This is a genomic window from Collinsella sp. LCP19S3_B6, assembly GCF_052121815.1.
Taxonomy (GTDB): Bacteria; Actinomycetota; Coriobacteriia; order Coriobacteriales; family Coriobacteriaceae; genus Collinsella.
Window position 1 is genome coordinate 54,952 of the sequence record NZ_JBQKDN010000002.1, and the last position, 57,671, is coordinate 112,622.

Consider the following 57,671-nt stretch of genomic DNA (forward strand, 5'->3'; position numbering starts at 1 on the left):
TGCCCGGCCTGCAGCTTGTGGAGGAGCCGCTGTTAATTGCCGAGGACTTTGCGTTCTATCAGCGCCATCTGCCGGGCGTGTTCTTCTTGCTGGGCACGGGCGTGCCAGAGGCGCAAGAAAACCCGAGCGATTCGGATGGCTGTCCCGCCTATGCCACGAGCGCCCTTCACACCGATACCATGCTCTTTGACGAGGAAATATTGCTCAAGGGCCTCGATGTCTACAAACGATTGCTTTTGCTTGGTTAATCGGCGCGGGCGCATGTTCTAGAAAATACGAACAAATGTACGGTATAATAGAGATGTATGTCTATAGAAACGTTTGACGTTATTAACGTAAGGCGATACTATGATTGCATCGTACAAAGATGAGGATACCGAACGTTTTGCAATGGGTGTGCGGGTCAGGAGGTTCGTGCCCTTTGAGCGGGTCGCATTGAGGAAGATTCGTCAACTGCAGGTTTGTGCTTCACTTGATGACCTTCGCGTTCCTCCGGGCAATCGTCTTGAAGCGTTGAAGGGCGATCGCGCCGGCCAATATAGTATCCGTGTTAATGAGCGCTATCGGGTCTGCTTTGAGTGGAGACAGGGGATGGCCTGGAATGTCGAAATCGTCGATTATCACAAGTGATGAGACCGCGCCCGATTTGCTGTCACCGGTGACTCCTGGTGAACTTCTCAAAGAGGAATTTCTTGTTCCTATGGGCATTTCTCAATATCGTCTTGCTAAGGAGACCGGGATTCCGGCACAGCGTATTGGGCAGATTATTTTGGGGAGGCGTCGTGTTACGGCTGACACCGATCTTCGCCTTTGCCGCTACTTTGGCCTAACGGATGGTTATTGGCTGCGCGCCCAGATAGCGTTTGACCTCGAGGCGGAAAAGAGGCGCATCGAGCCGGAACTGGATAAGATCGTTCCTGTTCAGCAGGCTATCGCATTGTAGTGTTCAAAGATGTTGAGGTTGGAGTGACGATGGGGCGACGCCGACAGTCTGCCGTTTATAGTCCCGGTGGGTGTGGATGCGGCTTGTTGTTGCTTCCGGTTATTGCTGTGAGCATTGGCGTTATGTTTGCGCTTGCCGGGTTGGCGGCAGCGGCACTCGTGTTGCTGATCGTGGCCATTGGCGTGACGATTTGGCTCTGCCGCAATCGCGAGCAACGCCATGCCGACGGCAAGACCGATGTGGGATGGATTGTCTTTTTGGTTACCGCCTACCTGTTGAGCATCGGCTACCTTGTGTTCTTTGTTTTGCTGCTCGTTAGCACCTTTACCGGGGAATCCGTCACGGTGGGCTAGGCTTCGACGAGCCTTTTGAGGATGAGGCGAGGGGGCGGATGGGACATGTTGTTCAAGACGGAGTGCGACGCGCGGGCGGCAAGAAGATCGCGATTCCCATCGGCAAGCAGGACGCGACCGTCTTCCGCAAGGTGATGAGCGCAAAAGACGCCATCTAAGAGTTCGCGCCGGCGCTAGGGACGGCCGATCAGGAGCGGGCACTGCATATTGCCCGAGTGCGGGCGAGACGGATGGTGGCGTGGATGATTCGCGCTTATCTTCCTTACTTTCGGATTATTCACCAAAAATAGCTGTGCGGGCACATCACGAACAATCGCCAAACAAGGCATAAACACGGGCGCGGGGCTTATCGGCTTCGTGCTCTTCTTCGCCATAAGAAACGACAACAGCAGAGCGGTTAGCCGAGCGCTAATTTTCGTCTGGAAAGCGAGTGGTATGATTCGACCTACAGGCTTTTCAAACTGAAACGGCGGAATTAACAAGGGAAATGCTGTTATAACGCTCAGGGATTTGATGCCGGTGGCGCACCCAGAGAAGACAAAGATCAAATTCAACATGAATGCTGGCGACGTGAACGTGCGCGCGTACGACATGCTGTTGAAGGACACCTCGACCCCCGAGAAGACCGATAGCGGCTCGCGATGGTACGAGATGAACGCGTGGAGGAGCGCGACGGGACAAGCGAATAACAACCTCAACCATGCGGATTACCTGCTCTCGTTCGCACAGTACTACACCTACGGGCCCGAGTACTTCATCTTCGGCGGCATGCACAAAGTGGAGAAGGCAGTACCCGAGGTGCTGGGCGGCGTGGGCTACAAGTTGACGCTTCTTCCCGACTACGAGGCCTACATCAAGCGCCTCATCATCAAGTTGAAGAAGCCTATCGGGCGCGACATCTACAACAAGTTCTACGAGAACACGATGCACGACTTCGAGCCCGTAGTGTACGAGTACTCGATGAGCCTGGGCAACGTTGCCCCTTTTCCTGGCTACAAGTACGTGTGTATCGACCACAAGACCTTGCAGGCCGTTATCGCCAGCGTGGGCTCCGACTGGTACTGGGCGCTGGACAACGTGAAGGGCGTCTACTGCATCACCGACACCGCGACGGGGAAACTCTACGTGGGTTCGGCCTCGGGCGACAGCAAGAAGGACGCGGGCGCGGACTTGGGTATCTGGCAGCGCTGGAGCGCCTATGCCAACCCCATGGACCCGACTGGCGGCAACAAGGAGTTCAAGGCCATCGTGGCCGAGCACGGAACTGGGTACATCGTGGAAAACTTCACCTACTCCATTCTAGAGGTGTGCGACACCAAGATGACCACCGCCGAGGTGTGCGAGCGCGAGAGTCACTGGAAAGACGTGCTTTGCTCGCGCAAGTTCGGCATGAACTGGAACTAGGTGCGCGCCATGGGCTTGTTACGGACGGTGAGGGACTGCGTGTACGGCATGGCCGTGGGCGATGCGCTCGGCGTGCCCTACGAGTTCAGGCCGCGCGGCAGCTTTACCTGCACGGACATGGTGAGCCTCGGCACGCACAACCAGCCTGCGGGCACATGGAGCGACGACACGTCCATGGCGCTCGCGCTGTGCGACAGCTACCGCGAGCTCGGCGATATCAATTGCGACGATATCCTCGTCAAGTTCCGCAATTGGATAAACGAAGGCGCATACACCGCCGACGGGAACGTCTTCGACTACGGCAACGCCACCAGGCAGGCGCTCGATACGGGTTACGGGCTCACAAGCGAATACAGCAAGGGCAACGGCTCGCTCATGCGTTGCCTGCCTATGGTGTTTATGGAATGCTCCGACTGCGACATAAGGGAGGTCAGCGCGATCACCCACGCTACCGACGACTGCTGCCAGGCCTGCGTGGACATGATCGCCTATGCCCGCGAGGTGCTTTACAGCGGGCACGCCGGCTGCGAGAGTGAGGACAGAGCTGGTGCCAGCGGCGGCTACGTGTGGGATACTTACCACGCCGCCATCTGGTGCCTAGAACATACCGACAACTACCGCGACTGCGTACTGACCGCCGTGAACCTGGGCGACGATACCGACACCACGGCTTGCGTGGCCGGTGGATTGGCCGGCATCCTGTACGGATACGAGGGCATTCCGACCGAGTGGTTAGAGGCCTTGCGCGGCAAGGACGTGATTGAGCCTTATTTGTTCGGCGGGGCTTACGGTGATGACCTGTGCAGGTTCGTTAAGCGCTTCGAGGATTCGCTGGACGGTCCCGCCCGCGACTTCCACGCGTTGGCCCATGACATGTTCGGCCTGGGTTGGCACATGGACTTTGGCGAGGCCTTTGCCGGGGCATATCCGCGCTCCGGTACGGCCGAAGGACTGCGAGAGGACATAGACACCATAGACGACGTTGGGCTTCTGGGCAGCGGCGTCTTCTCTCGGTGGCGCTATATAACGCACTGGAAGTACGATAGCGTGCCTGATGAGGACGATCTGGAGTGGTTCAGGCTGGCGCTCGGGAGGCTTCGCGAGCTGGCATAGGGGTGCCGTGATTTGAATCGCTTGCCTGAGGTGGCTGATGCCGACTTAAAGCACGGGGAGATATACCGCAGCGCTATTGCTTTATTGCCTGAGTGATCTTAGGACCATACCTTTTATTCGATAGCGGGGCGACGGAATCGTCGAACACCATGCGCGCTATCTTCGACGGGCAGCCCCCCCTCATGGGCATCTTGCAGGTGAGAGGGGTGCGGCTAACGTCGGCCAGAGGCGCGGCAAGGGCGCTTTGGTATCAAGCTGCAGCCTCAATCACCGCTCCATCTGAACAGGCATCTTCTCAATCCAGTACCAATCTGGCTTACAACCCCCCATTAGCTCCCAGCTAATGAATTTGAGCTCGCTGCCTTCTACGATGTGCTGTGTACCGGCGCGGTAGCCGGATCGTAGGAAGGATGCATAATGAAAAAGCTCGAAAACGAAGTGCTGCTGAGCCGTCGCGCTGCACTTGGCGCATTCGCCACCGTCGCCTTGGGGACTGCCGGTCTTCTTGCCGGTTGTGGTAGCGATAAGGCGACTGTCACCGAGGACGCTGGCGATGGCGACAAGAAGGAAGAGGCGAAGAAGGAAGAGCAGCCTACGACTGACCTGGCGGTTGGCACGACGGTGACCACAGCTGCCGGTCTTTCCGTCGTTGTCGATTCCGTCCAGCCCGGCCTTACAAATTATGACGGTTCGACCATGACGGGCATTCACGTCACGTACGTCAACAATGGCGATGAGGGCGCAGATTACAATATCTACGACTGGAAGGGCGAGGACGCCAACGGCGCCCAACAGAATCAGGGTTACTACAGCGAGGGCTCCGATGAGCTGCAGTCTGGTACCCTTTCCGCCGGTGGCTCCGTGGCGGGCAATATCTACTTTGATGGCGATATCAAGAAGGCACTGTATTTTGCCAACATGTTTGATAAGTCTGCCACTGCAAGCTGGGTGCTGGCCTAGCATGTCGCTACCGTTGCGCCGGATGGGAGGTGAAGTCGTATGCCCGATAAAAAGCTGACCGAGGAGTTGCTCAATGAGCTTCTCGATGCGCCGAACATCGATGGCTATATCAGGGAGCACGACTTTGCCGCCCCGTCGCTTTCGGATTACCTGAAGCAGCTACTGCAGGAAAAGGGCTTGGAGCGCTCGCGCGTGGTTCGTATGGCCGATCTCAATGAGACCTTTGGCTATCAGATCTTTACCGGTGCGCGTCATCCGAGTCGCAATAAGGTACTGCAGATTGCCTTTGCGATGGCGCTGACGCTCAAAGAGACCAACCGTGCGCTGACGGCTGCCGGGGTAAGCGTCCTTAACTGCAAGGACCGCCGCGATGCGATTATCATCTTTTGCATCGATCGCGGGTGCAGCCTCCAAAAGGTCAACGAGGAGCTGTATCGCTTTGGCGAGGAGACGGTGAATTAGCCGCTGATATCCGAGCTGGCGGAGCTGTCGAACAACGATGCAAACGAACGGGGCGCGGATGCCATGGGGTGTCTGCGCCCTGCGCTATGATGGAGGCTATGGATACTCAGACCCCAACATATTCCAATGACGAGCTGACTGCAGCGCTTGCCGAGCACCTCGCGTTGCTCGATCGCGACGACAGCTATCGCGTGGAGCGTGTACTTAAGCGCTCGTCCGTTGAAACAACCGAGCTCGTGTACTTTGAAGGAACCGGCGGTGGTTCGCTCGGTCCCTTTGTCCGTAAGCGCATCGATGCTTCGGCTCAAATCGGCGGGGCATACGAGCGTCTGTTTGCCGCTCAGCGGGCAGGCGGGCGTTTTGAGCACCTGCCCAGAATCGTCGATTGTCGTCGTGCGGGCGACGAGCTCAACGTGGTTATGGAATACATCGAAGGGGAGACACTCGGGGCACTGGTGGACCGTCTGGGAGCCGCTCCCGATTATGCGCGTGAATTGTATCCTGTCCTTTGCGACGCCGTGGGCGAGCTCCATGCCGGTTTTGCAATGGCGGGGGAGGCTTCGGCGCCGGTGATCCATCGCGACCTCAAGCCGTCGAATATCATCGTGACAGGTGCCAACTATACGCCTGATGACGGCCTGACGTTTTCATCGCTGGTGATTATCGACTTGGGGATCGCGCGCGTGTGGCGCGATGGCGCCGATGCCGATACTGTCAAGTTTGGGACACGGCCCTATGCGCCTCCCGAGCAGTATGGGTTTGGACAGACGAGCGTGCGAAGCGACGTCTACGCGCTCGGTGCCCTGCTGTTCTTTTGTTTGACGGGAGTCGACCCTAAACCAGGGCTCGACATGCGCGAGCAATGCGAGGTGCGCGGCATTCCCACTCCACTTGCCGATGTCGTTTGCATGGCGATGGCGCTCGATCCGGCCAAGCGCTTTGCAAGTGCGGAAGCGTTGGGACGGGCGACGTGCGCGGCATACGATCTGAGTCGCCCCGTGCGGCCTCCTGCGCCTGCGCCTGTCCGTACTCCGGCCTCGGAGACGTTGTTGACGCCCCAAAGGCTCCAGAACCCCGCAAGGCTTCCTAGGCCTGCCACCTCCGCTGCATGCGGTCTGCTCTCTCGCGTTCCGGAGTCCCTGGGGCGCATTTGGAATACGCTCGTCTGCTTCTCGCTGCTTGTGTTCTTTGCCGGAAGTCACTTTGCCGTCTTTCGACCCACGGGAGCAAACCAAAGCTACCCGACGTGGCTTCTCATAATCGAGTATTTTTTCTTTGTCGATGGCCTTATGGCGCTTATGCATTTTGCGCTGCTCGATAAGCGCCGTCTACGTCGGCGATTCGCACTGCTCGACAGCTATCGCGGTAAGAAACTCGCGAAACTCTGGCTCAAGGCATTGGGTGTGCTGCTCCTATGCATGATCGTCATAGTCGCGGTTGCCAATGCGACCGGCGTCGTCGATACCTCCGCTACCTAAAAGAAAAGGGCCCCATTGGGGCCCTTTGCAGTTGCACTTAGATGCGGTTCATCTGAGCGGCGACTTTGTTGTACCAGTCCTGCCACGTGGGTGGGCAGTACTTTTTGGCCGCAGCCGGGGTAAGGGTGGAGCCGTAGTTGGCGCCCAGATAGGCAACGTGAGCGAAGATGCCCTCGCTCCAGCTGCCAAAGCTGCGCCAACCGCCGCCACGTGCACTCCAGCCCCAGGCGTTGTAAGAATTGGCGCAATAAGCACCCTTGGTGCTCTCGATGCAGGCGATGGCGGGGGACCAACGGGGGTCGACACCGGTATTCCAAGCGGCGACGGCAAAGTTATAGCCCTGGCCTGCCATAGGGGAGCCGGCGAGGTAATTGTCGATGCGGCTCGTCCACTCATTAATGAACGAATCGTAATCGGAACTACCGGTGTTGGCGTTGTTCACCGTGGTGTCGATGGTGGTGTTGGCGTTGGTGGCCTGGCTGCTGGAATTGCTGCCGCTCACGCCCTCGCCCGAGAGCTTCTCGGCGGCAGCGGCCTTATCGGCCTCAAGCTTGGCAAGCTCGGCGGCATTTTCCTGCTCGGCTTTTGCTTGTGCCTCGCTGCGGAGCTGCTGGGCCTGCGCCAGCGCATCCTCGGCGTTTTTCTGCTCTGCCTCAAGCTGAGACTTGGCCTGCTGGAGCTCGGCCTTGTTCTGCTCGAGTTCGGTTTGCATGTTATTGAGCTCTTCGATCTCGTCGACGCTCGAGCTTGTGATCTGGTTGGTGTATTTGCAGGTCGTGATGAACTCACCCAGGCTCTGTGCGTTGACCAGGAAGCTCACGATGGGGTTGGTGCCCTTCTGGTACTTGTACAGATCGCGCATGGCGGTGCATGCCTTTTCCTGCTGATCGGGAAGCTTCGCCTCGATCTTTTCGATACTTGCCTCGTTGGCGTCAATCTGCTTCTGCAGATCGCCGAGCTTGGTGCGGGCATCGTTGTAGGCGCTCGTGGCGGCTTCGATCTTCTGCTGGGCGGCGGCAAGCTGATCCTGCGTTGCCTGCGAGGCGGCATACGCCGCGACGGGGGAGAGCATCGGCGTGGCCGTCAACGCAACGGCGAGCGCGGCGCTCGTGATGATACGAGCCGGCTTCGACGCGATGAGCGCTGCGGTGCGATGATTCGAATGCTGCATCCAGTCCCTCTGCAATCAATCGTAGGTTATTGTTCCTCAGGTATTCTACTACTGCTTTCGACCTCAACTTGAACCTTAAAGGTTTTAAAGGGTCAAGTTGAACTTGAGACTTTGGCTTTGACCTGCAGTTATATCGAATTGTTGAGAAACCATAGAGTTCAACTTTAACGTTACGGGGGCCTGTTTGGGACGGGCTTTGGACTGTGAAAGCTATCTCAACGTTGGGGTTTGTGGCTATAAGGTCCCATTGCGGCGAGCTTGCCCTACTTCGTTGAGCGCCTGGGCGGGGGTGAACGAACAGGTGCCGTCGCCGAGTTTGATTACCCTGATGTTGTCCCCGGCGTGGGCATCGGAGACGAGGCCAAACTGCTCGATGGCGGTATCGTGTCCGCCGGCGACGGGTGTCTTGCGCGTGCCTTTGTGCGCCGATGTATTGATGGAGGCGATGTAGGCGGCACCGTCGTAAGCATCGTTTGCGGTGCGCAGAGGAGCAGTCGCTTGCGCGCTGCGCCAACTCGCGTTTTGCGGCATCGAGGATGGGGTTATCGATTGGAAGGTCCTGGAGCACGCGTGCGCCTTTCACTCGGGGGTATCAATATGCTGAACCCTACAACAACGGTGGGTTCATTGCCGTTTGTCATACGGCGGTGAGCGCGGCCTTCATGCTGGATAATTGCGTTGATTGTCATAGATACAGTGGAGCTTTAGGAGGAAACGGTCCGGCACGCTAAAATAAACAGGTTGCATAAAGACCGCCCGTCGTGGGCAGTTCTAGATAGGAAGTTTCCATGGCATTGCAGTTTACAGAGCGCGAGTTTATCCCCGTGCTGCTCGGTGGCGACATCAACGCCTATTCGGTGGCGCGCGCCTTTTACGAGGAGTATCAGGTCAAGAGCCTGGTCTTTGGCAAGTACCAGACCGGTCCTGCGTACCGCAGCCAGATTATCGACTACACGCCCAATGTTGATATCGACACCATGCCGGTCATGATCGAGACCATTAACGGTGTCGCGCAGGCCAATCCCGATAAGAAGATTATTCTCATGGGCTGCGGCGACAACTATGTCGCGCTTGCCGCACAGGCTCAGGATGCCGGTGAGCTTGCCTCAAACGTCATCGCGCCCTATGCGCCCTACAGCATGCTCGAACAGTGCCAGAAGAAGGAAATCTTCTACGAGCTGTGCGAGAAGCACGGTGTTCCCTATCCGCATACGTTTACCTTTACCATGGCCATGCTCAACGCCCAGGGCGAGGCTCCTGCCGAGGTGCTCGACCAGATCGATTTTCCCTTCCCGATGATCCTGAAGCCTTCCGACGGCATCATGTGGTGGGAGCATGAGTTCGAGGGCCAGAAGAAGGCCTACGAGATCGCCGATCGCGCCGAGCTGGAGCAGGTCATTCGTGATGTATATGCGAGTGGCTACACCGATGATCTGATCCTGCAGGATCGCGTGCCCGGCAACGACGAGTACATGCGCGTGCTTACCAGCTATTCCGACCGTAACGGCAAGGTGCGCATGATGTGCCTGGGCCACGTGCTGCTCGAGGAGCACCAGCCTCACGGCGTTGGCAACCACGCCTGCATCATCACCGAGCCCAATGACGAGCTCATGGGCGGCGTGCGCAAGTTGCTCGAGGACCTCAAGTTTACGGGCTTCTCCAACTTTGACGTCAAATACGACGAGCGCGACGGTTCGTTTAAGTTCTTCGACTTCAACACTCGCCAGGGCCGCAGTAACTACTACGTCACCAACAGTGGCTTTAACGTTGCCAAGTACGTAGTGGACGAGTATGTGTACAACCGCCCGTTTGAGCCCGAGTTTGTGACGGCGCAGAACGAGGCGCTGTGGATGGTTGTCCCCATGGGCGTGGTCGATAAATACGTCAAGGATCCCGAGCTGCGCGCTAAGGCGCATCGCCTGGTCAAGGAGGGTAAGGCCGCCGACCCCTCGTTTATGAAGGGCGACTTTGTCTTTAACCGCTGGCTGCGCATGTGGCACACCAAGCTGCGTCACTTTAAGCTGTTTAAGACGTATTACAAATAGGATGAACGTCGCGCCCGCCCGGTTTGTATCGGACGGGCGCGGGTATGATACGCGCAATGCTGTGAGCGTCACCAAGGAGGCGGCGATGGAAAAGCTGGGAGTTATCGGCGGTATGGGCGCCGAGGCCACGTCGTATTACTACGACCAGGTGGTGCGTCACACGGCGGCCGCCCGCGATCAGGAACATATCGACATGGTGGTGCTCTCTAAGTCGACCATGCCCGACCGTACGCTGGCCATTAAGACCGGCGACCATACCGAGCTGCTGGCGACCATGAAGGAATGTGCGCAGGCGCTCGAGACGCTGGGCTGCGCACACATTGCCATTCCCTGCAACACGTCGCACTACTTCTACGATCAGATTCAGTCGTTTACCTCGGTCCCCATCATCCATATGCCGCGCGAGTCGGTGCGCTATGCGCTTGCCGGCGTGGTGATGGGGGAGTGCGAGTTCGACCCCAACTTGAGCATGCCGGCCGAGCCGGTGCGCAAGATCGGCATCATGGGTACCGATGGCACCGTGGGTGCCGGCGTCTACGGTCGCGAGTGCGAGGCGGCGGGCGTCGAAGTCGTCTATCCCAGCGAGAAGCGCCAGGCCGATGTGATGTCGCTTATTTACGATGACGTGAAGGCGGGACGCGAGCCCGATATGGATAAGTTTGACCGAGTGATGTGGGAGTTTGCCCGCAGCGGCTGCGACCGCGTCATTCTGGCCTGCACGGAGCTTTCGGTGCTGCAAAAGTATCGCGAGATGCCCGAGATCACCCTCGACGCCATGGACGTTTTGGTACGCGAGTCCATCATCCGCAGCGGTGCCCCCTACCGCCTGTAGCTCTCGACCTGCCAAAAAGGGACAGGTTTATTTTGGTAGGTTTTATCTGGGAAAACAGTAAAGGCCTCGGCTCGTTTGTGCGAGCTGAGGCCTTTTGCATTTGTTGGTTGCTGCCAGCGATTGCTAGAACAGGAAGCCGATGGCGATAAGGGCGATGCTGACGATAAGTACGGCAATGTCCAAGCCTTTGATGGGGTAGCGCTTGTACGAGCTCGCACGCGTGCGCAGGTAGAAGCCGCGCTGCTCGGCGGCAAGCGCGGTGGCATCGGTCTTGCCCACGCTCGAGATCAATAGCGGCACGCACAGCGGCAGCATGAGCTTGAGTTTCTTGATGGGATTTTTGGTGTCGTATTCGACGCCGCGTGCAGTCTGTGCCTCCATAATGGCGTTCATCTCTTGGCCAAACACCGGCACAAAGCGCAGCGCCGTGGTAAAGGTGAAGGCATAGCGATACGGCACGTGCAGCACCTCCACACAGGCATTGGCAAGGTCGTTGAGCTTGGTCACCATGAGCATCAGGATGAGTGGCAGCGCTACGCCCAACAGGCGCAGACAGGCCTTCGAGCCGGTGATGAGGCCTTCGTCGGTGACGAAGCCCCACACCACGTTGCCATCGCGCATAAAGGCTAGCTGCAGCGCTAACATGATGAGTGCGAGCGGAATCAGCAGCTTGAGCAGCGAGAACAGGCGGTCGACGACGCCGGCGTAGGCTCCCAGCGCGAGCGTGAGCGCCAGAAATCCCAACAGCGCCACGTAGGTGTCGGACAAAAAGATACCAATGACGACGGCAGCGGCGAGACCCAGTTTGATGACGGGATTCAGACGATGCAGCAGCGTGTCGCCCGGCATATAGTCGATGACATTAACCACGGCGGACCATCTCCTCGGTAATGCGAACGATATCGGTGACCTCGCTCACCTGTGCAAAGGCGGGCGAGACGGAAGATGCCAGACGGCGTGAGAGTTCAATAACCTGGGGCGGTTCAACATGGGCACGCTGCATGAGCTCGATGTTCGAGAACAGCTCGTGCGTGCGGCCGTGATCGAGGATGCGACCGTCGGCCATCACCACGATGCGCTCGGCAAAGTCCGAGACGACTTCCATGTCGTGGCAGACCATGATAACGGCGCAGCCGCGCTCGGCCATGGTGCGCACCGTTTCCATCACGGTCATGCACTCGCGGTAGTCCAGGCCACTCGTGGGCTCGTCGAGCACCACGATCTTGGGCTCTACGACCACGACGGAGGCGAGCGCCACCATCTGGCGTTGGCCGCGCGAAAGGGAGAAGGGCGCATCGTCGGCCGGCAGGCCAAAGCGGTCGATGACGAGCTGGGCGCGACGTAGGGCCTCGGCTCGGTCGATGCCGGCAAGCTCTAGGCCAAAGGCGACCTCGTCGAGCACGGTGTCCTTGCAAATCTGGCGGTCGGGGTTTTGGAAAAGGGTTGCGACTTCGCGTGCGATGCGGCTCGTGGGAACCGATGCCGTGTCCAAGCCCGTAACGCGCACGCTGCCCGATGCAGGTCTAAGCAGACCCGTGAGCAGCTTGGTGAGCGTGGTCTTGCCGGCTCCGTTTTGGCCGACAATGCCCACGAGCTCGCCGGGATAGAGCGTCAGGTTGAGGTCGTTGACGGCGGCGCCACCATGGGGGTAGGAAAACTCAACGTGATCGAAGGCGAGCACGGGCTCGGCGTCTTTCGCATGCGGGCACAGCGACGGTGCGTGCGGGGAGCCTGCGGGCGCCTGAACGTCGCTGCTTGCGTGTGCGGGGTCGACGATGCCCGTAATCAGGCGTTCGGCCTCGTCGACATCCAGGCAGGGGGTGCCGCTTGCCAAGCCATCGGCTTCGAGGCTGTTGAAGATGCGTGTGACGCGCGGGCAATCGACGCCGATGGCGCGGAGCTTGTCGGTGTGCGCAAAGACCTCATGTGGCTCGCCTTGCAGCGCGATCTGGCCGTGATCGAGCACCAGTACGCGGTTGCAGTACTTCGAAAGCAGGGCGACCTTTTGCTCAACGACGACGATGGTGATGCCGAGGTTACGGTTTGCCTCGCGCAGCGTTTCGAAAACCAGTGTGGAGCTGACGGGATCGAGTGCCGCGGTTGGTTCATCGAGCACCAGCACGCGCGGGCGCATGGCGAGGATGGCAGCGATGGCCACCTTTTGCTTTTGGCCGCCCGAGAGGGTGGCTATCTCACGGTCGCGCAGGTCGCTGATGCCGACGGCCTTAAGCGTCTCGCTCACGCGCTGCTCGATCTGGTCATGCGGAACGCCAAAGTTCTCGAGGCCAAAGAGCATTTCGTCCTCAACGACCGAAGCGACCATCTGCGTGTCGATGTCTTGCAGCACGCTGCCGACGATCTGCGATATGTCGGTGAGCGAGACCTCGCAGGTGTCGTGCCCGTCAACGAACACGGAGCCAAAGAAGGTTCCGCTGTAGTGGTGGGGCACGGCGCCCGACAGGCAGGCGGTAAGTGTTGATTTGCCGGCACCCGAAGGCCCGATGATGCCGATGAAATCTTCCTTGTTCACGCTGAGAGAAACGTGGCTAAGCGCCTGCTCGGTCTGCGTGCCATAGGAGAACGAGACATCGTCGACGTTGATGATCGTTTCCATGGATACCTTTCATAGTCATTGGGGATGTTCTTACATGACTAGTCGTTTAAGAACATCCCCAAAAGCTCGTTGTTTGGGACAGTCTTTGGTGGTGAAGCACGGAGACGGCTTTACGAGGTGCCCCAGGTTGGCGCGAAAGAGGAGCGAAGCGTACTTGGGTACGCGAGCGACGAATGAACGCCAAGATGGGGTGGCTCGTAAAGCCGAGCGGGTTAGTTAAGCCTAAGGGCCTTCTGGATGGGCAGATAGAGCGCGCCGACCAGAATGGCGTTGAACACGGCGGTCATGGCGACGACGGGCAGCATGGCTGCGGCGAGTTCGCCCACTACGCCGAGCATGGCCATCTTGATGACCATGAAGATGACGCCCGAGACAAAGGTGGTCACGAACGTAGCGACGATGGCGACGGCAGGCTTAACTTGGCCATCCTTGGCGGCAGTGTTGACAATGACGGCCATAAGTATGGCGGCGATGCCCTCGGCGGCAAAATCGACAAACGGGGAGGTAGTGGTGATCTGGATTACGGCCGCCGAGATGAGACCGATGACGAGTGCCTGACCAATGTTGGGACGAACGACCAGGATGGTGAGGCAGAAGGCCGAGATGATGAACTCGGGGCTAATCATGCCGCCCGAGATGCCGGAGATGGCCTTGCCGACGGTGAAGTTGAGGATGAAGCCGGCGGCAAGCAGGATGGCGAGCAGGACAAGGGCGCGAACATCGAGTTTGCCGCGGTCAGCGGTCTGGACGGTGCGGGGCTGGGCGGCGGTGGTGTTCTGAGACATGGTGAAGGTCCTTTCAGAAAGGGGAGTGCAAGAGAAAAAGCGGAGGCGCGTGATGCGAATGCGATCGGGCTCGAGATAGAAAAAGGCCCCCGGTCGAAACCGGAGGCCTTCCAATCACCTAGAGCGCAAAAACAGGTGTGAGGGACTCACTGTCGACCGATCGTATTCGCATCACGCCACCACCAGTTGTTGAGAGACGTCATCGTGTTCTTCATGTTGGTGGCTCCTTTCGTGATGCCATGGCGCGGTCGCACCCAGTTGCTGTTGCGCTGCACTATAGCACAGCGAAGTGTGTGCAGGGAAATCTTTTTTGAAAAGAATTTCGCGGCGTTTCCCGCCGGTCGAATGGGCGGCTGGGCGGGCGGGCGACCTTGGCCATCCCGCCCGCACCTTAAGGTGTGGGGTTCTTAGGCCTTCTTGCGACGATAGAGTACGAAGCCGCAGATACCGATGACGACGACGGCGCCAACGGCCATGGCGGCCATGTTGTTGCCCTCGGACTTCTCCTCGGTGGCCTCTTCCTTCTCGACCTCGGGCTCGGCTACATCTTCATCGGAGAGGGCCTCGTCGGCGTAGGTGATGGACTCGACCAGGCAGTCGTTGTCGGCATCGTAGTCACTCGGGACGAACGCCTCGGAGAAGTCGCCCTTCTTGAGGTAATCGCGCATCTCCTCGAGCATGGCCTTGCACTTGACGTAGGTGTTCTTGGTCGCTGCCTTGCCGGCCTTGTTGGCCAGGGCGGTGCGGGCCTCGGTGCCCTCGGCAGCCTGCATGGCCTCGTCGACGGTCAGGTTCTGCTCGATGAGCTCCTTCTGCAGAGCGTCGAGATAGGCGCGGACGCCGGTGGCGCAGTTGTCGCGGTTTTCCTCGGCGAGCGTGTTGATGTCCATGAGGACGTAGTTGATGGAGTTCTCGGGCTCCTCGTTGTTCACGACGTCTTCCTCTTCACAGTGATCGAAGGAGACATCCTGATCGCTGAAGTAGGGGCTGACCTCGGTGAGCAGTGCGGAGTAGAAGGGAATAGCGACGGAGAACTCGGCGTTGGAGAGCATCTCCCACTGGATGGTCGCGATCTCGGGATCCATGCCCTGACGGATCTGGAAGGTGTGGATCTCGGTGTTGCGGTTGGAGCCGATAGCATAGGCGCCGTCGGTGTTGGCGTTGAGGCCGGCGACATTCTCGCCGCGAGCGGCGAAGCTGCGGATCATCTCAAAGGTGTTCCAGTCGGACTTGCCAGGCGTAAAGAACAACGGCTGCAGCTCGTGAACCAGAGCACCGGTCGTGGCGCGAGCATCTTCGCGCTCGTCCTTGACGATCTCGTAGTCAGTGCCCTCGGCAAGCGGAGCCATGAAGTAATCGCGACCCTGGATATAGCGAGACCAAGAATGCATGGCCTTATCGCTGATTTCCTCGCCATAGGTTGCGGCGACATCGAACTGGCCGTCGTCGAAGTACTTGGCGAAGCCCTTCTCTTCGGGCATGGTCTGAATGTCCTTGGAGTGGAGGCAGTTCTCGGTGTCGTCGAGGTCAACCTTGTAGTTAAGGTTGCCGATGTTGGGGTTGACCGAGGCGATATCGTCGATGAGCTTCATAGCGATCCACTGATGGCCGGAAAGGCCAGCGAACAGCCAGGTCTCGTTGTTGTCGGCGATGATGACCTGGTCGTTGGAGCAGATGCCCTGCTCGTCGACCAGGCTACCGAGGAGCTCGACGCCCTCGCGGGCCGTAGCGCTCTCGCCCAGGATGACGCTGGCGTAGTTGTACTCACCGATGCCGGTCTCCTCGGTGATGGGGTCGGCCTCCTCGGCCTTCTCGTTGTAGGAGGTGCTCAGCGTGGCAGAGCAGGAGACGCCCTTCTCGTTGATGCCAGCCTCGGAATAAGCGTCGTAGCGATCTTCCCACTGAGAGGGGTTGTCGCGAACGAAGGTGTAGCGGTAGGTCGCTCCCTTGGACTTGTACTCAAAGCCGGATTCGAGCGAGGTATACTCGCTGCCGTCCTTGTGCGCAGGCTCAATGCCAAAGTGCTTGATATAGCGCGTGCTAAAGTCCTCTGCGCGGCCGTAGTACGTGTTGCCGTCCGCCGTGAGCTTGCTGCCCATGTAGATCTGGGTGCAGGCGAGCGCCGAAGTCGGCATGGCCATAATGGCCGCTGCTCCGAATGCAAGGCCACAGCCAAGCTTCTTGAGCGTGTTGACGGGATGAGTAAACCTCATGATCCCTCCCAACTGTTGAGACGCCACAAAACTGTATGGAATCTCAGCTAATAAATACATCTACTAGCCTATAGGAAGTCTAAAGAGTATTCATCTATTTCGATGAAATTCTCGATGAGCGTCCTAAAATATGCGATGAGCGGATAAGAATACTCATTATGTAGCTTTACTTAAATAAAGGCACCCTGCAATTACTGTACCTGAATAAAGCGCCTTGCACAGGGCGCGAAGAAAAATCCCCCGCTGTTTGGCAAATGCATAAACAACGGGGGAGACGATGACTGGATGAATATCATACCAATGTGGAATTACTTCTTCCGGCGGTGGATTACGTTAATCGCGTAGCCCACGAGCATGGCCAGAACGATGACGATAAAGCCAATGATAGGGTTGTCGTTCACGGGGTCCTCCTATTTTCCGAGTGGAGAGAATTCGTCGACGATGAGGTCGAGGCATTGCGGAAGCGCGCGGGCGCCAAAGACACCGGAGTTGCTGGAGATGATCTCGCCATCGAACTGCATGCCCAGCGACGGCGTGCAGGTAATCTTGGCTTCCTTGGTCTGGATAATCTTAAACTGCGGGCGGCCGAGCACCTTGCCAGCGGGGTCGAGCGCGGCGGTGATCACCGTGGGGAGCAGCTGCACCGTGCGCACGGGTTCAATAACGACGATGTCGACCATGCCGTCGTTCATGCGGCAGTTGGGGAACAGGTTGATGTCGTTTTGGATGACTGAGGTATTGCCCGCCATGCAGCAGATGCCGTCGAGCTCCTCGACAATGCCGTCGTGTTCAATGGTAAAGTGCGCCACCGTGGGGTTGGGCGTGGCGAGCGCGGAGAGGAAGTAGGCGATCTCGCCAATGTCGTTTTTGGTGGGGGCGGCCTTCATCATGATCTCGGCGTCGAAGCCCGAGCCGGCGATGATGATAAAGCCGTGGCGCTTCTCGTTACCGTTCTCGTCGATCCAAAAGAGCTCACCCATGTCCACCTTGACCGTGCGGCCGGCGCGGCAAGCCTTGGCAAGCGCCGCCGCCTCGGGGGCATTACCGATGTTGTTAAAGAACAGGCAGGCCGTGCCGGAGGGGAAGATGAGCGTAGGGACACCGCACCCGCGCATCTGGTCGAGCACGTTGGAGACGGTGCCGTCGCCGCCCGAAACGACTACGCGGTCGAACTCACGAACGTCCGCTACCGCGTCCTCGGGCTCCATGCCATCGCCGATAAAGCGCATTACGACCTCGTCGCCGCCCTGTGCAAGAGCGTGCGTGAATGCGTAGATTTCATCGGAGCTGGGACCCGATGCCGGGTTGTGGATGATAAGGCAGCGCATACTTACGTTCCCGTTCTGTGACTAACCGAGTATAGTTGTAGGGCAATGCCGATATCCTACCCGTGTTTTTCGGGCCTAACCTTATTCGATGGGTTGATATGTACATTTCCACACATCAGGCTCTACTCGACTTTTGTCAGCGCGCTCGTGAGTTCGACGCGATTGCCGTCGATACCGAGTTTTTGCGCGAGCGCACGTTTCATCCGCGCCTGTGTCTGGTTCAGATTGCCACCCCTGCCGAGAGCGTCGCGGTCGATCCTTTGGTGATCGACGACTTATCGCCGCTGGCCGAGCTTATGGCCGACGAGAGCGTGGTCAAGGTCTTCCACGCCTGCTCGCAGGATATGGAGGTCATGCTCCACACCGTGGGCGCGCTGCCGCGACCGATTTTTGACACACAGGTCGCCGCCGCCTTTTTGGGCGAGCGCCAGCAGATTTCCTACGGCGCGCTCGTTCAGACGTTCTGCGGCGTATCGCTGCCCAAGACCGAGTCGCTGACCGATTGGTCGCGCCGCCCGCTGAGCGATAAGCAGATTGAGTACGCGATCGATGACGTCAAGTATCTGATCGTCGCCTATACCGAGATGATGAGCCGCCTGCGCGAGCTGGGCCGCGTGGACTGGGTGCTCGACGAGTTGCGCCCGCTGGCAGACGAGTCGCACTACCGCGCCGACCGGCATGAGGCATTCCGCAAGGTCAAGCGCATCAACTCGTGTAGCCGCCATCAGCTGGGCATTGCGCGCGAGCTTGCCGCCTGGCGCGAGGACCGCGCCGAGCGCCGCAACATCCCGCGCAAGTGGGTCATGTCCGACGATACGCTGCTGGCGCTCGTCAAGCGCAATCCCGTGCGCGTTGAGGAGTTCCGCAGCATCCGCGGCACCGATCAACTGGGGGAGCGCGATGTGGACGGCGCGCTCATGGCCATCAAGCGTGGCGCGAGCTGCCCGCACGATCGCCTGCCGCTCATGGTGCGCGGACATCGCCAGATCTCTCCGGAGCTGGAGAGCGTGACGGATCTCATGTACGCGCTCATTCGCCTGGTTGCCGAGCGTTCGGGCGTGGCGACCTCGGTCATTGCCTCGCGCGATGACCTAGCCGACTATATTGAGCATCCCGAGCAGAGCCCTTTGCGCGAAGGTTGGCGCTTTGAGCTTGTGGGCTCGCGCCTGGACGATCTGCTCTCGGGCAACATGGGGTTGACGGTGAAGGACGGCAAAATCGAGCTCCTGTAGGTATATGGTTACGCGGTTTTACCAAACCGCGTAACAGCTCGACGCTGCAAACGGCCGAGAGCGGCAATCTGACGTTCAATCGTCGCTCGCGTACCAAAGTACGCGTCGCTTCTCTTTCACGTCACCTTGCTCGCTCTCGGCCGTTTTCGCTGACATTGCCAAAACATCGATGCTGTCTCGTTGGCTGGGCGAGTGGGTAGAATGCCTCCAACGTGTAACTCGATTCGGAGGAATTCGCATGCCCTATTACTATGGTTATGGCTTTGGCATCGACCCGCTGTACCTGCTGGTCGTCCTTGTTTGTACGGTGCTCGGTCTTGCCGCGCAGAGCTATATCAACTCGACGTATAAAACCTGGTCCAAGGTTCGCTCGGACGGCGACACGGGCGCTGCGGTCGCGCGCCGCATGCTCGACGCCAGCGGTTGCAATGCCGTGGGTATCAAGGGCGTCGCCGGTGAGCTCACCGACCATTACAACCCGCAGGATAACAACCTGTATCTCTCGGATGCCAACCGTTCGGGCGGATCGGTCGCAAGCGTTGCCGTCGCCTGCCACGAGGCGGGCCACGCCGCCCAGCGCCAAAGCGGCTATGCCATGATGAAGGTGCGCACTGCCCTGGTCCCGGTCGTCAACTTTACCCAGAACACCTGGACCATCGTGCTACTCATGGGCCTGTTTATGAACATCGCGGGACTCACGACCCTCGCGCTGATCTTCTTCTCGTTTAGTGTGTTGTTCCAGCTGGTTACGCTGCCGGTCGAGATTGATGCCAGCCGCCGCGCCGTGGCGTACATCGAGCAGTCGGGGATGAGCTCCAAGCAGGTCAACGGTGCCAAGAAGGTCCTGACGGCAGCCGCGCTTACCTATGTTGCCGCAGCGCTCACCTCGATCATTCAGCTGCTCTACCTGATGGCTCGCTACAACAGAAACTCCAACCGATAACAAATTGGCTTGACAGGCGCCGCGTGGATTTGTGTCCCCGCGGCGCTGTACTATGTGTTGGACTTGAATTTGCGCAGGGCTGGAGCCTTTGTGCACGATAACGAAAGGAGGCTGCGTGGCAGGCTGGAATCTAACCGGCAATGCTGTTTCCGCCGAGTTTGACGGCTCGGACGATCAGGAGCGCAAGGAACTCAGCGTGAGCCAGGCGGTGGAGATCGCCGCCGGTGCACTCGATGCTATTCCGCAGCTGAGTGTCTTGGGCGAGGTCACGGGCTTCCGTGGCCCCAATGCCCGAAGCGGCCACTGCTACTTCCAGATTAAGGACGATTCGGCCGCCGTTGACTGCATCATTTGGAAGGGTGCCTATCTCAAGCGCACGTTCGATCTGCGCGACGGCATGCAGGTGAGCTTTAAGGGTAGCTTCAATCTCTATAAGCCCACGGGCCGCATGAGTTTTGTCGCTCGCTCGTTTTCGCTGGCGGGGGAGGGTCTGCTGCGTCAACAAGTGGCGCAACTGGCCGAAAAGCTGAGCCGCGAGGGCCTGATGGACGAAGCGCGCAAGCGCCGCATCCCGGTGTTCTGCTCGCGTGTGGCGGTCGTCACCTCGCTTTCGGGTGCCGTAATCGATGACGTCAAGCGCACATTGCGTCGTCGCAACCCACTCGTCGAGCTCGTTTGCGTGGGTGCCAAGGTTCAAGGCGAGGGTGCGCCGGCAGAGCTCATTGAGGGTTTGCGTCGCGCCGCTTCCATTACGCCGGCGCCCGATTGCATTTTGCTGGTGCGCGGCGGCGGCTCCTTCGAGGACCTCATGACCTTCAATGACGAGGAGCTTGCCCGCGCGGTGGCGGCTTGTCCTGTGCCCGTGGTGACCGGCATTGGCCATGAGCCCGATACCTCGATCTGCGACATGGTGAGCGATCGCCGCGCCTCCACGCCCACGGCGGCGGCCGAATCGGTGGCGCCGGCTATGACGGAGTTGGCCGACGTGCTTGAGACGCGCCATCAGCGTCTGGGCGCCGCGATGGCTTCGATGATCGGGTCGGATCAGGTCGATCTGGAAATGCTCGACCAGCGCGGTCGTCGTGCCTGGGACACCTATACAGCTCGTCTGGGCGACGCGCTCGATGCAGCCGCGTGCCGCCCGTGCCTCAACGATCCAACATTTATGGTCGAGCGTCGCGAGTCCGAGCTTGCCCTGACTGCCGATCGTCTGTCCGGCGCTGTAACGCGTTCGGTTGGGGCCTTCCGCTCCAACTTTGAGCGTCTGCCCGAGCGCTTGATCGCAAGCACCTCGGGGCTCGACGGCAAGCGCCATGCGCTCACGCTTGCGAGCTCCCGTCTGGAGCATCAGGGGCGCACGATGTTCAGCAAGCCCGCGTCCGACCTGGGCCGAGCTGCTGCGTCGCTCGATGCCTTGTCGCCGCTCAAGGTGCTTGCCCGCGGTTACTCCATCGCGTACAGCGAGGACGGTGTGGCTACGAGCGCCAAGACCTTTAAGCCGGGCGACGCTATTCGCGTGCGCATGGCGGACGGCAACGTGGCAGCAACCGTCAACGCGGTCGAGTAGACCTCGTTTCACAGTGATAGACCCTTAGGAAAGGAAACAGATATGGCAGAGAAGACCCCGGTCGAGCAGCTTACGTACAAGCAGGCCTCGCAGGAGCTGGAGCTCATCATCCGCAGCCTGGAGTCGGGCGACATGGAGCTCGAGGAGTCGCTCGAGAGCTATACCCGCGGCGTCGAGCTCCTCAAGAGCCTGCGTACCCGCTTGTCCGATGCCGAGCAGAAGGTCTCGGTGCTCCTGAAGGACATCGACGGCAACGACGTGCTCGCCGACGGCGAAGCCGCCAACACCGACGACAACCTTTCGTTCTAACCACCTCGCAGCCTACTTTGGGGTAGTCTTTTTGGGACGGGGCTTTTTTGACTACCCTTGCGCGACGGCTCGCCAGGTGCCTGCGCTTGCGAAAAAGTAGTCAAAATAGCCCCGTCCCAAAAAGACTACCTTGGTCTGCGAGAAAGGAACCAACCATGTGTGATTGCATCTTCTGCAAAATTGCCAACCACGAGATCCCCTCAACCGTCGTTTACGAGGACGATCAGGTCATCGCGTTCGACGACCTCAATCCCCAGGCGCCGGTCCACACGCTCGTAATCCCCAAGAAGCACTACAGCGACATCGCCGACAACGTACCTGCCGAGACCATGGGCGCCATGGCCCACGCCATTCAGGAGGTCGCCAAGGCCAAGGGCCTGGAGGACGGCTTCCGCGTCATCTCCAACAAGGGCGTCAACGCCGGCCAGACCGTCATGCACTTCCACATGCACGTCCTCGGCGGCAAGAACCTGGGCGAGAACCTCATCTGAGGACGCTTCTTCCGTGGGATGAGGCGAAAGCTTAGGCACCGATAACTTATATATCAACGCAATAAACCCGAGTGCGAGGGCGTTTGGGTTTATTATTGAAGCGTATGTAACCTGGCGGCGCCACACCGCCTGTTAGTAGGGAGACACATGAACGTTCTGGTCGTCAACGCGGGATCTTCGACCCTTAAGTATCAGGTCATCGATACCAAGTCCCACAAGGTGTCCGCAAAGGGCTCCTGCGAGCGCGTCTGCTTTACCGGCGGTACCTTCACCCACGCTGCCAACGGTTCCAAGAAGGTGACCGAGAACATCGAGTTCCCCGACCACAAGGTCGCCATCGAGGTCGTCCTGAAGGACCTCGAGGCCAACGGCGTCAAGATCGAGGGCATCGGCCACCGTATCGTTCAGGGCGGTTGGTACTTCGGCGATTCCTCCCTCGTCGACGAGGACGTCCTCGCCAAGATCCGCGAGGTCGCTCCGCTCGCCCCGCTGCACAACAACCCCGAGGCCAACGTTATCGAGTACTGCCTCGAGCAGTATCCCGACCTGCCCAACGTCACGGTCTACGACACTGCTTTCCACTTCAACATGCCCGAGGTCGCCAAGACCTACGCCCTGCCCAAGGACGTCTGCGACAAGCTGCACATCCGTAAGTACGGCGCCCACGGCACCAGCTACCGCTACATCTCCAAGAAGGTTGCCGAGATGACCAACGGCGAGGCTCGCAAGGTCGTCGTGTGCCACATCGGTTCCGGCGCTTCCCTGTGCGCTATCGAGGACGGTAAGTGCATGGACACCACCATGGGCTTGACGCCGCTCGACGGTGTCATGATGGGCACCCGCTGCGGCTCCATCGACCCGGCTACCGTGTGCTACCTGCAGCGCGAGGGTGGCTACACCTTCGACGAGGTCGACGAGATGATGAACAAGAAGTCCGGCCTTTTGGCTGTGACCGGCGGCAAGACCAACGACTGCCGCAACGTCGAGGAGCTCGCCGCTGCCGGCGACCCCGAGGCTCAGCTCGCCTTCGATATGTTCGTCTACAAGATTGCCGCCAAGGCTGCCGAGATGGCCACTTCCATGTGCGGTATGGACACCCTGGTCTTTACCGCCGGCATCGGCGAGCACGCTCCGGCCGTTCGCGCCGGCGTGGCCGATCGTCTGGCCTTTATGGGCGTTAAGATGGATCATGCCCGCAACGCCCTGCGTGGCGACGGCGCCTGGTGCCTGTCCGCCAAGGATTCCAAGGTCAAGATCTTCGTCATCCCCACGGATGAGGAGTTCATGATCGCTTCCGACGTCGAGCGCATCGTCAACGGCAAGTAATTGCAAGAGGGGAGGGGCTGGACGATCAAGTGCCGTTCGGCCCCTCTTTTGCGCTCGTTGGGCGATATGCTGATAGCTATTTATCAAGATATGATAACTTCTTATTAACATGCGGCCGCCTTAAGGGGTCTGCGTCGACCGTATTGCACTGCAAAGGAGTCTCATGAACGTACTTGTTGTCAACGCCGGCAGCTCAAGCCTTAAATATCAGCTTTTGGATACCGATACCCGCAAGGTTTTCGCCAAGGGCAACTGCGAGCGTATCGGATCGGACATGGGCGTCTTTGGCCACTCCGAGAACGGTGGCGCCAAGCAGACCGAGGAGGTCCCTTTCCCCGATCATCGCTCTGCTATCGCTCGTGTGCTCGAGGAGCTTGAGAAGACCGACTTTACGATTGATGGCATTGGGCATCGTATCGTTCAGGGCGGCTGGCACTTCGATGATTCCGCGGTCGTCGACGACGAGGTCATGGCTAAGATCCTTGAGGTGGCCCCGCTCGCCCCGCTGCACAATTACGGCGAGGCCGCGGCAATCGAATATTGCCGCGAGAAGTATCCGGAGCTGCCCAACGTCGCCGTCTTCGATACCTCGTTCCACATGACCATGCCCGAGGTCGCCTATACCTACGCGCTGCCCAAGGACGTGTGCGACAAGTACCACGTGCGCAAGTACGGCGCCCACGGCACGAGCCACCGCTATGAGTGGATGATGGCCAAGGAGATCCTGGGTTCGCGCTGCCACCGTCTGCTTTCGTGCCATTTGGGTAACGGTGCTTCGCTTGCCGCCATTGAGGACGGCGTGTGCCGCGACACCACGATGGGCCTCACGCCGCTTGACGGTCTGATGATGGGTACCCGCTGTGGTTCCATTGACCCGGCCACCGTGTGCTACCTCCAGCGCGAGGGCGGCTACAGCTATCAGGAAGTCGATGACATGATGAACAAGCAGTCTGGTCTGCTTGCCATCTCGGGCATCTCCAACGACGCCCGCGACATCCGTACACGCGCCTCCGAGGGCGACGAGCGCTGCCTGCTCGCCTTCGACATGTTCGCCTACAAGGCCATGCAGCAGGCCGGTTCCATGATCGCATCCATGGCGGGCGTGGACACCATCACCTTTACCGCCGGCATCGGCGAGAACGACTGGTCGATCCGCAAGGCCTTCTGCGACTGCTTTGAGTGGCTGGGCGTGCGCATCGACAACAACAAGAACCGCGAGGCCGTGGGCAACGGCCCGCAGGTCATCAGTGCCGCCGGTTCCGCCGTCACCGTCATGGTCATCCCCACCGACGAGGAATACATGATCGCCCACGACGTCGAGCGTCTGACCAAGAACAACTAACGCGCGCATTTGCATTTAAACGAAAGGCCTCCGAAGCAACAGCTCCGGAGGCCTTTTTTACTAGCAGAAGGACAGCGGAAACTCCATCCCGTTTCGAGCACAAATTCTGGGACACGCTTTCCGTTTGGGGCAGGTTGCGGAAAATGCGACCCACAACAAAGCAAAATTCCGTCCCGCAGTTTCCCAAACAGCCCCCAAGTGGAAGCTACATCCCACAATCCACCTTAAAACCGGGACACACTTTCCGGTGGGCCAGACATCGAACCGCAGCCAACATTTCGCATCCAAAGTGATTGCCGCCATCAACGTCTGCACTTTCAGCAACGACACCCATCCGTTCAGGATTCTCAGCTCCAGCTCGTAGCCAAGACGCCGTCCACTCCAGATCCCCTGAATGCTACGTGGCGGTAGAAGGCCGTACGGGCTAACCCCTGAAAACAATCCGCAGACCAGAAACGCCCCCGTTCGTAGCTCCGAAGGAGCAGAACGGGGGCGTTTCATTGGTCGAGGACGTTTTCAGGGGTTAGCCCGTACGGCCTTCGGGCGAGTGCGTGCGCTACTCAGCCATCTGAGCCTGGACGGCGGTGATGGCTACGACACCCACGATGTCGTCGGCAGAGCAGCCGCGCGAAAGGTCGTTAACCGGCTTGGCGATGCCCTGCAGGATGGGGCCGTAGGCGTCGGCGCCGGCGAAGCGCTGGACCAGCTTGTAGCCGATGTTGCCGGCCTCGAGGTCGGGAAACACGAGCACGTTGGCCTTGCCGGCAACGGAGGAGCCGGGAGCCTTGAGCTGGGCGACGTTGGGGACGATGGCGGCGTCGAGCTGCAGGTCGCCATCGATGGCGAGCTCGGGGGCCTTCTCCTTGCAGAACTTCACGGCCTCCTGGACCTTCTTGGCGACTTCGCCGCCGGCGGAACCCATGGTGGAGTAGGAGAGCATGGCCACGTGCGGCTCAACGTTGCCCATGAAGGTGGACCAAGAGTGAGCGGAGGCGATGGCGATCTCGGAGAGCTCATCGGAGGACGGGTTGATGTTGAGGCCGCAGTCGGCGAAGATCAGCGTGCCGTCGGTGCCGAACTGCGGGGTGTCGGTGCACATCACAAAGAAGGCCGAGACCAGCTTGGTGCCCGGGGCGGTCTTGAGGATCTGCAGCGCGGGGCGCAGGGTGTCGGCGGTGGAGTGGCAGGCGCCGGAGACCAGGCCATCGGCATCGCCCATCTTGACCATCATGGTGCCAAAGTAGGTGGCGTCCATCACCTGGGCGCGAGCCTGCTCGATGGTGACGCCCTTCTTGGCGCGGAGCTCGGCAAACTTCTGCGCGTACTCCTCGTGCTTCTCGGCATTGCGCGGGTCGATGACGGTAGCGCCGGGAACGTCGATCTCGTCGGGGTTGCCCAAGATGACGATCTTTGCCAAGCCCTCCTCGATGATCTTGGTAGCTGCGATGATGGTGCGCGGATCTTCGCCCTCGGGCAGGACGATCGTCTTAAGGTCGGCCTTGGCGGCAGACTTCATACGGTTTAGGAAATCGCTCATGTTACTCCTTACAAGCGTTTCGCTAAGCTCCAGGCGTCCGGCTGTCCACGAATAAACCCGCTGCTAGCGGGTTTACCTTTCAAATATGTACGCCGGGGTGCTTGAGCTTTCCTTGTGTGGCAAGCTCATTATAGGACGCATTAGCGCTATAATCGCTCTGATAAATATGTCTCGAAGAATGTTCGAGAAAAGCCCAGCTAACGAGCCTGTGGCTTTTGACAAGGAGTATCGATGCAGATTACCTCAGGCCTGCCTGAAGGCTTTAACGCCGGCGCATATGACATGATTGTCGTCGGTGCCGGGTATGCCGGTGCCGTTTGTGCCCGCCGTCTTGCCGAGACCATCGGCTATCGCGTTGCCGTTTTGGAGCGCCGTGGCCACATTGCGGGCAATGCTTACGACTGCTTTGATGAGGCCGGGATCCTGGTCCACGAGTATGGTCCGCACATTTACCATACCTTTAACGAGCGCGTCCACAATTTTCTGTCGCGCTTTACCAAGTGGACGGACTACCAGCACAAGGTGCTCGCCAACATCAACGGCACCCTTATGCCCGTGCCCTTTAACCACGCGAGCCTCAAGCTCGCCTTTGGCGATGAGCGCGGCGAGGAGCTGTATCAGAAGCTCGTGGAGACCTTTGGCAAGGACGTCAAGGTGCCCATCATGGAGCTGCGCAAGAAGAACGACCCGGATCTTGCCGAGGTCGCCGATTACGTCTACGAGAACGTCTTTTTGCATTACACCATGAAGCAGTGGGGCCAGACGCCCGACCAGATCGATCCCTCGATCACCGGCCGCGTTCCCGTCTTTGTGGGCGACGATGACCGCTATTTCCCGCAGGCTCCCTTCCAGGGCATGCCGCAGGGCGGCTATACCGCGTTGTTCGAGCATATGCTCGACCACGATCTGATTGATGTGTTCTGCGACGTGGATGCCCGCGACCTCTTTGAGATTGACGAGACCACCGTCAAGATCGACGGCAAGGTCTATGGCGGCGAGATCGTCTACACCGGTCCGCTCGACGAGCTGTTCAACCTCGACTTGGGCGCTCTGCCGTACCGTACGCTCGACATGAAGTTCGAGACGCTCGATATGGACCAGTTCCAGCCCGTGGGCACCGTCAATTACACCACGAGCGAGGATTACACGCGTATCACCGAGTTCAAGAACATGACTGGTCAGGTCCTGCCCGGCAAGACCACCATCATGAAGGAGTATTCCAAGTCCTATACGCCCGGCTCGGGCGAGACGCCCTATTACGCCATTCTGGAGCCCAAGAACCGCGAGCTCTATGAGCGCTATCTTGAGCGCGTCCAGAACCTGACGAACTTCCACCCGGTGGGTCGCCTGGCCGAGTATCGTTACTATGATATGGATGCCGTGACCAACTCTGCCCTCGATCTTTCGGATGAGATTATCGCCTGCCATGCATAAAGTCATATCATTCGGTATTCCCTCGTATAACGCCGCCAAGGACATGGACCATTGCATCACCTCCATTCTGGAGGGGAGCAATTACGCCACCGATATCGAGATCATCATCGTCGATGACGGTTCCATGGACGAGACGGCAGCTAAGGCCGATGAGTGGGAGGCGCGTTACCCCGGTATCATCCGCGCGGTGCATCAGGAGAACGGCGGCCACGGCATGGCCGTCCTCTCGGGCCTGCGCGAGGCGCAGGGCACCTACTACAAGGTCGTCGACTCGGATGACTGGCTCGACGGTGCGGCGCTTTCGACCATGCTTTCGATTCTGCGTGGCTTTGAGGAGCGCGACCAGCGCGTCGATCTGTTTATCTCGAACTATGTGTACGAGAAGGTTTACGAGGGTACGCATACCGCTATTGGTTACAAGTTTGCCCTGCCGCGCAAAAAGATCTTTACCTGGGACCAGATTGGCCATTTCCGCCCGGACCAGAATTTGCTCATGCACAGCCTGTGTTATCGCACGGATGTGCTGCGCGCGTCCAATCTGCCTATGCCGTCGCACACGTTCTATGTCGACAATATCTACGCCTATGTGCCGCTGCCGCGCTGCAAGACCATGTACTACGCCGACATCGACCTCTATCGTTACTTTATCGGTCGCGAGGGCCAGAGCGTCAACGAGGCCACGATGGTCAAACGTCTGGACCAGCAGTTTCGCGTGACGCGCATTATGATGGAGGCGTTCCATCTGTACAGCGATGTCGAGTCGTCGCGTCTGCGCGCGTACATGATGGGCTATTTCACCATGATGATGGCAATTTGTTCGGTGCTAACCAAGCTTTCCGATGAGGATTGCGCCGACGAGCGCCTGACGACATTGTGGAGTGATTTGAAGGCCTACGACGAGCGTATGTATCGTCGTGCACGCTACGGTGTGGTCGGCTTCTTTACCAACCTGCACGGGCGGGCTGGAGACAAAACCACACTCGGCCTATACCGTCTTGCCTCAAAGATCTTCAAATTCAACTAGCTGTTGAGTAATCGCTGCTGATAGGTTGACTGGGCCCCTTGGCCTTTAGTTTGCTACTGCGAACAGTCCTGCTCGCACGGAAAGCACATTAAGTGCTTTCCGGCTCGTGCGGAACTTGTATCAAACTAAAGGCCAAGGGGCCTTTGCTATAAGAATCGATTGTCAGGCTGCCTGAATTTGAAGATCTTGGACGCGCGGTACACAGGGGCCTAGGCTGAAAGAGATCTTGTTGAGTAGGTTGCCCGGTTGGTCTTGGTTATGTTTGTCGCGAGTTCCGCACGAGCCGAAGAGCACTTAATGTGCTCTTCGTGCGAGCCAGGACTGTAGAGCAGCAAACATAACCAAGACCAACCGGGCAACCGGGCGAGCTAGTTTACTTCGCAACGCCGGGGATGCCGTGGGATGTTTTGGCGGTTTTGGCTCCGTTTACGATGGCGGTTTCCAGGGCCCTTACGGCGAGCATGCCCAGCAGGTCTAGGGGAACGGCGGCGCTTGCCTGGCTGCCCAGCTTGCCGCTGGCAAGGGTGTAGATGGTGTCACCGTCGTTGGTGGTGTGTGTGGGGCGGATGGCGTGTGCATAGGCGTCTGCGGCCATCTGGGAGACCTTGGTGGCCTGGGCCTTAGTGAGCTCCACGTTGGTGACGATGCAGCTGATGGTGGTGTTGGTGCGGTCGAGTGGCATTTTCATAGAGCCGGCGGCGGCAAGGGCGGCGAGCTCCATGTCGACGATCTGGTCGCTATCGGCTGCGGCGCGCATGCCGGCCACCCACTCGCCGGTGGTCGGGTCGACCACGTTGCCACAGGCGTTGACCGAGACCACGGCGCCCACCTTGACGGCGCCCAGTGCCACGGCAGCAGCTCCAAGGCCAGCCTTCATGCAGGTGGCGGGCCCCATGAGCTTGCCTACGGTGGCGCCGGTGCCGGCACCTACATTGCCCTGATCGAGTGTGGTGGGGGTATGGTCGAGCGCCTCGCGCACGGCGGCGATACCGGCCTTAATGTCGGGACGCACGGTGGGATCGCCAAAGGCGAGGTCGAAGATGCAGCTGGAACAAACGATGGGCACCTGCGTGGGGCCGACGGGCAGGCCGATGCCGCGGCTCTCGAGTTCGCGGGCCACGCCGCTTGCCGCTTCGAGACCAAAGGCCGAACCACCCGAAAGGCAGACGGCGTGGACCTTATCGACGGTGTTCTCGGGACGCAGCAGATCGGTCTCGCGCGAAGCGGGAGCGCCACCACGTACGTCAACGCCGCCGGTGGCACCCTCGGGCGCCACGATTACGGTGCAGCCGGTACCGGCCTCCTCGTCTGTATAGTTGCCAAAGCAAAAGCCATCGACATCGCAAACGTCAATGGCTTCGAGCAGTGTGTCCATGTTTTCTCCTATCGGTTTTCCGCCGGGCCTTATGCTCGGTCGGGATCCGTACGGTACGGCAAAATTGTAGGCGCCGGGGGATACCCAGCGCCAGATGCAATTACGAGAGTTTTTGAATCGCGCGTGCGACGCGAGCGATGGGTAAGCCCACCACGTTGTAGAAGTCGCCCGAAATGTCATGCACGAGCATGCGGCCGCCTGTGCCCTGGATACCGTAGGCTCCGGCCTTGTCCATGGGTTCGCCGGAGGCAACATAGTGCCCGATCTGCTCCTCGGTAAGCTCATAGAACGTCACGTCGGTCACATCGACAAACGACAGACTTTCGGCGGCATGCGGAGCTGCAGCGTCGCCGGCTTTAACGATGCAGACGCCGGTTGCCACCTGGTGCGTGCGGCCCGAAAGCTCGCGGAGCATGGTGCGTGCCTCGTTCTCGTCTGCCGGCTTGCCCAAAATTTGCCCGTCAAAGGTGACAATGGTATCGGCTGCGACAGTCAGTTCGTTGGGTTCGGCGTGCTCGGAGGCAACGGCAGCGGCTTTGGCGCGTGCCAAGCGTTCGACAAGCCTAAGCGGAGCTTCGCCATCAAAAGGTGTTTCGTCGATATCTGCGGGAATTACGCGAACGTCATAGCCCGCCTCGCGCATCAGCTCTATGCGGCGCGGCGATTGCGAAGCCAAAATCATAGCTGGATGCCCTCGGCAACCTTCTCGACGGCCTTGTCGCCGGCGAGTGTGCGCAGCAGCTCCAAGGCAAAGGGAAGTGACTGTGCCATGCCGCTGGCAGTGATGATGTTGCCGTCTTGCGTGACCTTCTCGCCGGTATAAGCACCCTCGGGGAAGCTCTTCTCAAAGCCGGGGAAGCACGTGGCTCGGCGTCCCTCGAGCAGACCAAGCTCGCCCAGGATAAACGGGGCGGCGCAGATGGCGGCAACGTGCTTGGTTGCGGCGAACTCGCAGACTACATCGCAGACACGCTGGTCGGCGCGCAAGTTGGTGGCTCCGGGCAGGCCGCCGGGCAGCACGATGCAGTCGTACTCCTCAAAGTTGATTTCGTCAAAGAGCGCATCGCAGGTCACGGGAATCTGCAGCGAGCTCACGACCTCGCGTGTGGGCATGATCGAGACGAGCGTGGCGCGCACGCCGCCGCGACGCATGACATCGACCATGGTCAGGCATTCAATAGTTTCAAAGCCATCGGCGGCGAGAACGGCAACGCTGGGCATGAGGGTTCCTTTCGTAAGGCGGCATACAATTAGCCGTCTTATACCCCGAAGACCTATGCTTGCCACGCTCGATTTCCCAATGTTTAAAAAGGGACGGGGCTATTTTAGCTACCCTCACCCATCCTCAACAATCTCAATCTGTAACATCTAGACCCACTTTTGACCCCTAACTGTTACAGATCAAGACAAACGGAAACCGCCCCGACAAAACGTCTAAATCTGTAACATCTACGGACCAAAACCGGGTCTTACTGTTACAGATCGAGACAGTCCCCAACGCACCGCCCCGTTCGGGGAACGACCGCCGCAGGTACGGCGGGCAGAGACTCACTTTTTCTTCGGTTTTTCTTGACGGAATCTCACCTGTTGTAGTATTTTGTCTCAGTCTAAAAACGCGTGGACTTTTCTGGGCGCTAGCCACCTTTTTGCCACGCAACCGAGCAGTCGGTTGCGTGGCTTTTTTCGTCTTGGCAGCAGGTGCCACATGCACCGCCAGAAGACCGCACGAGCCCACCTTCCGACTGCAGGGAACAGACGCACGAGACGTGCATCTGCAAGACAGCAGACGGAAGGGAGCCTAATGGCAGGAACAAACACAATCAAGCAACAGGCCGCCGGGGCAGGAGCCACGGGCGCGGGACAGGCCAAGGCTGCGCTCCAGGTCTTTGCGGGCGGCGCCTGCTACGGCGCGATGGCCACGACCTACAAGCTCGCCTACGCCGCGGGCTTCACCTCGGCGCAGGTGGTGGCGAGCCAGGCGTGGTTCGGCTGCCTCTTCTTCGCCCTCGCCACACTCGCGGGCCACGCACTCGGGCACCGCTGGCAGCGCGTGGGCTGGAAGCTCGCCCTCAAGCTCATGGGCCTGGGAGCCCTCACCTGCCTCACCTCAATCCTCTACTGCTACGCCATGAGCGTGCTGCCCGCCCCGGTGGCGCTCACGCTCCTCTTCCAGTTCACGTGGCTGGGGCTCCTGTGGCAGACCGTCATGACGCGCCGACCGCCGAGGGCCCTCCAAGTGGTCTCCGCCCTGGTCATCGTCTTCGGAACGGTGTTCGCCAGCGGCGTTTACAAGACCGGCATCACCGGGTACGACCCCGTGGCCCTGCTCTGCGCGCTGGGGGCGGCCGTGTCCTGCTCCCTCTTTGTCACCCTCTCCGGCAAGGTCGAGGCCCCCTGCTCGTCCGAGCAGCGTGGCGTCATCGTATGCGCGGGCTCCGTGGTCATGTCGCTCACGGTGTGCCCGGACTACGTCGTCTCGGGCGTCCTCGCCCAGGGCATCCTGCCCTTTGCCGTCATCGCCGGCTTCTTTGGCATGCTCTGCCCGGTCCTGCTCTTCGGCATGGGCTCTCCGCACCTGCCCGCGGGCCTCTCCACTGTCATGGCCGCCGCGGAACTCCCCGCCGGCCTGCTCATCGCCATGATCGTCCTCGGCGAGCCGCTCGGCGTCGTCGAGTGGCTGGGCGTCGCCATCATCCTCGCCGGCGTGTGCCTGGCGCAGGTCCCCTCCCTGGTCGGAGGCCGGGAGGCACGTCGCGCCGCCGCAGGACAAGCCGTCAGCTAGTCATCCCTTCACAGGCGGCCCGCGCGCATCAGGGAAAGGGCCACGGGCCCGGCGCGTGAGGTCGCAAGGACGTTATTAAAGCGTCCCCCGCAGAGGTGGGGACGCCAGAGAGAAGGAGGCACCATGCCATTTCCAAAAGGGTTCCTTTGGGGAGGAGCCACCGCCGCCAACCAATGCGAGGGAGGTTATGACGAGGGCGGCCGCGGCCTTGCCAATGTCGACGTCATCCCACACGGGTCGGAGCGCAACGACGTGAGTCGTGGCCTGAGGCGCATGCTCGACTTCGAGCCCGGGTACTACTACCCGGCCCAGACGGGCATCGACTTCTACCACCGCTACCGCGAGGACATAGCCCTCTTCGCGGAGATGGGCTTCAAGGTCTTTCGCCTCTCCATCGCCTGGAGCCGCATCTTTCCCAACGGCGACGAGGAGGAGCCCAACGAGGCCGGGCTCGCCTTCTACGAGGACGTGTTCCGCTGCTGCCGCGAGCACGGGATCGAGCCCCTCGTGACCATCACGCACTTCGACTGCCCCATCCACCTCGTCAAGAAGTACGGCGCCTGGCGAAACCGCACCCTTATTGAGCTCTACAAGCGGCTCGTGACGGTGCTCTTCAACCGCTACCGCGGCCTCGTGCGCTGGTGGATCACGTTCAACGAGATGAACATGATCTTGCACCGTCCCTTCATGGGTGCCGGCATCGTCCTCGAGCCCGGGGAGAATGCCCGCGAGGCCGAGTACCGCGCCGCGCACAACGAGCTCGTGGCCAGCGCCTGGGCCACCAAGATCGCCCACGAGGTCGACCCGGAGAACAAGGTGGGCTGCATGCTCGCCGCGGGAAGCTACTACCCCTACTCCTGCCGCCCCGAGGACGTCCGCGCGGCGCAGGTCAAGAACCAGGAGGACCTCTTCTTCGTGGACGTGCAGGCGCGCGGGCACTACCCCGGCTACGCGCTCAAGATGCTCGAGCGCGAGGGCATCGACGTGGGCATGACCGCCGAGGACGAGCGCATCCTTGCGGAGAACACCGTCGACTTCATCTCGTTTAGCTACTACTCCTCGCGCTGCACCGCGGGCGACCCCGATTCCGTGGGCGGCGTCGCCGAGGGCAACGCCTTCGCCGGCGTGGAGAACCCCTACGTGCGCACGAGCGACTGGGGCTGGGTCATCGACCCGCTGGGATTCCGCATCACGATCAACGACCTCTGGGACCGCTACCAAAAGCCGCTCTTTGTGGTGGAGAACGGCCTCGGCGCCTATGACGAGGTGCTTCCCGACGGCACGATCGAGGACGACTACCGTATCGCCTACCTGCGCGAGCACATCGAGGCCATGCGCGACGCCATCGAGCAGGACGGCGTCGAGATGCTCGGCTACACCACCTGGGGGCCAATCGACCTCGTGAGCGCGGGCTCCGGCGAGATGGAGAAGCGCTACGGCTTCATCTACGTGGACCGCGACAACCTGGGCAACGGCACGCTCGAGCGCAGGCGCAAGAAGAGCTTCTACTGGTACCAACAGGCCATCGCCACCAACGGAGGCGACCTGGGCTAGCCGCCCGGGCAATATCACTAAGGAGAAAATAATGGCTGAAAAATACGACGATCTGGCCAGATCCATACTCGAGAACGTAGGCGGCGCCGAGAACGTCGCCAGCGTCGCGCACTGCATCACGCGCGTGCGCTTCAAGCTCAAGGACGAGTCCCGCGCCAACACGGCCAAGATCGAGGCCCTCAAGGGCGTCATCCAGGTCATCCAGGCCAACGGCCAGTACCAGGTGGTCGTGGGTAACATCGTCGAGGACGTCTACGACGCGGTCCTGGAGGCCGGTAACTTCTCGGGCGGCGCAAGCGCCGACGACGAGCCCCAGGGCGATAAGACCGTTGCCTCCGTCATCATCGACCTCATCTCTGGCATCTTCCAGCCCATCCTGGGACCGCTTGCCGCCGCAGGCATCATGAAGGGACTGCTTGCCCTCATCACCTACTTCGTCCCGGCCTTTGCAAACGACGGCCTCTACACGCTGCTCTACACCGTGGCTGACGGCTTCTTCTACTTCCTTCCCGTCGCCCTGGCGTTCAGTGCCGCGCGCAAGTTCCGCATGAACGAGTTCACTGGCGTGGCAATCGGCGTGGCGCTCCTCTACCCGACGATGGTCGCCCTGACCTCGGGCGAGGCGCTCGGCAGCATCGACCTCGGCGTGGCCGGCACGTTCTCGTGGTACGCCACCGCCCTCGGGGTCCCCATCATCATGCCCGTGTCCGGCTACGTGAGCTCGGTGATTCCCGTCCTTCTCATGGTGTGGTTCGGCTCTATCATTGAGCGCTGGCTCAAGAGCTGGATGCCGGCTGCGCTCAAGATGTTCCTCGTCCCGCTCGCCACGATGACGGTCTCCATCGTCTTGGGCTACCTCGTCATCGGCCCGGTGGCCACCCTCATCACCAACCTGCTGAGCGCGGCGTTCTCGTTCATTTTCCAGCTTCCCGTGGTTGGTTCCGTCTTGGGCAGCGCCCTGGTCGGCGGACTGTGGATGTGCCTCGTCATCTTTGGCTTCCACTGGAGCCTCATCCCCATCTCCATCATGAACCTGAACACCCTCGGCCACGACAGCGTGCTCGCCGCCACCATCGGCCACGGGTTCGCGCTCGGAGCGGTCATCTTTGCCATGTATCTTAGAAACAAGGACGAGCGCTTCCGCGGCATCGCCCTTCCCGCGATGATCTCCGCCTTCTTCTTCGGCGTCACCGAGCCGGGCATCTACGGCATCGCCCTCCCCAACAAGCGCGCGTTCGTCGTGGCATGCCTGAGCTCCGCCGTGGGCGGCGCCATCGTGGGAATGACGGGCGCCCTCATGTACATCTCGGGTGGCCTCGGTGTCTTCAACCTGCTCAACTTCATCGACGGGACCCCTGGTGGCGCCGGGATCTCCCACATGATCTTCGCGATCATCGCCTCGCTCGTCTCTGCCGTCCTGGCCTTCGTCATCGAGTTCATCACCTACCAGCCCAACGACGACGAGGAAGGCGCCTGCTAGCTTGGGCCCTTCTCGACCAGCTCTATGTAGTTGAGGGCAGTTGAGGTGGGTGAGGGCCGAGGGCGGTCGAGGCGGCCGCCCTCGGCCCGGGACAACCTGCCAGAAGGCGTTTAGCTTTCTCGGGCGGCAGTTCAATGTCCAAGAAATGGGGGGGGCGGTTTAATTTCGGGACGGGGATTAAATAATCATTCGGAACAAATTTATTTTTATCCCCGTCCCAGAAAAATCATCGGGTGTGGTCTTGGGCAAACAGTCTAGTTGCGCTTGAGATGGGCGACGGTTTCGCAGTGGAAGGTTTGCGGGAACAGGTCGACCGGCGTGATCTTGACGGGGGAGAAGGTGCCTTCCTCGACAAAGCGCTTAAGATCGCGTGCCAAAGTCGCCGGATCACAGCTCACGTAGGCCACGTCGCGGGCGCTCGTGCTGGCGATGAGGTCGATTGCCTCGGGTGCCAGACCTGCACGCGGCGGGTCGACCACCAGGACATCGGCATCCTGGTCGGGGAACTCGCGCACGGCATCGCCGCCGATGACATCGACGTTATCGAGCTTGTTAATCTCGAGGTTGCGGCGCAGGTCGCGCACGGCCGGGCCGTAGGCCTCGACGGCGGCAACAAAATCACAGCGGCGGGCGAGCGGCAGGGTAAAGGTGCCGGCGCCGCAGTACAGGTCCATGGCAAGCTCATCTTCTTGCGGGTCGAGCGCCTCCATGACAAGCTCGATCAAAATCTCGGCGCCCTTGGTGTTGACCTGGAAAAACGATGGGGCAGAAAGGCGCATCTGGCCGTCGGCGATGTTCTCGGTCCAGGAGCCCTCGCCGGCGAGCATCTCCACCTTGGAGACGCGGCGGGCTTTCTTCTCTCCCTTGCTCATGACGCGCACTACGCTCGTGGGGCGAGCGGCGTCTGCCAACACGCGCGAGACCTGCGAGCGCGGGAAGGAGCCCGTGGGCGTCCAAAGTGCGACCTCGAGCGCCTTGGTGCGACGCGAAGCGCGAATGCCCACGCGCTCCAGACCCAGATCGTGACTGCCGCTCAGATAGTTGAGCGCGCCGACGACCGATTTGAGCGCCTTGGGAAAACGCTTATCGAACAGCGGGCACGAATCTACGGTGACGATCTTGCTGGGATCGACGCCGTGCATGCCAAGGCGAACGCGGCCGTTAACGAGGGTGGGCCCCAGCTCAATCTTGTTGCGGTAGCCCCAGTCGTCCTTGGTGTGGCGGATGGGCTGGACAAGATCGTTGACCTGCTCGGGGGCGAACTTGCCAATGCGCTCGAGCGTGGAGCGCAGGTTTTGCTCTTTGGCGGCAAGCTGCGCGGTGCGCGAGAGATTGCCCCACGAACAACCGCCGCAGACGCCCACGAAGGGGCAGGGGGGCTGAATGCGATCGGGGCCCGGCTCCAGAATCTCGGTCGTGCGGGCGCGCATAAACGACTTGCCGTCCTGCACGATCTCGGCCTCGACGGTGTCACCTGCCACGGCGCCCTGCACAAAGACGGCCTTGCCGTTGTCGGCGTGCGCCAGTCCGTCGGCGCCGTAGGTCATCGATTCTATGGTGAGTTTCATGTTCCTGCCTGTCATTCGCGGTATTGTTCGCAACCATGGTAGCAGTGAAAAGCGCCCCGTATTTGGGGTATTCCTCAAATACGGGGCGCTTCTACAAACGTCTATTTCGTCTTGCCGGTAATGAGCGTCTTAAGGCCTAGGCCGATCAGGCCCAGTCCCATGCGCACGCGACCGGGGCGATGGCGCTCGATGGTCTTGGTCTTGCCAGCGGGCTTCTCGCGGCGGGCGCCCTTCTCGGACGCGGGGTTGGCCGCCTGCGGTTGGGGCCGAGGAGCAGGCTCGGACTCAGGCTCTATGACGGTTGCCTGAACCTTCTGGACCTCGGGTGCGGCCGGCTGCGGTTCGAGCTCAGGCTTGGATGCGAGCGTAGGTTCTGCCTTGGCGACGGCCTCGGCGTTGCGATAGGCACGCTCCAGCAGAGCTTCCTGCGAGTTGAAGGGCTTCTCGCCTTCTTTGCGCTCCACGGGAATCCAGGTGCCGTCACTCGTCAGACTGCGTGCCTTCACGTTGTCGCGCAGCTGCATGCTCATGTAATCGTGCACCAGGGCGCGGCAGGTGGGGTCGAGCACGGGGAAGGCGATCTCCACGCGGTGCTCGGTGTTGCGCGTCATCATGTCTGCCGAGCTCAGGTAGATCATATCCGAGTCCACGCCAAAGGCATAGACGCGCGCATGCTCCAAAAAGCGTCCGACGATGGAGCGCACGTGCACGTTCTCGGTCTTGCCCGGAACACCGGGCTTGAGGCACGAGATACCGCGGATGATCATGTCCACGCGCACACCGGCACACGATGCCTCGGCGATCTTGTCGATGACCTCGCGGTCGGTAAGCGAGTTGAGCTTAAAGAACACGCGGGCGGGCTCGCCGACAAGGGCACGCTGAATCTCGCGGTCCAGGCCGCGCATGATGAGCGGCTTGAGGCCCACGGGCGCCACGCCCAGGAAGCGGTAGTCGCCGCGCAGGTTGCCCAGCGACAGGTTGCGGAAGAACAGGTTAGCGTCCTCGCCGATGCCGGGATGCGCGGTCATGAGCATAAAGTCGCTGTAGAGCTTGGCCGTCTTCTCGTTAAAGTTGCCGGTACCCAAAAGCGTCAGACGGGTAAGCGCCATGCCCTCGCGATAGGTGAGCTGGCAGATCTTGGAATGGCATTTAAAGCCCTCGGAGCCGTAGATAACGGTGCAGCCGGCCTCTTCCAGCCGCTCGGCCCATTCGATGTTGTTTTGCTCGTCAAAGCGGGCGCGGAGCTCCATGAGCACTGTAACCTCTTTGCCGTTTTCGGCAGCATCGATGAGCGACTCGCACAGGCGGCTTTGTTTGGCCACGCGGTAGAGCGTGATGCGAAGCGAGATGCACTCGGGGTCGTAGGCTGCTTCGTGCACCAGGTCCAAGAACGGATTCATGGTCTCGTAAGGGTAAAAGAGCAGCTTGTCGTGCTGCAGCACCTGATCGCGGATGGAGCGGGTCATATCGATGGTGGGGTTGGGCTGCGGCCTAAACGGCGTAAAGAGCAACTCGTTGCGTAGATGCTCGGGTATTTTGCCCTCGATGCCAAAGACATAGCCCAGGTTGAGCGGGATATCGCAGGTAAAAACCGAGCGGCGCGAAAGCTCGAGCGCTTTGCGGATGGTCTTGAGCGTTGGCTTTTCGAGCGAGCCCGATACGGCGAGTACCACCGGCTGCAGGCGCAGGCGCTTCTTGAGGATGCGCTTCATGTGCTGGCGGTAATCCTCTTCCTCCTCGACGCCCTCGCCGTCCGGATCGATGTCGGCGTTGCGGGTGACGCGGATGAGCGCGCGGTCGAGCGGCTTATAGGAGCCGAAGCAGCTGTCCAGGCAGGCGAGGATGACGTCCTCGAGCAGAATGTAGGAGTAGGTGCCGGTGGGAGAGGGGATTTCGACCACGCGGTTCATCGAGGCGGGAATCTCGATAAGGCCCAGCAGGCTCTCCTCGTCGGTGATGCCGTCCAGGCCACAAGCCAGATAGAGCGCGCCGTTGCGCAGGTTGGGGAAGGGATGGCGCGGGTCGATGACCAGCGGCGAGATGACCGGTGATACGTAGGCCTGGAAGTAGCGGGTTACAAAGGTATGTTCCTCGGGCGTAAGCGAATCGATGCGGGCGCGGTGAACGCCCAGAGTGTCGAGCTTGTCCTCGATGCTCTTAAAGATCGACTCCCAGCGGGTAAGGAGCCCGGGCAGCTCTGCCATGACAGCATCGACCTGTTCGGAGGCAGTCATATTGCTCTTGTTGTCGACGGGCTGTTTTTTGAGCTCTGCCAGATCGGACAAGCCGCCCACGCGCACCATGAGAAACTCGTCGAGGTTTGACTCGAAGATCGAGACGAACTTAAGGCGCTCGAACAGTGGCACTGACTCATCGAAGGCTTCGTCGAGTACGCGGTTATCAAAGCGTAGCCAGCTAAGCTCTCGATTTTGCGTATACGAGAAATCGCGCGGTTTCTTGCGCAGCTTGGCGGCGTTCTGCTTCTTTTCGATTTTGCTCGGCATATGCATCTGTCCGTTCAGTCCCCAAAGGGACGGTAGCCTAACACTGTTTGCTATTGTCTCAATTTAGTCGACCTATGGCGCGGACGTATCGCGCGAACGGTATCTTTACCTACTTATTACGCTGACGATCCGAAGCACTAACGTCCGGTGCTTTGAACAAGCGATCTACATCCTCACTCAACTGGTGAGAATGTATGAATAAGAATGATAGCAAGCTGAATATAATCGAATTTAGGTCGAATCGAGGACAAGCGTCATTTATATGCAGAAAACCGTTTTCGCTATGCAATTTTGAATCATGGATAACTTTGAGTGTTCAATCTTGATTTCCTAGAAAAATAACGTTTACCTAGGAAAATCTGCTTTACGAAACTGAAGTGCATCATGGGAAATCATATGCGATATACCGTTCATCGTACTTTGTTGACCGTTCGGGGGCGAGGTGGAATTGCGGTTGAAATTTGGATATAACTAGAGCTGTCAGCAAGCAGCGCTCCATACGGAGGGGCGCTGATACATTTGGCCCTGACAAGGGCCCGAAAGAAAGGTAGGAGGCCATGACGAAAGGTCTGCACGTGCCTTCCGAGATCGGCAAGCTCAGGAAGGTCTGCCTGCACCGTCCCGGCGACGAGCTCCTCAACCTGCCGCCCGACGAGCTCGAGCGGCTCCTGTTCGACGACGTCCCGTTCCTGGAGGTCGCGCAGCAGGAGCACGACACCTTCGCCCAGATCCTGAGGGACCAGGGCGTCGAGGTGCTCTACCTCGAGAACCTCGTCGCCGAGGTGTTCGACCAGGTCCCCGGCGCCCGCGACGAGTTCACCGACCAGTACATCGCCGAGGCCGGCATCCGCGGGAAGCACATGCCGCAGATCGTCCGCGAGAAGCTGGACTCCATCGAGGACAACCTCGAGTTCGTCAAGAAGACCATGGCCGGCATGACCAAGGCCGAGATCGAGATGCCCCTCACGGCCTCCACGACCCTCGACTCCCTGGTCAACTCCGAGTCCGAGTCCGACCTGATCATCGACCCGATGCCCAACCTCTACTTCACCCGCGACCCGTTCGCGGTCGTCGGCGAGGGCGTCAACCTCAACCGCATGTACTCGGTCACCCGCAACCGCGAGACCCTGTACGGCAAGTACGTCTTCAAGTACCACCCCGACTACAAGGACGTCTCCCTGTACTTCCGCCGCGACTGCCAGTTCCACACCGAGGGCGGCGACGTGCTGAACATCAACGAGAAGACCCTCGCCGTCGGCATCTCCCAGCGCACCCAGGCCGCCGCTATCGACGTCATGGCCCAGAACATCTTCTGGAACTCCGACTCCAAGGTCGAGCGCATCCTGGCCTTCGACATCCCGGTCTCGCGCGCCTTCATGCACCTCGACACGGTCTTCACCCAGATCGACGTCGATAAGTTCACGATCCACCCCGCCATCATGGGCACCCTGCGCGTCTACGAGCTGACCGCCGGCAAGAACCCGGGCGACGTGAACATCCGCCTGATCGAGGACACCCTCGAGCACGTCCTGGAGGACGCCACCGGCGTCGACCAGGTCAAGCTGATCCCCTGCGGCGGCGGCGACCCGATCGCGGCCTCCCGCGAGCAGTGGAACGACGGCTCCAACACCCTGTGCGTCGAGCCCGGCAAGATCTGCGTCTACGCCCGCAACACCGTCACCAACGACGTGCTGTACAAGGAGGGCCTGGACCTTCTCGTCGTGCCCTCCGCCGAGCTCTCCCGCGGCCGTGGCGGCCCGCGCTGCATGAGCATGCCCTTCTGGCGCGAGGACCTCTAAGGTTTTCAAAGACCCGTACAGGTCTTAAAACAAACATCTAGCTGCCATTAGATGTCTCCCATTGGGGCGGTGCGGATCTTTCGCACCGCCCCATTCTTGTTTAATGAAGCTCAATTAACATCAGATAAGGCGGCCCATATGACTAGGGGCAGTCACGTTGATACCCCCCCAACGGTGTCGGCTTCTTTGCCTTTTGGGCATCATCTCGATTCCCATGACCTTTGCCGGCATCACCCCCGTGTTCTAGCGATTGGAGCCTAACCATGGATATCAAGACAATCGGCGTTGAGGAGTGGCTCAACGTTTGGGAGAAGAGCGCCACGTGGGATATCGCCCAGTCGACGATCTCCTCGCTTACCATGGGTGAGCTGCGCGCGCTCGACGAGCAGGACGGCACCACGTTCTATGAGCGCCTGGACCGCGAGAAGATGAACTACGGCTGGATCGAGGGTTCACCGGAGTTTAAGGCTGAGGTCGCCAAGCTCTATCGTCGCGAGGTCAATCCCGATCACATTCTGCAGACCAATGGCTGCACGGGTGCCAACCTCAACGCCATCATGGCCGTGGTCGAGCCCGGCGATCATGTCATCGCCGAGTGGCCTACCTATGCGCCGCTCTATGAGATTCCGCGTTCGCTCGGCGCCGAGGTCGAGTATTGGGAGCTTCGCGAGGAACTCGGATGGAAACCCGATATCGAGGAACTCAAGCGCCTCGTTCGCCCCAACACGAAACTCATCTGCATCAATAACGCCTCGAACCCCATCGGTTCGGTGCTTGATGCCGATACGCTCGGTCAGATTGCCGAGATTGCCCGTTCGGTGGGCGCCTACGTGCTGTGTGACGAGGTATATCTGCCGCTCGAGAACACCGAGTCCTTTATGTCGATGGCCGACGTGTATGAGAAGGCCATTGTCACCAACTCGGTATCTAAGACCTATTCGACGCCTGCAGCCCGCGTGGGTTGGGTCGTGACCGACGAAGAGGTGTCCAATCGCATTCGCACCTATCGCGATTACACCATGATCTGCGGCGGCGTGTTCAACGATGCCCTGGCGACCTATGTGCTTGAGCACAAGGACAAGATTCTCGAGCGCAACCGCAAGATCGTGTCTGGCAATCGCGATATCGCGCAGGCTTGGATCGATACGCAACATCGCGTTTCCTGGACGGCCCCACAGGGCGTGTCTACCTCGTTTATCCAGCTTGATATTCCCGAGGACGACGAGGAGTTCTGCAAGCGCCTGTTGTCCGAGAGGGGAGTGCTGCTGGTGCCCGGCAGCCGTTTTGAGCTTCCCTGCGGCGCACGCCTGGGCTACTGCGCGAGCGAAAATGTTCTTCGCAAGGGCTTGAGGCTTCTGGGCGAGGCACTGGCCGAGTTCGATTGCTAATCTCTTGAGGCCCGCGAAGGCCTAAACCTTACTTGGCCCTAGGTGTACCGAATGCAGACCCGCCCCTTTTGGGGGCGGGTCTGTTTGTCTTTGCCGCCGGAAAAGTCAAGTTGTTACAAATGGAGACGCAAGATCGATCGGGTATTCGACGGGCCTTATACTAAGCTTCCGGTGAACGGTATCCAACGTCTGGTAAACGGTAATCTGTTTACAAAAAATGAATAGGAAGAACTTTTTTTTGAATAAAACTCAAAATGGTTGAGACAAAGCAAGAATTGCGAATTCTATTCATATAGTTGCGCGAAATATGCAATCTGAGGGTGGTTTAACAAAGTTTAGTTCCATTTGATTTTTGGATTGAAAACGCGTTTAAGCACGTAAATACACTTTATTAAGATGAAGTGTGCCATGCGTGAAGTATATGTGTATGCCGTTCACCCCCTATAAAAAACCGTTCGGGGGCGAGGTGGAAGTATGGGTTGATTTTGGATATAAATATGTCGTCAGCAATAACGCCTCACACGGAGGGGCGCTAACGAATCGGCCCTGACAAGGGCCCGAAAGAAAGGTAGGAGGCCATGACGAAAGGTCTGCACGTGCCTTCCGAGATCGGCAAGCTCAGGAAGGTCTGCCTGCACCGTCCCGGCGACGAGCTCCTCAACCTGCCGCCCGACGAGCTCGAGCGGCTCCTGTTCGACGACGTCCCGTTCCTGGAGGTCGCGCAGCAGGAGCACGACACCTTCGCCCAGATCCTGAGGGACCAGGGCGTCGAGGTGCTCTACCTCGAGAACCTCGTCGCCGAGGTGTTCGACCAGGTCCCCGGCGCCCGCGACGAGTTCACCGACCAGTACATCGCCGAGGCCGGCATCCGCGGGAAGCACATGCCGCAGATCGTCCGCGAGAAGCTGGACTCCATCGAGGACAACCTCGAGTTCGTCAAGAAGACCATGGCCGGCATGACCAAGGCCGAGATCGAGATGCCCCTCACGGCCTCCACGACCCTCGACTCCCTGGTCAACTCCGAGTCCGAGTCCGACCTGATCATCGACCCGATGCCCAACCTCTACTTCACCCGCGACCCGTTCGCGGTCGTCGGCGAGGGCGTCAACCTCAACCGCATGTACTCGGTCACCCGCAACCGCGAGACCCTGTACGGCAAGTACGTCTTCAAGTACCACCCCGACTACAAGGACGTCTCCCTGTACTTCCGCCGCGACTGCCAGTTCCACACCGAGGGCGGCGACGTGCTGAACATCAACGAGAAGACCCTCGCCGTCGGCATCTCCCAGCGCACCCAGGCCGCCGCTATCGACGTCATGGCCCAGAACATCTTCTGGAACTCCGACTCCAAGGTCGAGCGCATCCTGGCCTTCGACATCCCGGTCTCGCGCGCCTTCATGCACCTCGACACGGTCTTCACCCAGATCGACGTCGATAAGTTCACGATCCACCCCGCCATCATGGGCACCCTGCGCGTCTACGAGCTGACCGCCGGCAAGAACCCGGGCGACGTGAACATCCGCCTGATCGAGGACACCCTCGAGCACGTCCTGGAGGACGCCACCGGCGTCGACCAGGTCAAGCTGATCCCCTGCGGCGGCGGCGACCCGATCGCGGCCTCCCGCGAGCAGTGGAACGACGGCTCCAACACCCTGTGCGTCGAGCCCGGCAAGATCTGCGTCTACGCCCGCAACACCGTCACCAACGACGTGCTGTACAAGGAGGGCCTGGACCTTCTCGTCGTGCCCTCCGCCGAGCTCTCCCGCGGCCGTGGCGGCCCGCGCTGCATGAGCATGCCCTTCTGGCGCGAGGACCTCTAAGTCTTTCCGTTTCCGGTGCGGTCCCCCTACAACCGCACCGGTTTTGCCCGTCAAACGGGCAACACGAATACTTGCGTAATTCATTTTTCGAAAGGAAACGAACCATGGGTGTTAACCTCTCCGGCCGTAGCTTCCTCAAGCTCCTCGACCTTACCACCGAGGAGATCGAGTACCTGCTCAAGCTCTCCAAGAACTTCAAGGACATGAAGCGCGCTGGCGTTCCGCATCGCTATCTCGAGGGCAAGAACATCGTTCTGCTCTTCCAGAAGACCTCCACTCGTACCCGCTGCGCCTTCGAGGTCGGCGGCATGGATCTGGGCATGGGCGTCACCTACCTCGATCCGGGTTCGTCGCAGATGGGCAAGAAGGAGTCCATCGAGGACACCGCCCGCGTTCTCGGCCGCATGTATGACGGCATCGAGTTCCGTGGTTTTGCCCAGGACGACGTCGAGGAGCTCGCCGCTAAGTCCGGCGTGCCCGTGTGGAACGGCCTGACCACTGAGTGGCATCCCACCCAGATGCTCGCCGACATCCTGACCGTCCAGGAGAACTTCAACTACGACATCAAGGGCAAGACCCTCGTCTTCATGGGCGACTGCAAGAACAACGTTGCTCGCTCCCTCATGGTTGTCTGCTCCAAGCTCGGCATGAATTTCGTGGCCTGTGGCCCCGAGGAGTGCATGCCCGCTGACGACGTCATCGAGGCCTGCAAGCCTATCGCCGAGGCTAACGACTGCACCATCAAGCTGACCACCGACGTCAAGGACGGCGTCACCGGTGCCGACGTTATCTACACCGACGTGTGGGTCTCCATGGGCGAGCCTGACGAGGTTTGGGCCGAGCGCATCGCTCAGCTCACCCCGTATCGTGTCACCTCCGAGGTCATGGCTATGGCCAACCCGGGTGCCATCTTCCTGCACTGCCTGCCCAGCTTCCACGACACCAACACCACGATTGGCGCCGAGAAGTGCGAGCAGTTCGGCATTACCGAGCAGGAGGTCACCGACGAGGTCTTCGAGAGCCCCGCTTCCAAGGTTTTCGACGAGGCCGAGAACCGCATGCACACCATCAAGGCTGTCATGTACGCAACGCTCAAGTAAGAGCCTTTAAGCATTTCGCTCGGGGTGTATTGCTGCACACCCCGAGCGGTTTGTCTGGTAAATATCTTGCGTCGGGCGGTGGGCACGGCACGGAAGATCCGCTTCGCGCGAGAAAGTTAAATGATTTATGAAGGGGGGATGAGAACTATGACTGAGACCGCTAAGAAAAAGCGCGGTATGCCTTCATCGTTCACCATTCTTCTAGCTCTGCTGGCAATTGTTGCAGTGATTACCGTTATCGTCTCCGGCACGTCCGGCGGCGCTGTTACTGCAGCCCGTCTGAGCGATTTCTGCACCGCCCCGATCCTGGGCTTCGCTGACGCTCTGCCCGTCTGCCTCTTCGTTATGATCCTGGGCGGCTTCCTCGGTATGATGACCGAGACTGGCGCTCTGGACAACGGCATCGCCGTTCTGGTGCAGAAGCTTAAGGGCAACGAGATCATGCTCGTTCCTGTCCTTATGCTCATCTTCTCCCTCGGTGGTACCACCTATGGTATGTGCGAGGAGACCGTTCCCTTCTACGCCCTGCTCGCCGCTACCATGATGGCTGCCGGCTTCGACCCCATGGTCGGCGCCGCTACCGTCCTGCTCGGCGCTGGCTGCGGCTGCCTGGGCTCCACGGTTAACCCGTTCGCCGTCGGCGCTGCCGTCGACGCTCTGACCGGCGTTGGCATTGAGGTCAACCAGTCCATCATCATCGGCCTCGGTGCCGTCCTGTGGATTGTTACCACGGCCATTTCCATCTTCTTCGTCATGGGCTATGCCAAGAAGGTCAAGGCTGACAAGGGTTCCACCATCCTGTCGATGCAGGAGCTCAAGGACGCCGAAGAGGCTCACGGCAAGGCTGCTTCCGAGGTTAACAAGGAGGTCAAGCTCACCGGTCGTCAGAAGGGTGTTCTGATCGCCTTTGCCTTCACCTTCGTCGTCATGATCGTCGGCTTCATTCCGCTGGCCGACCTCAACGAGGGCGTTGCCAACTTCTTTGACGCTGGCGCTGTCTACGATGCCGACGGTAACACCGTCGTCCAGGGCTGGTCTGCCCTGATCACCGGCCTGCCCATTGGCCAGTGGTACTTCGACGAGGCTTCCACCTGGTTCTTCCTCATGGCTATCCTGATCGGTATCATCGGTGGCCTGTCCGAGAAGCAGATCGTTAACACTTTCATCACCGGCGCTGCCGACATGATGTCCGTTGTTCTCGTCATCGCCCTCGCCCGTGGCATCTCCGTCCTCATGGCCAACACCGGTCTCGACGTCTACGTCCTCGACGCTGCCGCCAGTGCCCTGGCTGGTCTGTCCGGCGTGATCTTCGCTCCCATGAGCTTCCTGGTCTACTTCGGCCTGTCCTTCCTGATCCCGTCGACCTCTGGTATGGCTACCGTCTCCATGCCCATCATGGGACCGCTGGCTGTTAAGCTCGGCTTCTCGCCCGAGGTCATGGTCATGATCTTCTCCGCCGCCATCGGTGTCGTGAACCTGTTCACCCCGACCTCCGGTGCCATCATGGGCGGTCTCGCCCTGGCCAAGATCGAGTGGACGACCTGGCTCAAGTTTGCCCTTAAGCTCATCGTCGTTCTCTCCGTCGTCTGCGCCATCATCCTGACCGTCGCCTGCGTGTTGATCTAAGTACCCAACGGGTGCCCCACGGAAACCTTGACGATCCTGTAGAGGATCACTTGGTCATCGTCTGTCCGGTGGGGTCAACCCACCGGTAGACTCCTACCTTTAGCCCCCTCCCGTTCCGTGCGCGGGAGGGGGCGCTCTTATGTTGCGCGGTTCTACGAACCGCGCAACCAGTTGACGCTGCGCGCCGCCCAGAACGACAATTTGTCATTCAAAAGGCAAGGCATGACCAAAAGGTCTATGCCTTGCCTTTTTCATGCCAACTTGTACGTTCTGGACGGCGCTCGCTGACTTATGCTCAACCTGCGATGTTGCCATTGTTGGTGCAGGGGAAGTGCGTTTGGGGCAGCTAATTTGGGACGGGGCTTTTTTGACTACCCCCACATAAAGGGTAGTCAAAAAAGCCCCGTCCCAAATTAGCTGCCCCGGCCTCGTCGGTGGGGGAGGGTCTGCTCCGCTATAATCGCCTAGGACATTAAATGGAAACGGGACGGGAGCCATACATGCGCCAGGGTTTCGACAACGCGAAGTATATCGAGCTGCAGGCTGCTCACATTAAGGAGCGCATCTCGCAGTTTGGCGGCAAGCTGTATTTGGAGTTTGGCGGCAAGCTGTTCGATGACTATCATGCGAGCCGCGTGCTGCCGGGTTTTGAACCGGACAGCAAGTTCCGCATGCTCAAGAGCATTGCCGACGACGTCGAGGTCATCATCGCAATCAATGCGAACCATATCGAGAAGAACAAAGCCCGTGGCGACTTGGGCATTACCTATGACGAGGACGTCCTGCGTCTGGTCGATCTGTTCCGCGGGAACGGATTTGCCGTTGCCGCTGTGGTTATCACGCAGTATGCCGGTCAGCCCGCTGCCGACGTCTTCCGCAATCGTCTAAACGCGCTCGGCATTCCCGCCAAGCTGCACTATCCCATCGAGGGCTATCCGCACGATGTCGACCTGATCGTTTCTGATGAAGGCTACGGCAAGAACGAGTTTGTCGAGACCACGCGTCCGCTCGTTGTGGTGACGGCGCCCGGCCCTGGCTCGGGTAAGCTCGCCACCTGCCTGTCGCAGCTGTATCACGAGCACAAGCATGGCACCGCTGCCGGCTATGCCAAGTTTGAGACCTTCCCGGTCTGGAATCTCCCCCTCACGCATCCGGTGAACATTGCCTATGAGGCTGCCACGGCAGATCTCGATGACGCCAACATCATCGACTCGTTCCACCTTGAGGCATATAACAAGACCACGGTCAACTACAACCGAGACGTTGAGGCGTTCCCGGTTGTTCGCGCCCTCATGGAAAAGATCTTGGGCGAGAGCCCCTATCAGAGCCCCACGGACATGGGCGTCAATATGGTCGGTTTTGCCATTACCGATGATGATGCATGCCGAGATGCCTCCAAGATGGAGATCGTGCGCCGCTATTTTGCCGCGGTTGAAAGCGTGCGCCGTACTGGCGTGGGCGATGAGCAGGTCGACCGTCTCAAACTCATTATGAAAAAAGCCGGCATCGACAAGAACTATTCGCCGGCACGCTCGGCTGCTCTCACCAGGGAGCAACTGACGGGCGGTCCCGTGGGTGCCATGGTGATGCCGGACGGTTCGGTGGTGACCGGAAAGACCTCAACGCGTCTGGGTGCCGCGAGCTCGCTCATCATGAACGCGCTTAAGCATGTTTCGGGCGTCGATCTTGAGCTCGAGGTCATCAGCGATGAGGCGATTGAGCCTATCAGCAAGCTCAAGACGCATTTCCTTGGCAGCAAAAACCCGCGTCTCCACACCGACGAGACGCTCATGGCGCTCTCTATCACCTCGGCCACGAGCGAGACGGCTACTCGTGTTCTTTCGGGTCTTGAGCAGCTGCGCGGCTGCGACGCCTTCTTTAGCGTGATTATCTCGCCTACGGACGAGACGGTGCTGCGCAAGCTGGGCATTAACGTGTGCTGTGAGCCCAAGTTTGAGCGCCGCGGTTTCTTCCATCGCTAAGATTGAGATGAGACGCCGCATCGGAGTGCGCACCCGATGCGGCGCTTAGGGGTTTTTAGGGCTTAATTTGCCGAAATTTAGGCCGTTTACCTGCCCAAAAGCGATTTGCGCGGTATACAATTACCTCAGTGGATACATCCTTTGCGGGGCTACCCATGATGGATGTTGCCGGCCATCGAGGGATGCGCCGGTCATGCGCGGTGCTTTTGATGCTCGTGCTCGGTTTGAGGAGGCTGCCATGGCGGGCAAGGGTCGTGCGAGTGTCAACGATATGAAGCGTGTCGAGGTGCTGGTGCTGATGGAGATCGCTCGGCAATCTAAGGGAAACGGTGTGCCGTACGGTTTCTCGCGCAAGACACTCTCCGAGTGCGTAGGGGTTTCGCCGTATCGTGCCCGCGCTGCAATCGACCGTTTGGATTCTGAAGGCCTTATCGAGGTCGTTTCTCGTTATAACGATGATGGCGGCCAGCTTGCAAATGGCATATGCCTGACCGGGCGAGGCGAGTGGTACCTTAAGGGTGTTCGTGCCGGCATGCTTGTTCAAGATATGTTGAAGGATGAGACTGCCGATCGGTAACAACACGGCAGTTTCGACGAGCCTGCACCGCCCAAAGCTACTTGGGCGGTGTTTTGTTTCGAGATGGAGAAATGCGGGCATGCGGGTGAAAAATAGCGAGCGGCTTGCTTTTCGAGTATTACAATGAAGACCCGTAAGATGTGAATGGAAAACTTCTACGGGAAGCGCAGGTAATTCAATATGACCAAGCATGTGTTTGTAACCGGCGGCGTAGTTTCGTCCTTGGGTAAGGGCATCACTGCGGCCTCGTTGGGCCGTCTGCTCAAATCGCGCGGCTACAAGGTGACGATGCAGAAGGCCGACCCGTATCTGAACGTCGACCCCGGCACCATGAGCCCGTTTCAGCATGGTGAGGTCTTCGTGACCGAGGATGGCTACGAGTCCGACCTGGACCTGGGCCATTATGAGCGCTTTATTGACGAGAATCTGACCCGTGATTCCAACTTTACGACCGGCGCTATCTACAAGAGCCTGATTGCCCGCGAGCGTCGCGGTGACTTTTTAGGCGGCACCGTTCAGGTGATTCCGCACGTCACCAACGCCATTAAGGATAAGTTCCGCCGCATCGAGGAGCAGACCGGTTCCGACGTGGTCATCACCGAGCTGGGCGGCACGATTGGCGATATCGAGTCGCAGCCGTTCGTGGAGGCCATCCGCCAGTACCGTAAAGAGGCCGGCCCCGAGAACGTCTGCTACATCCACGTGTCGCTCGTTCCCTATATCGCCGCCGCGCATGAGGTCAAGACCAAGCCCACGCAGCATTCGGTCAAGGAGCTTCGCAGCTTTGGCATTCAGCCCGACATCATTGTGCTGCGTTCTGATCACCATATCGACGATGCCATCCGTGGCAAGATCGCAAGCTTCTGCGACGTCGATACCGACTGCGTCTTTACCAACGAAGATTGCGCGAGTATTTACGACGTGCCGCAGCTGCTCGCCGAGCAGGACTTTGACCTGCGCATTTGCGAGCGCCTGGGCTTGGACCCGCGCGAGCGCGACATGAGCGAGTGGAACGAGTTCCTGCGCAAACAGAATCATGCCAACCACCATACCGACAAGGTCAAGATCGCCGTTGTGGGCAAGTACACCCAGCTCCCCGATGCCTACCTGTCGGTTATCGAGGCCCTGCATCATGCAGGCGTTTTCTATGATCGTCATGTGGACGTGCAGCTGGTCGACGGCGAGAGCCTCGACGAGCAGAACGTCTCCGAGGTGCTGGGCGACGCATCGGGCATTTTGGTGCCCGGCGGCTTTGGCAAGCGTGCCCTGGAGGGCAAGATTCTTGCTGCCGAGTTTGCTCGCGAGCATAAGATCCCGTATCTGGGCATTTGTCTGGGCATGCAGGTCGCCGTGTGCGAGTTTGCCCGCAACGTGGTCGGCCTTGCCGGCGCTAGCTCCTCCGAGTTCGATCCGGACGGTCCGTTTAGCGTAATTGACCTGATGAGCTCGCAGGAGGACGTGACCGAGAAGGGCGGCACCATGCGCCTGGGCGCCTATCCGTGCAAGCTCGCTGCCGATACCCTTGCGCGCGAGGCCTATGGCGAGGAGCTTGTCTATGAGCGCCACCGTCATCGCTTTGAGTTCAACAATGCCTTCCGCGACCAGCTCGAGGACGCGGGTTTGGTTATCTCGGGTCTTTCGCCTGACGAGCGTCTGGTCGAGATGGTCGAGCTGCCGCGTGACGTGCATCCGTGGTATGTGGCCACCCAGGCCCACCCCGAGTTTAAGAGCCGTCCGACCAAGCCGCAGCCTCTGTTCCGCGAGTTCGTGCGCGCCTCGATTGGCCAGCACGAGGGTGTCGATCGCCTGCAGGTGACGCCCATGAACCTCGCGACGGACTAAGGGTGTCAGCGAACGAAAGACATACCGAAGATACTCCCTCGTTGCTCGATACGGTGACGGGGGAGTATCTTGATTACCTTGCGGTCGAGCGAGGCTTGGCGCGCAATACGATCGCGGCATATCGTCGTGACTTGACGACTTACTGTTCCTACCTGGAGCGGGCCGGTGTTGAGTCCTTTGAAGGCGTGAACCGTCAGATATTAGAGGGTTTTGTCGGTGATCGGCGCGACGGGGGCTACTCCGATGCCTCGGTGGAGCGTGCAGTTGCGGCCGTGAAAGGTTTGCATGCCTTTTTGGTTCGCGATGGAATCGTCGCCCAAAACCCGACGGCTGCACTGCGCCTGCCCAAAAAGGCGGAGCGCCTTCCGGAGTGTCTCTCGGTAGGGGATGTCTCGGCGCTCCTCGACCAAGATTTCCCGGAAGGGGAGATGGGTTTGCGGGACCATGCCATTTTGGAAGTGCTCTATGGATGTGGCCTGCGCGTGAGCGAGTTGGTGGGGCTCGATGTGGGCGACGTCCATTTTGACGACGGCTTTGTGCTGGTGCGCGGCAAGGGCTCGAAGGAGCGGCTTGCCCCACTCGTGGGAAGTGCCGCACGGGCTATGGCTCATTATATTGCTGATGGGCGTCGGCGCCTGGCCGCTCATGCCCGCGGGTCAAAGACGCCGGCAGTCTTTTTAAATAAGAACGGTGGTCGCCTGTCGCGTCAGAGTGTTCACGCCATATGCGAGCGATACGGGCGTCAGGTGGGACTGGTGGGGCTTCATCCTCATACCTTGCGTCACTCCTTTGCGACCCATATGCTTGCGGGCGGTGCCGACCTGCGCGTGCTACAGGAGATTTTGGGACATGCCGACATTTCGACCACACAGGTCTACACGCATGTCGACCGCACGCAGCTGACCGAGGTCTACCTGGCGGCTCATCCGTTGGCGCATCGCTAGCGACTCTTTGACCTGCATATTTACAACTAATGGGGGACGGACCCCAGGTTGTCGTGACGCGGTTTTGTGCGCGTATCGGCAATCTGGGGTCCGCCCCATCTTTTGTCTTGCGCCGATGCGCCGGTGGGTCGCGCGTGACGTTGGTGGGGAAGTTTGGGGGGCGATGTGAACGGCGCGTAAAGGGACACAAAATTCGCCTCAAGGTCAACTTGAAGGTTGAGGTTGAAAGCCGGGCTGCTACAGATGGCATCTCGGCTTTGCTGTAAACACAACATATTGTGTTTTCGAACATATGAACGAGGGTGTTTTACAGCATATAGAGGGTGGAGTGGTGGGGTGTTGTGGGGGAAGGTGTGGGGAAAGATGTTGAAAAATGGGGCAGTTCCCCATATTATTAATGACGTCGACAGGCGGGGTGGTTCCCCGCGTACGTGCCATCTGAGTAACCGAGGGGAGGGCGCACATGGGAATGACGGGTGCATACGAGCGCAATCTCGATGCAAAAGGTCGTCTGTCCCTGCCTGCACCCCTTCGCGAGGAGCTTGGAGAGCATGTTCGCGTGTTCAAAGCCCTGGATGTCGATGCTCTGTACGTGTTCTCTGCCGAGGCCTTCGATAAGTGGGTCGAAGGACTCTTCGCGGGTCGTGAGGGCCACGAGGGTTTTAACCCGCGTGACATCAACGACCAGAAACTCATGAGGGCGATCAACAAGCGCACCACCTCGATGGATGTGGACAGCGCCGGTCGTATCGGTCTTTCTGAGTCTCTCCGCAAGCAGGCGAACCTCGACCGCGAGGTCACGGTTGTGGGCAACTACGACCACCTCGAGGTTTGGGACCGTGCTACGGCCGATGAGGACGATGACGATGAGGCTCTGCTGGACCTCTTCTTCTCGTAAGGGCAAGGCATGAGTAACGGATGGAGCGTGGGATCTTGACACAAGAATATCGGCATGAACCTGTCATGCTCGGCGAAGTGCTTGAGTCGCTGCAGCTAAAGAGCGGATCTGTCGTCTGCGATTGCACCCTTGGCGGTGCCGGTCATTCGGTAAAGATGGCCGCGCAGGTGGGGGAGACGGGTCTTTTGCTTGGCGTCGATCAGGACGACATGGCCCTCGAGGCCGCTGGTGCCCGTCTGGACCGCGAGGTCCCCGGCGTCCCGCATCAGCTGCTGAAGGGCAACTTTGGCGACTTGGACGAGCTGCTTTGCTCGGCCGAGGTGCCCGGGGTCGATGGCTTCCTGTTCGATTTGGGCGTTTCGTCACCGCAACTCGATATCCCTGGCAGGGGCTTTTCGTATAACGAAGATGCCCCATTGGACATGCGGATGGATCCGGGTAACAACACCCTAAACGCAGCTGAGGTCATCAACACCTATAACGAACACGACCTCGCCCGGATTCTACGCGTCTATGGCGAAGAGAAGTTCGCCTCGCAGATCGCACGCGAGATCGTGCGTCGACGCGAGTCCGAACCGATTGAAACCACCGGTCAGTTTGTCGAGATCATCAAGGCTGGCATTCCGGCTGCCGCTCGTCGGCATGGCGGACACCCGGCCAAGAAAAGTTTCCAGGCCATTCGCATCGAGGTCAATCATGAACTCGATGTGCTCGAGAGAGGACTTGACGCCGCCACCAGGTGGCTCAACCCGGGCGGACGCATCTGCGTCATCTCGTATCACTCGCTCGAGGACCGTATCGTAAAGAATCACTTTAAGGAGATGAGCCAGGGGTGCACGTGTCCGCCGGAGATTCCGGTGTGCGTGTGCGGCAACGTGCCGATACTCAAGGTCATCACCCGCAAACCCTTGGTTGCCCAACCCGATGAGGTTGCGCGCAACCCTCGGGCGAGATCAGCCAAAATCCGCGTGGCGGAGCGCTTGTAGCGTTACGCGCGCGATATTGGACCTCCCGCTCGCACCATAAACGAAGCTTAAACACACTACCAACGTACTCGGGATGGGAGGCGGCATATCATGGGCTACAACACCTCAAACGCAGCACTCGCCTATGATATGAACGCCATGCCCGCCTACCGCGAGGCACCGCAGGCGCCCGCTGCTCCCCGTGAGCAGCGCACACCGCGCTTTGATGTCTACACGGGCGCGGGCCGTCAGGCAAACCAGGCGGTAAGCCCGGTTTTCATGAGCGTTCTTAAAACGTTTTGCATCATTGCGGCTATCTTCATGACGATTGGCGTCGCCCGCGTAGCGCTTGCAAGCGTTACGGCCCAGGTGCTCAACAGCAACGCCGAGCTTACCAACACGCTCGAGAAGGCGACCGATGAGAGCTCTGACCTTGAGGTCATGCACTCTGTTTATGGTGCCGATACGCGCATTCGCGATCTTGCGGGCGCTTATGGCATGGTGGAGCCCAGTGAGAGCGTTACACTTGATTTTTCGCAGGATGCAGCCGCGGGCGCTAGCTCGGCTGCGGCTGTCCAGTAATAAGACGGTAGCTGAGTATGACAAATGATTATCGCCGCGGTCCAGATGGGAGTCGCGGGCAGGGACGTCCCTCTTCGCGGGGACGTTCTGGTTATCAAGGATCGGGTCGGTCATCTTACAACTTGGGGTCGAATCGTGGCAACGACCCAACGTCGCGCCTTCGCGGCTCGGATGACCCTCAAGTACGCAATAGCAGATCGAATAGACGATCTTCGACCGAATGGCTTACGGGGACGCCATTGCCTCGCCGTAATGTCGTCATGGGTTGTATCGGTTTGGGCCTGGCTGCGGGCGCCATCCGCCTTGCCGACTACCAGATTGTAAATGCCGATGAGTTGCGCGGGCGCGCCGATGCTCGACGCCTGCTTGCGGAGACGCTTTACGCCAAACGCGGCACGATCTACGACCGAAACGGCAACGTGCTGACGTCGTCGGTCGAGTGCAGCAATGTCGCCGTGAATCCACAGCTGATCGAGGATGTCGACAAAACGGTATCGGCCTTGGTTAAGGCGACTGGAATCGATAAGAAGACTTGCCGCAAGCTGGTTCAGTCCGACGGCACCTGGGTGTATATCAAGCGCCAGGTGGACGAGGACGATGCCGCGGCATTGAAGAAGAAAAATCTGCCCGGCGTGCTCTTTGAGCAGGCGATGAAGCGGGTGTATCCATACGGCAATCTGGCTTCGCAGGTTCTAGGCGTGGTGAACGTTGACAACGTGGGCCTAACGGGCCTTGAAAAGCAATATGACAAATTGCTGACCGGAACAAACGGCACGCTGGTACGAGAGCGTGCGAGGGACGATAGCTATATTGCGGGTGGCGCCTATAAAAAGGTTGCCGCCATCGATGGCGTTGACATCGTGACGACGCTGGATGTCAATATCCAGCGTGCAGCAGAGGACGCTCTGGCGGAGGCGGTCGAGAAGACCAAAGCCAAGAACGGTTCGGCTTTGGTGACAGACCCTACTACCGGCGAGATTCTGGCCGCCTGTTCGTATCCGACCTACGACCCGACCAATTTGGAGAACGCCAAGACCGAGGATATGAACTTGCGCTTGGTCACCGATGCGTATGAACCCGGTTCGGTCTTTAAGACGCTCGTTGTGGGTGCGGGTTTCGACTTGGGCGTCGTGCGCTCGAGTACGTCGTTTGAGGTGCCGGCGAGCATTAAGGTCGGCGACGATACCGTCACCGATGCCGATAAGCGTGACTACGCCATGACCATGGATGTGCGCGAGATGATGCGCCGCTCATCCAATGTTGGCTTTGTATTGGTCGGGCATAAGATCGGCGCGGACGATTTTGCCGCGTATGTGGACAAATGGGGCGTTGGACACAGTTCGGGCATCGATTTTCCCGGCGAGAGCCTTGGCATTGTCAAGGAGCGTGACCAGTATGACGGTGCCACGTTGGGCTCGATGAGTTTTGGCCAAGCGCTGTCTGTCTCGCCGATCGAGATTGCGCGCGCCGTGGGTGGCATTGCCAACGACGGCGTGATGATGACGCCGCACTTTTATAAATCCAGCAAAGGCGAGGAGAAGGACTGGGGCGAGGGCGAGCAGGCGATTTCTGAGGACGCCGCCGCCCAGGTGATATCGTGCATGCAGACGGTCGTTTCCGAGGGCACGGGTGTCGGGGGCGCCGTCGACGGTTACGACGTGGCGGGTAAGACCGGTACGGCCGAGCGCGCCGATGAAAAAGGCGGCTACCTCAAAGCGAGCTATATGTCGTCCTTTATGGGGTTTGCCCCGGCGCAAGCACCCAAGGTTTTGTGCTATATCACGCTCGACGGAACGCCGAGCGGTTCGGATGCTGCCGCCGTGCCGTTCCAGGTCATTATGGCTAACGCGCTCGATGTGTTGGGTATCCCACGCACCAAGTAGGGGGTTACAATCCTGAAAAGGGCTGTCGATTAATCTGGAGGGTGTTCACATGCCCTGCACCACGCATGCGCGGCGCTGGGATACAATACGCCGATA

General features: G+C 59.6%; 49 protein-coding genes (1 of these 49 running past the window's edge). 36 read left to right on the plus strand and 13 right to left on the minus strand.

Annotated elements, in window-relative coordinates:
- From ACTQWD_RS01295 to ACTQWD_RS01335, 9 genes are all read left to right on the plus strand, one after another.
- Nucleotides 1-248 carry the final stretch of an N-acetyldiaminopimelate deacetylase gene (locus ACTQWD_RS01295; RefSeq protein WP_441559072.1) on the plus strand. The gene continues 940 nt to the left of window position 1, outside the view, so 248 of the gene's 1,188 nt are visible here — the last part of the coding sequence; its start codon lies beyond the left edge, outside the window; it ends in the stop codon at nt 246-248.
- 100 nt (nt 249-348) lie between these two features.
- Nucleotides 349-630, plus strand: coding sequence for a type II toxin-antitoxin system RelE/ParE family toxin (locus tag ACTQWD_RS01300; RefSeq protein WP_427747940.1), 282 nt, complete (start codon nt 349-351; stop codon nt 628-630).
- Nucleotides 602-943 (plus strand): HigA family addiction module antitoxin, encoded by a 342-nt coding sequence (locus tag ACTQWD_RS01305; protein ID WP_427727846.1) that lies wholly within the window; start codon nt 602-604, stop codon nt 941-943. Before ACTQWD_RS01300 ends, ACTQWD_RS01305 begins: the two co-directional genes overlap by 29 nt.
- An 86-nt stretch (nt 944-1,029) precedes the next feature.
- Nucleotides 1,030-1,296: a hypothetical protein gene (locus ACTQWD_RS01310; protein ID WP_427727848.1), complete on the plus strand. Its 267-nt coding sequence runs from the start codon at nt 1,030-1,032 to the stop codon at nt 1,294-1,296.
- Between the two features lie 555 nt (nt 1,297-1,851).
- Entirely contained in the window at nt 1,852-2,700 is an 849-nt protein-coding gene (locus ACTQWD_RS01315) for a GIY-YIG nuclease family protein (protein WP_441559073.1), read from the plus strand.
- A 9-nt stretch (nt 2,701-2,709) separates the two neighbouring features.
- A complete protein-coding gene (locus tag ACTQWD_RS01320; RefSeq protein ID WP_441559074.1) occupies nt 2,710-3,813 on the plus strand; it encodes an ADP-ribosylglycohydrolase family protein in 1,104 nt (367 codons plus the stop codon).
- Between the two features lie 417 nt (nt 3,814-4,230).
- The gene (locus ACTQWD_RS01325; RefSeq protein WP_154517316.1) at nt 4,231-4,773 is read left to right on the plus strand and encodes a DUF4352 domain-containing protein; all 543 of its coding nucleotides are present in this window, start codon (nt 4,231-4,233) and stop codon (nt 4,771-4,773) included.
- 39 nt (nt 4,774-4,812) lie between these two features.
- Nucleotides 4,813-5,235 (plus strand): XRE family transcriptional regulator, encoded by a 423-nt coding sequence (locus ACTQWD_RS01330; protein WP_154517313.1) that lies wholly within the window; start codon nt 4,813-4,815, stop codon nt 5,233-5,235.
- Nucleotides 5,236-5,333: 98 nt separating this feature from the next.
- Nucleotides 5,334-6,713, plus strand: a complete 1,380-nt coding sequence (locus ACTQWD_RS01335; protein ID WP_441559075.1) for a serine/threonine protein kinase — start codon at nt 5,334-5,336, stop codon at nt 6,711-6,713.
- 37 nt (nt 6,714-6,750) lie between these two features.
- On the opposite strand, the gene ACTQWD_RS01340 is transcribed toward ACTQWD_RS01335, so the two are convergent.
- Nucleotides 6,751-7,884 carry a coiled-coil domain-containing protein gene (locus ACTQWD_RS01340; protein ID WP_427718477.1) on the minus strand — a complete coding sequence of 378 codons (1,134 nt, stop codon included), beginning with the start codon at nt 7,882-7,884 and terminating at the stop codon, nt 6,751-6,753.
- Between the two features lie 234 nt (nt 7,885-8,118).
- Complete coding sequence (locus ACTQWD_RS01345) at nt 8,119-8,415, minus strand: hypothetical protein (protein WP_441559076.1); 297 nt, start codon at nt 8,413-8,415, stop codon at nt 8,119-8,121.
- Between the two features lie 257 nt (nt 8,416-8,672).
- Between ACTQWD_RS01345 and ACTQWD_RS01350 the strand changes: the two genes are divergently transcribed.
- Nucleotides 8,673-9,929: an ATP-grasp domain-containing protein gene (locus ACTQWD_RS01350; protein WP_427748222.1), complete on the plus strand. Its 1,257-nt coding sequence runs from the start codon at nt 8,673-8,675 to the stop codon at nt 9,927-9,929.
- Nucleotides 9,930-10,014: 85 nt separating this feature from the next.
- Complete coding sequence (locus tag ACTQWD_RS01355; protein WP_229770678.1) at nt 10,015-10,761, plus strand: aspartate/glutamate racemase family protein; 747 nt, start codon at nt 10,015-10,017, stop codon at nt 10,759-10,761.
- A gap of 123 nt (nt 10,762-10,884) precedes the next feature.
- Here ACTQWD_RS01355 and ACTQWD_RS01360 read toward each other — a convergent pair whose 3' ends face one another.
- The 5 genes from ACTQWD_RS01360 to ACTQWD_RS01380 form a co-directional block, all read right to left on the minus strand.
- Entirely contained in the window at nt 10,885-11,631 is a 747-nt protein-coding gene (locus tag ACTQWD_RS01360) for an energy-coupling factor transporter transmembrane component T family protein (protein WP_441554807.1), read from the minus strand.
- Complete coding sequence (locus ACTQWD_RS01365) at nt 11,624-13,375, minus strand: ABC transporter ATP-binding protein (protein WP_441559077.1); 1,752 nt, start codon at nt 13,373-13,375, stop codon at nt 11,624-11,626. The genes ACTQWD_RS01360 and ACTQWD_RS01365 overlap by 8 nt, the downstream gene beginning before the upstream one ends.
- Before the next feature lie 212 nt (nt 13,376-13,587).
- Nucleotides 13,588-14,160, minus strand: a complete 573-nt coding sequence (locus ACTQWD_RS01370) for a hypothetical protein (RefSeq protein ID WP_441559078.1) — start codon at nt 14,158-14,160, stop codon at nt 13,588-13,590.
- Between the two features lie 407 nt (nt 14,161-14,567).
- On the minus strand, nt 14,568-16,373 hold the full coding sequence (locus tag ACTQWD_RS01375; protein WP_441559079.1) for a C69 family dipeptidase: 1,806 nt from the start codon (nt 16,371-16,373) through the stop codon (nt 14,568-14,570).
- Nucleotides 16,374-16,783: 410 nt separating this feature from the next.
- Nucleotides 16,784-17,701 (minus strand): diacylglycerol/lipid kinase family protein, encoded by a 918-nt coding sequence (locus ACTQWD_RS01380; protein WP_427718460.1) that lies wholly within the window; start codon nt 17,699-17,701, stop codon nt 16,784-16,786.
- 98 nt (nt 17,702-17,799) lie between these two features.
- On the opposite strand from ACTQWD_RS01380, the gene rnd reads away from it, so the two are divergent.
- The 7 genes from rnd to ACTQWD_RS01415 all read left to right on the plus strand — a co-directional run bounded on the left by rnd (nt 17,800) and on the right by ACTQWD_RS01415 (nt 24,911).
- Nucleotides 17,800-18,933, plus strand: coding sequence for a ribonuclease D (rnd, locus tag ACTQWD_RS01385; protein WP_154517283.1), 1,134 nt, complete (start codon nt 17,800-17,802; stop codon nt 18,931-18,933).
- A 238-nt stretch (nt 18,934-19,171) separates the two neighbouring features.
- The gene (locus tag ACTQWD_RS01390) at nt 19,172-19,876 is read left to right on the plus strand and encodes a zinc metallopeptidase (RefSeq protein WP_427727878.1); all 705 of its coding nucleotides are present in this window, start codon (nt 19,172-19,174) and stop codon (nt 19,874-19,876) included.
- 115 nt (nt 19,877-19,991) lie between these two features.
- Nucleotides 19,992-21,443, plus strand: a complete 1,452-nt coding sequence (gene xseA, locus ACTQWD_RS01395; protein WP_441040950.1) for an exodeoxyribonuclease VII large subunit — start codon at nt 19,992-19,994, stop codon at nt 21,441-21,443.
- Nucleotides 21,444-21,485: 42 nt separating this feature from the next.
- Nucleotides 21,486-21,752, plus strand: coding sequence for an exodeoxyribonuclease VII small subunit (gene xseB, locus ACTQWD_RS01400; RefSeq protein WP_441559080.1), 267 nt, complete (start codon nt 21,486-21,488; stop codon nt 21,750-21,752).
- A gap of 155 nt (nt 21,753-21,907) precedes the next feature.
- A complete protein-coding gene (locus ACTQWD_RS01405) occupies nt 21,908-22,243 on the plus strand; it encodes a histidine triad nucleotide-binding protein (RefSeq protein ID WP_035137921.1) in 336 nt (111 codons plus the stop codon).
- A 147-nt stretch (nt 22,244-22,390) separates the two neighbouring features.
- Nucleotides 22,391-23,569, plus strand: coding sequence for an acetate/propionate family kinase (locus tag ACTQWD_RS01410; RefSeq protein ID WP_006234305.1), 1,179 nt, complete (start codon nt 22,391-22,393; stop codon nt 23,567-23,569).
- A gap of 163 nt (nt 23,570-23,732) precedes the next feature.
- Nucleotides 23,733-24,911, plus strand: coding sequence for an acetate/propionate family kinase (locus ACTQWD_RS01415; RefSeq protein WP_441536195.1), 1,179 nt, complete (start codon nt 23,733-23,735; stop codon nt 24,909-24,911).
- A gap of 556 nt (nt 24,912-25,467) precedes the next feature.
- Here the strand turns inward: ACTQWD_RS01415 and pta are convergent.
- Entirely contained in the window at nt 25,468-26,448 is a 981-nt protein-coding gene (pta, locus tag ACTQWD_RS01420) for a phosphate acetyltransferase (protein WP_441540627.1), read from the minus strand.
- A gap of 231 nt (nt 26,449-26,679) precedes the next feature.
- Between pta and glf the strand changes: the two genes are divergently transcribed.
- Together glf and ACTQWD_RS01430 are read left to right on the plus strand one after the other, a co-directional pair.
- The gene (glf, locus tag ACTQWD_RS01425; protein WP_441559081.1) at nt 26,680-27,882 is read left to right on the plus strand and encodes a UDP-galactopyranose mutase; all 1,203 of its coding nucleotides are present in this window, start codon (nt 26,680-26,682) and stop codon (nt 27,880-27,882) included.
- Nucleotides 27,875-28,906 carry a glycosyltransferase family 2 protein gene (locus tag ACTQWD_RS01430; RefSeq protein WP_441559082.1) on the plus strand — a complete coding sequence of 344 codons (1,032 nt, stop codon included), beginning with the start codon at nt 27,875-27,877 and terminating at the stop codon, nt 28,904-28,906. Before glf ends, ACTQWD_RS01430 begins: the two co-directional genes overlap by 8 nt.
- Nucleotides 28,907-29,279: 373 nt before the next feature.
- Here the strand turns inward: ACTQWD_RS01430 and ACTQWD_RS01435 are convergent, their stop codons facing one another.
- The 3 genes from ACTQWD_RS01435 to ACTQWD_RS01445 form a co-directional block, all read right to left on the minus strand.
- Complete coding sequence (locus ACTQWD_RS01435) at nt 29,280-30,281, minus strand: P1 family peptidase (RefSeq protein WP_441559083.1); 1,002 nt, start codon at nt 30,279-30,281, stop codon at nt 29,280-29,282.
- A gap of 100 nt (nt 30,282-30,381) precedes the next feature.
- Nucleotides 30,382-30,963: a Maf family protein gene (locus ACTQWD_RS01440; RefSeq protein ID WP_441559084.1), complete on the minus strand. Its 582-nt coding sequence runs from the start codon at nt 30,961-30,963 to the stop codon at nt 30,382-30,384.
- The gene (locus ACTQWD_RS01445; protein ID WP_427718432.1) at nt 30,960-31,502 is read right to left on the minus strand and encodes a DJ-1 family glyoxalase III; all 543 of its coding nucleotides are present in this window, start codon (nt 31,500-31,502) and stop codon (nt 30,960-30,962) included. Before ACTQWD_RS01445 ends, ACTQWD_RS01440 begins: the two co-directional genes overlap by 4 nt.
- A 580-nt stretch (nt 31,503-32,082) precedes the next feature.
- On the opposite strand from ACTQWD_RS01445, the gene ACTQWD_RS01450 reads away from it, so the two are divergent.
- From ACTQWD_RS01450 to ACTQWD_RS01460, 3 genes are all read left to right on the plus strand, one after another.
- Nucleotides 32,083-33,063: an EamA/RhaT family transporter gene (locus ACTQWD_RS01450; RefSeq protein WP_441559085.1), complete on the plus strand. Its 981-nt coding sequence runs from the start codon at nt 32,083-32,085 to the stop codon at nt 33,061-33,063.
- Between the two features lie 123 nt (nt 33,064-33,186).
- Nucleotides 33,187-34,617: a 6-phospho-beta-glucosidase gene (locus ACTQWD_RS01455; protein WP_441559086.1), complete on the plus strand. Its 1,431-nt coding sequence runs from the start codon at nt 33,187-33,189 to the stop codon at nt 34,615-34,617.
- 31 nt (nt 34,618-34,648) lie between these two features.
- Entirely contained in the window at nt 34,649-36,097 is a 1,449-nt protein-coding gene (locus ACTQWD_RS01460) for a PTS transporter subunit EIIC (protein WP_441559087.1), read from the plus strand.
- Between the two features lie 254 nt (nt 36,098-36,351).
- Here ACTQWD_RS01460 and rlmD read toward each other — a convergent pair whose 3' ends face one another.
- Together rlmD and ppk1 are read right to left on the minus strand one after the other, a co-directional pair.
- Nucleotides 36,352-37,680 carry a 23S rRNA (uracil(1939)-C(5))-methyltransferase RlmD gene (gene rlmD, locus ACTQWD_RS01465; protein WP_441559088.1) on the minus strand — a complete coding sequence of 443 codons (1,329 nt, stop codon included), beginning with the start codon at nt 37,678-37,680 and terminating at the stop codon, nt 36,352-36,354.
- A gap of 86 nt (nt 37,681-37,766) precedes the next feature.
- The gene (gene ppk1, locus ACTQWD_RS01470; protein WP_441559089.1) at nt 37,767-40,175 is read right to left on the minus strand and encodes a polyphosphate kinase 1; all 2,409 of its coding nucleotides are present in this window, start codon (nt 40,173-40,175) and stop codon (nt 37,767-37,769) included.
- Between the two features lie 551 nt (nt 40,176-40,726).
- Between ppk1 and arcA (ACTQWD_RS01475) the strand changes: the two genes are divergently transcribed.
- From arcA (ACTQWD_RS01475) to ACTQWD_RS01535, 13 genes are all read left to right on the plus strand, one after another.
- Nucleotides 40,727-41,968, plus strand: a complete 1,242-nt coding sequence (gene arcA, locus ACTQWD_RS01475; protein ID WP_427719164.1) for an arginine deiminase — start codon at nt 40,727-40,729, stop codon at nt 41,966-41,968.
- Nucleotides 41,969-42,231: 263 nt separating this feature from the next.
- A complete protein-coding gene (locus ACTQWD_RS01480) occupies nt 42,232-43,356 on the plus strand; it encodes an aminotransferase (RefSeq protein WP_441559090.1) in 1,125 nt (374 codons plus the stop codon).
- A gap of 578 nt (nt 43,357-43,934) precedes the next feature.
- A complete protein-coding gene (gene arcA, locus ACTQWD_RS01485) occupies nt 43,935-45,176 on the plus strand; it encodes an arginine deiminase (RefSeq protein WP_427719164.1) in 1,242 nt (413 codons plus the stop codon).
- 104 nt (nt 45,177-45,280) lie between these two features.
- Entirely contained in the window at nt 45,281-46,276 is a 996-nt protein-coding gene (gene argF / locus ACTQWD_RS01490) for an ornithine carbamoyltransferase (protein WP_154515223.1), read from the plus strand.
- A 138-nt stretch (nt 46,277-46,414) separates the two neighbouring features.
- Nucleotides 46,415-47,902 (plus strand): YfcC family protein, encoded by a 1,488-nt coding sequence (locus ACTQWD_RS01495; RefSeq protein ID WP_370450555.1) that lies wholly within the window; start codon nt 46,415-46,417, stop codon nt 47,900-47,902.
- 500 nt (nt 47,903-48,402) lie between these two features.
- Nucleotides 48,403-49,884: a DUF1846 domain-containing protein gene (locus ACTQWD_RS01500; protein WP_154515227.1), complete on the plus strand. Its 1,482-nt coding sequence runs from the start codon at nt 48,403-48,405 to the stop codon at nt 49,882-49,884.
- Between the two features lie 193 nt (nt 49,885-50,077).
- Nucleotides 50,078-50,461 (plus strand): hypothetical protein, encoded by a 384-nt coding sequence (locus tag ACTQWD_RS01505; RefSeq protein ID WP_441083418.1) that lies wholly within the window; start codon nt 50,078-50,080, stop codon nt 50,459-50,461.
- 180 nt (nt 50,462-50,641) lie between these two features.
- Nucleotides 50,642-52,303 carry a CTP synthase gene (locus ACTQWD_RS01510; protein WP_427727635.1) on the plus strand — a complete coding sequence of 554 codons (1,662 nt, stop codon included), beginning with the start codon at nt 50,642-50,644 and terminating at the stop codon, nt 52,301-52,303.
- A 2-nt stretch (nt 52,304-52,305) separates the two neighbouring features.
- Nucleotides 52,306-53,247: a site-specific tyrosine recombinase gene (locus tag ACTQWD_RS01515; protein ID WP_441053972.1), complete on the plus strand. Its 942-nt coding sequence runs from the start codon at nt 52,306-52,308 to the stop codon at nt 53,245-53,247.
- Between the two features lie 463 nt (nt 53,248-53,710).
- The gene (locus ACTQWD_RS01520) at nt 53,711-54,145 is read left to right on the plus strand and encodes a division/cell wall cluster transcriptional repressor MraZ (protein WP_035137949.1); all 435 of its coding nucleotides are present in this window, start codon (nt 53,711-53,713) and stop codon (nt 54,143-54,145) included.
- Between the two features lie 20 nt (nt 54,146-54,165).
- Complete coding sequence (gene rsmH, locus ACTQWD_RS01525) at nt 54,166-55,131, plus strand: 16S rRNA (cytosine(1402)-N(4))-methyltransferase RsmH (protein WP_154515233.1); 966 nt, start codon at nt 54,166-54,168, stop codon at nt 55,129-55,131.
- Nucleotides 55,132-55,221: 90 nt separating this feature from the next.
- The gene (locus ACTQWD_RS01530) at nt 55,222-55,692 is read left to right on the plus strand and encodes a hypothetical protein (RefSeq protein WP_427719178.1); all 471 of its coding nucleotides are present in this window, start codon (nt 55,222-55,224) and stop codon (nt 55,690-55,692) included.
- A 260-nt stretch (nt 55,693-55,952) separates the two neighbouring features.
- Nucleotides 55,953-57,575 (plus strand): peptidoglycan D,D-transpeptidase FtsI family protein, encoded by a 1,623-nt coding sequence (locus tag ACTQWD_RS01535; protein WP_441559091.1) that lies wholly within the window; start codon nt 55,953-55,955, stop codon nt 57,573-57,575.
- Nucleotides 57,576-57,671: the final 96 nt, after the last annotated feature.

Coding starts and splice junctions, on each gene's coding strand:
- ACTQWD_RS01330 (WP_154517313.1), top strand. CDS start 4,813: ATGCCCGATAAAAAGCTGACCGAGGAGTTGCTCAATGAGCTTCTCGAT.
- arcA (WP_427719164.1), top strand. CDS start 40,727: ATGACGAAAGGTCTGCACGTGCCTTCCGAGATCGGCAAGCTCAGGAAG.
- ACTQWD_RS01500 (WP_154515227.1), top strand. CDS start 48,403: ATGCGCCAGGGTTTCGACAACGCGAAGTATATCGAGCTGCAGGCTGCT.
- ACTQWD_RS01335 (WP_441559075.1), top strand. CDS start 5,334: ATGGATACTCAGACCCCAACATATTCCAATGACGAGCTGACTGCAGCG.
- ACTQWD_RS01445 (WP_427718432.1), bottom strand. CDS start 31,502: ATGCCCAGCGTTGCCGTTCTCGCCGCCGATGGCTTTGAAACTATTGAA.
- ACTQWD_RS01315 (WP_441559073.1), top strand. CDS start 1,852: ATGAATGCTGGCGACGTGAACGTGCGCGCGTACGACATGCTGTTGAAG.
- ACTQWD_RS01520 (WP_035137949.1), top strand. CDS start 53,711: ATGGGAATGACGGGTGCATACGAGCGCAATCTCGATGCAAAAGGTCGT.
- ACTQWD_RS01410 (WP_006234305.1), top strand. CDS start 22,391: ATGAACGTTCTGGTCGTCAACGCGGGATCTTCGACCCTTAAGTATCAG.
- pta (WP_441540627.1), bottom strand. CDS start 26,448: ATGAGCGATTTCCTAAACCGTATGAAGTCTGCCGCCAAGGCCGACCTT.
- ACTQWD_RS01355 (WP_229770678.1), top strand. CDS start 10,015: ATGGAAAAGCTGGGAGTTATCGGCGGTATGGGCGCCGAGGCCACGTCG.
- ACTQWD_RS01505 (WP_441083418.1), top strand. CDS start 50,078: ATGCGCGGTGCTTTTGATGCTCGTGCTCGGTTTGAGGAGGCTGCCATG.
- rnd (WP_154517283.1), top strand. CDS start 17,800: ATGTACATTTCCACACATCAGGCTCTACTCGACTTTTGTCAGCGCGCT.
- ACTQWD_RS01305 (WP_427727846.1), top strand. CDS start 602: ATGTCGAAATCGTCGATTATCACAAGTGATGAGACCGCGCCCGATTTG.
- xseB (WP_441559080.1), top strand. CDS start 21,486: ATGGCAGAGAAGACCCCGGTCGAGCAGCTTACGTACAAGCAGGCCTCG.
- ACTQWD_RS01390 (WP_427727878.1), top strand. CDS start 19,172: ATGCCCTATTACTATGGTTATGGCTTTGGCATCGACCCGCTGTACCTG.
- ACTQWD_RS01320 (WP_441559074.1), top strand. CDS start 2,710: ATGGGCTTGTTACGGACGGTGAGGGACTGCGTGTACGGCATGGCCGTG.
- ACTQWD_RS01480 (WP_441559090.1), top strand. CDS start 42,232: ATGGATATCAAGACAATCGGCGTTGAGGAGTGGCTCAACGTTTGGGAG.
- ACTQWD_RS01455 (WP_441559086.1), top strand. CDS start 33,187: ATGCCATTTCCAAAAGGGTTCCTTTGGGGAGGAGCCACCGCCGCCAAC.
- ACTQWD_RS01530 (WP_427719178.1), top strand. CDS start 55,222: ATGGGCTACAACACCTCAAACGCAGCACTCGCCTATGATATGAACGCC.
- ACTQWD_RS01460 (WP_441559087.1), top strand. CDS start 34,649: ATGGCTGAAAAATACGACGATCTGGCCAGATCCATACTCGAGAACGTA.
- ACTQWD_RS01510 (WP_427727635.1), top strand. CDS start 50,642: ATGACCAAGCATGTGTTTGTAACCGGCGGCGTAGTTTCGTCCTTGGGT.
- ACTQWD_RS01300 (WP_427747940.1), top strand. CDS start 349: ATGATTGCATCGTACAAAGATGAGGATACCGAACGTTTTGCAATGGGT.
- ACTQWD_RS01440 (WP_441559084.1), bottom strand. CDS start 30,963: ATGATTTTGGCTTCGCAATCGCCGCGCCGCATAGAGCTGATGCGCGAG.
- ACTQWD_RS01370 (WP_441559078.1), bottom strand. CDS start 14,160: ATGTCTCAGAACACCACCGCCGCCCAGCCCCGCACCGTCCAGACCGCT.
- ACTQWD_RS01365 (WP_441559077.1), bottom strand. CDS start 13,375: ATGGAAACGATCATCAACGTCGACGATGTCTCGTTCTCCTATGGCACG.
- ACTQWD_RS01350 (WP_427748222.1), top strand. CDS start 8,673: ATGGCATTGCAGTTTACAGAGCGCGAGTTTATCCCCGTGCTGCTCGGT.
- ACTQWD_RS01340 (WP_427718477.1), bottom strand. CDS start 7,884: ATGCAGCATTCGAATCATCGCACCGCAGCGCTCATCGCGTCGAAGCCG.
- arcA (WP_427719164.1), top strand. CDS start 43,935: ATGACGAAAGGTCTGCACGTGCCTTCCGAGATCGGCAAGCTCAGGAAG.
- glf (WP_441559081.1), top strand. CDS start 26,680: ATGCAGATTACCTCAGGCCTGCCTGAAGGCTTTAACGCCGGCGCATAT.
- ppk1 (WP_441559089.1), bottom strand. CDS start 40,175: ATGCATATGCCGAGCAAAATCGAAAAGAAGCAGAACGCCGCCAAGCTG.
- ACTQWD_RS01345 (WP_441559076.1), bottom strand. CDS start 8,415: ATGCCGCAAAACGCGAGTTGGCGCAGCGCGCAAGCGACTGCTCCTCTG.
- ACTQWD_RS01415 (WP_441536195.1), top strand. CDS start 23,733: ATGAACGTACTTGTTGTCAACGCCGGCAGCTCAAGCCTTAAATATCAG.
- ACTQWD_RS01495 (WP_370450555.1), top strand. CDS start 46,415: ATGAGAACTATGACTGAGACCGCTAAGAAAAAGCGCGGTATGCCTTCA.
- ACTQWD_RS01375 (WP_441559079.1), bottom strand. CDS start 16,373: ATGAGGTTTACTCATCCCGTCAACACGCTCAAGAAGCTTGGCTGTGGC.
- ACTQWD_RS01535 (WP_441559091.1), top strand. CDS start 55,953: ATGGGTTGTATCGGTTTGGGCCTGGCTGCGGGCGCCATCCGCCTTGCC.
- argF (WP_154515223.1), top strand. CDS start 45,281: ATGGGTGTTAACCTCTCCGGCCGTAGCTTCCTCAAGCTCCTCGACCTT.
- rsmH (WP_154515233.1), top strand. CDS start 54,166: ATGGAGCGTGGGATCTTGACACAAGAATATCGGCATGAACCTGTCATG.
- rlmD (WP_441559088.1), bottom strand. CDS start 37,680: ATGACAGGCAGGAACATGAAACTCACCATAGAATCGATGACCTACGGC.
- ACTQWD_RS01430 (WP_441559082.1), top strand. CDS start 27,875: ATGCATAAAGTCATATCATTCGGTATTCCCTCGTATAACGCCGCCAAG.
- ACTQWD_RS01380 (WP_427718460.1), bottom strand. CDS start 17,701: ATGCGCTGCCTTATCATCCACAACCCGGCATCGGGTCCCAGCTCCGAT.
- ACTQWD_RS01450 (WP_441559085.1), top strand. CDS start 32,083: ATGGCAGGAACAAACACAATCAAGCAACAGGCCGCCGGGGCAGGAGCC.
- ACTQWD_RS01325 (WP_154517316.1), top strand. CDS start 4,231: ATGAAAAAGCTCGAAAACGAAGTGCTGCTGAGCCGTCGCGCTGCACTT.
- ACTQWD_RS01435 (WP_441559083.1), bottom strand. CDS start 30,281: ATGGACACACTGCTCGAAGCCATTGACGTTTGCGATGTCGATGGCTTT.
- ACTQWD_RS01405 (WP_035137921.1), top strand. CDS start 21,908: ATGTGTGATTGCATCTTCTGCAAAATTGCCAACCACGAGATCCCCTCA.